At 73.8% G+C, this 55340-nt stretch carries 52 protein-coding genes (1 of these 52 only partly in view); 27 read left to right on the forward strand and 25 right to left on the reverse strand.

Translation table 11 applies throughout. The features are described 5' to 3' along the window. Positions 1–219: 219 nt before the first annotated feature. The 3 genes from IEZ04_RS14225 to IEZ04_RS14235 form a co-directional block, all read right to left on the reverse strand. Positions 220–1347, reverse strand: coding sequence for a GNAT family N-acetyltransferase (locus tag IEZ04_RS14225; protein ID WP_189217206.1), 1128 nt, complete (start codon positions 1345–1347; stop codon positions 220–222). 1 nt (position 1348) lies between these two features. Further along, positions 1349–1789 carry a hypothetical protein gene (locus IEZ04_RS14230; protein WP_189217207.1) on the reverse strand — a complete coding sequence of 147 codons (441 nt, stop codon included), beginning with the start codon at positions 1787–1789 and terminating at the stop codon, positions 1349–1351. A 172-nt stretch (positions 1790–1961) separates the two neighbouring features. After that, positions 1962–3170, reverse strand: coding sequence for a S8 family peptidase (locus IEZ04_RS14235; protein WP_189217208.1), 1209 nt, complete (start codon positions 3168–3170; stop codon positions 1962–1964). Positions 3171–3506: 336 nt separating this feature from the next. On the opposite strand from IEZ04_RS14235, the gene IEZ04_RS14240 reads away from it, so the two are divergent. Then, a complete protein-coding gene (locus IEZ04_RS14240) occupies positions 3507–4313 on the forward strand; it encodes an SGNH/GDSL hydrolase family protein (RefSeq protein ID WP_189217209.1) in 807 nt (268 codons plus the stop codon). Here IEZ04_RS14240 and IEZ04_RS14245 read toward each other — a convergent pair. Genes IEZ04_RS14245 through IEZ04_RS14260 form a run of 4 tightly spaced genes read right to left on the reverse strand, consistent with a single transcriptional unit; the run spans position 4297 to position 10545 of the window. Continuing rightward, a complete protein-coding gene (locus IEZ04_RS14245) occupies positions 4297–6039 on the reverse strand; it encodes a serine/threonine-protein kinase (RefSeq protein ID WP_229821039.1) in 1743 nt (580 codons plus the stop codon). The two genes, IEZ04_RS14240 and IEZ04_RS14245, sit on opposite strands and share 17 nt — an antisense overlap. Positions 6040–6081: 42 nt before the next feature. After that, a complete protein-coding gene (locus tag IEZ04_RS14250) occupies positions 6082–7569 on the reverse strand; it encodes a sulfite exporter TauE/SafE family protein (protein WP_189217431.1) in 1488 nt (495 codons plus the stop codon). Positions 7570–7574: 5 nt separating this feature from the next. Beyond that, complete coding sequence (locus IEZ04_RS14255) at positions 7575–8939, reverse strand: tetratricopeptide repeat protein (protein WP_229821040.1); 1365 nt, start codon at positions 8937–8939, stop codon at positions 7575–7577. Next, positions 8929–10545: a DUF4331 domain-containing protein gene (locus IEZ04_RS14260; protein ID WP_189217210.1), complete on the reverse strand. Its 1617-nt coding sequence runs from the start codon at positions 10543–10545 to the stop codon at positions 8929–8931. The genes IEZ04_RS14255 and IEZ04_RS14260 overlap by 11 nt, the downstream gene beginning before the upstream one ends. A 150-nt stretch (positions 10546–10695) precedes the next feature. Between IEZ04_RS14260 and IEZ04_RS14265 the strand changes: the two genes are divergently transcribed. The 3 genes from IEZ04_RS14265 (at position 10696) to IEZ04_RS14275 (ending at position 12488) form a co-directional block, all read left to right on the forward strand. After that, complete coding sequence (locus IEZ04_RS14265) at positions 10696–11295, forward strand: sigma-70 family RNA polymerase sigma factor (RefSeq protein WP_373296311.1); 600 nt, start codon at positions 10696–10698, stop codon at positions 11293–11295. After that, positions 11292–12110 carry an anti-sigma factor gene (locus IEZ04_RS14270; RefSeq protein WP_189217211.1) on the forward strand — a complete coding sequence of 273 codons (819 nt, stop codon included), beginning with the start codon at positions 11292–11294 and terminating at the stop codon, positions 12108–12110. Before IEZ04_RS14265 ends, IEZ04_RS14270 begins: the two co-directional genes overlap by 4 nt. A 114-nt stretch (positions 12111–12224) precedes the next feature. Then, positions 12225–12488 carry a hypothetical protein gene (locus tag IEZ04_RS14275; RefSeq protein ID WP_189217212.1) on the forward strand — a complete coding sequence of 88 codons (264 nt, stop codon included), beginning with the start codon at positions 12225–12227 and terminating at the stop codon, positions 12486–12488. 312 nt (positions 12489–12800) lie between these two features. Here IEZ04_RS14275 and IEZ04_RS14280 read toward each other — a convergent pair whose 3' ends face one another. The 3 genes from IEZ04_RS14280 to hmgA are packed head-to-tail and all read right to left on the reverse strand — an operon-like array spanning position 12801 to position 16134. Beyond that, the gene (locus IEZ04_RS14280) at positions 12801–14000 is read right to left on the reverse strand and encodes a type ISP restriction/modification enzyme (protein WP_189217213.1); all 1200 of its coding nucleotides are present in this window, start codon (positions 13998–14000) and stop codon (positions 12801–12803) included. Between the two features lie 31 nt (positions 14001–14031). Continuing rightward, on the reverse strand, positions 14032–14781 hold the full coding sequence (locus IEZ04_RS14285; RefSeq protein ID WP_189217214.1) for a GntR family transcriptional regulator: 750 nt from the start codon (positions 14779–14781) through the stop codon (positions 14032–14034). A gap of 27 nt (positions 14782–14808) precedes the next feature. Beyond that, a complete protein-coding gene (gene hmgA / locus IEZ04_RS14290) occupies positions 14809–16134 on the reverse strand; it encodes a homogentisate 1,2-dioxygenase (RefSeq protein ID WP_189217215.1) in 1326 nt (441 codons plus the stop codon). A gap of 439 nt (positions 16135–16573) precedes the next feature. Between hmgA and IEZ04_RS14295 the strand changes: the two genes are divergently transcribed. The 7 genes from IEZ04_RS14295 to IEZ04_RS14325 all read left to right on the forward strand — a co-directional run bounded on the left by IEZ04_RS14295 (position 16574) and on the right by IEZ04_RS14325 (position 24668). Then, the gene (locus IEZ04_RS14295) at positions 16574–17236 is read left to right on the forward strand and encodes a TetR/AcrR family transcriptional regulator (RefSeq protein WP_189217216.1); all 663 of its coding nucleotides are present in this window, start codon (positions 16574–16576) and stop codon (positions 17234–17236) included. 185 nt (positions 17237–17421) lie between these two features. Further along, entirely contained in the window at positions 17422–18891 is a 1470-nt protein-coding gene (locus tag IEZ04_RS14300) for a CitMHS family transporter (RefSeq protein ID WP_189217217.1), read from the forward strand. 93 nt (positions 18892–18984) lie between these two features. Further along, a complete protein-coding gene (locus IEZ04_RS14305; protein ID WP_189217218.1) occupies positions 18985–20295 on the forward strand; it encodes an MFS transporter in 1311 nt (436 codons plus the stop codon). A gap of 99 nt (positions 20296–20394) precedes the next feature. Further along, on the forward strand, positions 20395–21228 hold the full coding sequence (locus IEZ04_RS14310; RefSeq protein WP_189217219.1) for a hypothetical protein: 834 nt from the start codon (positions 20395–20397) through the stop codon (positions 21226–21228). Beyond that, positions 21215–22048: a class F sortase gene (locus IEZ04_RS14315; protein ID WP_189217220.1), complete on the forward strand. Its 834-nt coding sequence runs from the start codon at positions 21215–21217 to the stop codon at positions 22046–22048. The genes IEZ04_RS14310 and IEZ04_RS14315 overlap by 14 nt, the downstream gene beginning before the upstream one ends. Before the next feature lie 98 nt (positions 22049–22146). Continuing rightward, positions 22147–23535 carry an aldehyde dehydrogenase family protein gene (locus IEZ04_RS14320; RefSeq protein ID WP_189217221.1) on the forward strand — a complete coding sequence of 463 codons (1389 nt, stop codon included), beginning with the start codon at positions 22147–22149 and terminating at the stop codon, positions 23533–23535. 38 nt (positions 23536–23573) lie between these two features. Beyond that, the gene (locus IEZ04_RS14325) at positions 23574–24668 is read left to right on the forward strand and encodes a zinc-binding dehydrogenase (RefSeq protein ID WP_189217433.1); all 1095 of its coding nucleotides are present in this window, start codon (positions 23574–23576) and stop codon (positions 24666–24668) included. Here IEZ04_RS14325 and IEZ04_RS14330 read toward each other — a convergent pair. Both IEZ04_RS14330 and IEZ04_RS14335 read right to left on the reverse strand, forming a co-directional pair. Beyond that, the gene (locus IEZ04_RS14330; RefSeq protein ID WP_373296312.1) at positions 24665–25423 is read right to left on the reverse strand and encodes an ArsR/SmtB family transcription factor; all 759 of its coding nucleotides are present in this window, start codon (positions 25421–25423) and stop codon (positions 24665–24667) included. The genes IEZ04_RS14325 and IEZ04_RS14330 overlap by 4 nt on opposite strands. 241 nt (positions 25424–25664) lie before the next feature. Then, the gene (locus IEZ04_RS14335) at positions 25665–26303 is read right to left on the reverse strand and encodes a TetR/AcrR family transcriptional regulator (protein WP_189217223.1); all 639 of its coding nucleotides are present in this window, start codon (positions 26301–26303) and stop codon (positions 25665–25667) included. 60 nt (positions 26304–26363) lie between these two features. Here IEZ04_RS14335 and IEZ04_RS14340 point away from each other — a divergent pair, with 60 nt between their 5' ends. The 3 genes from IEZ04_RS14340 (at position 26364) to IEZ04_RS14350 (ending at position 28567) form a co-directional block, all read left to right on the forward strand. After that, positions 26364–27515, forward strand: coding sequence for an acyl-CoA dehydrogenase family protein (locus IEZ04_RS14340; RefSeq protein ID WP_189217224.1), 1152 nt, complete (start codon positions 26364–26366; stop codon positions 27513–27515). Between the two features lie 59 nt (positions 27516–27574). Next, positions 27575–27862, forward strand: a complete 288-nt coding sequence (locus IEZ04_RS14345; RefSeq protein WP_189217225.1) for a YiaA/YiaB family inner membrane protein — start codon at positions 27575–27577, stop codon at positions 27860–27862. A gap of 78 nt (positions 27863–27940) precedes the next feature. Then, the gene (locus tag IEZ04_RS14350; protein ID WP_189217226.1) at positions 27941–28567 is read left to right on the forward strand and encodes a TetR/AcrR family transcriptional regulator; all 627 of its coding nucleotides are present in this window, start codon (positions 27941–27943) and stop codon (positions 28565–28567) included. Here IEZ04_RS14350 and IEZ04_RS14355 read toward each other — a convergent pair. Then, complete coding sequence (locus IEZ04_RS14355) at positions 28558–29022, reverse strand: MaoC family dehydratase (RefSeq protein ID WP_189217227.1); 465 nt, start codon at positions 29020–29022, stop codon at positions 28558–28560. The genes IEZ04_RS14350 and IEZ04_RS14355 overlap by 10 nt on opposite strands. 91 nt (positions 29023–29113) lie before the next feature. Here IEZ04_RS14355 and soxR point away from each other — a divergent pair, with 91 nt between their 5' ends. Further along, the gene (soxR, locus tag IEZ04_RS14360; protein WP_189217228.1) at positions 29114–29605 is read left to right on the forward strand and encodes a redox-sensitive transcriptional activator SoxR; all 492 of its coding nucleotides are present in this window, start codon (positions 29114–29116) and stop codon (positions 29603–29605) included. A 268-nt stretch (positions 29606–29873) separates the two neighbouring features. Here the strand turns inward: soxR and IEZ04_RS14365 are convergent, their stop codons facing one another. Then, positions 29874–30476 carry a hypothetical protein gene (locus IEZ04_RS14365; RefSeq protein ID WP_189217229.1) on the reverse strand — a complete coding sequence of 201 codons (603 nt, stop codon included), beginning with the start codon at positions 30474–30476 and terminating at the stop codon, positions 29874–29876. Between the two features lie 284 nt (positions 30477–30760). Between IEZ04_RS14365 and IEZ04_RS14370 the strand changes: the two genes are divergently transcribed. After that, positions 30761–33598, forward strand: a complete 2838-nt coding sequence (locus tag IEZ04_RS14370; protein WP_189217230.1) for a penicillin acylase family protein — start codon at positions 30761–30763, stop codon at positions 33596–33598. A gap of 45 nt (positions 33599–33643) precedes the next feature. On the opposite strand, the gene IEZ04_RS14375 is transcribed toward IEZ04_RS14370, so the two are convergent. Further along, positions 33644–34960, reverse strand: a complete 1317-nt coding sequence (locus IEZ04_RS14375; protein ID WP_189217231.1) for a serine-threonine protein kinase — start codon at positions 34958–34960, stop codon at positions 33644–33646. Between the two features lie 94 nt (positions 34961–35054). Continuing rightward, the gene (locus tag IEZ04_RS14380; RefSeq protein ID WP_189217232.1) at positions 35055–36305 is read right to left on the reverse strand and encodes an exo-beta-N-acetylmuramidase NamZ family protein; all 1251 of its coding nucleotides are present in this window, start codon (positions 36303–36305) and stop codon (positions 35055–35057) included. 150 nt (positions 36306–36455) lie between these two features. Here IEZ04_RS14380 and IEZ04_RS14385 point away from each other — a divergent pair, with 150 nt between their 5' ends. Beyond that, positions 36456–37220, forward strand: coding sequence for an SDR family oxidoreductase (locus IEZ04_RS14385; protein WP_189217434.1), 765 nt, complete (start codon positions 36456–36458; stop codon positions 37218–37220). A 110-nt stretch (positions 37221–37330) separates the two neighbouring features. Then, positions 37331–37924, forward strand: a complete 594-nt coding sequence (locus IEZ04_RS14390) for a TetR/AcrR family transcriptional regulator (RefSeq protein WP_189217435.1) — start codon at positions 37331–37333, stop codon at positions 37922–37924. 25 nt (positions 37925–37949) lie between these two features. On the opposite strand, the gene IEZ04_RS14395 is transcribed toward IEZ04_RS14390, so the two are convergent. The 3 genes from IEZ04_RS14395 to IEZ04_RS14405 all read right to left on the reverse strand — a co-directional run bounded on the left by IEZ04_RS14395 (position 37950) and on the right by IEZ04_RS14405 (position 40634). Continuing rightward, positions 37950–39164, reverse strand: a complete 1215-nt coding sequence (locus tag IEZ04_RS14395) for an acyl-CoA dehydrogenase family protein (RefSeq protein WP_189217233.1) — start codon at positions 39162–39164, stop codon at positions 37950–37952. A 7-nt stretch (positions 39165–39171) separates the two neighbouring features. Beyond that, positions 39172–40194: a phosphotransferase family protein gene (locus IEZ04_RS14400; RefSeq protein ID WP_189217234.1), complete on the reverse strand. Its 1023-nt coding sequence runs from the start codon at positions 40192–40194 to the stop codon at positions 39172–39174. A 143-nt stretch (positions 40195–40337) separates the two neighbouring features. Beyond that, positions 40338–40634: a hypothetical protein gene (locus tag IEZ04_RS14405; protein ID WP_189217235.1), complete on the reverse strand. Its 297-nt coding sequence runs from the start codon at positions 40632–40634 to the stop codon at positions 40338–40340. A 125-nt stretch (positions 40635–40759) separates the two neighbouring features. On the opposite strand from IEZ04_RS14405, the gene IEZ04_RS14410 reads away from it, so the two are divergent. Continuing rightward, complete coding sequence (locus IEZ04_RS14410; RefSeq protein WP_189217236.1) at positions 40760–41686, forward strand: NADP-dependent oxidoreductase; 927 nt, start codon at positions 40760–40762, stop codon at positions 41684–41686. Positions 41687–41712: 26 nt separating this feature from the next. Here the strand turns inward: IEZ04_RS14410 and IEZ04_RS14415 are convergent, their stop codons facing one another. Genes IEZ04_RS14415 through IEZ04_RS14425 form a run of 3 tightly spaced genes read right to left on the reverse strand, consistent with a single transcriptional unit; the run spans position 41713 to position 42967 of the window. Next, a complete protein-coding gene (locus tag IEZ04_RS14415; RefSeq protein WP_229821041.1) occupies positions 41713–42066 on the reverse strand; it encodes a DUF202 domain-containing protein in 354 nt (117 codons plus the stop codon). Beyond that, positions 42054–42455 (reverse strand): YidH family protein, encoded by a 402-nt coding sequence (locus IEZ04_RS14420; protein ID WP_189217237.1) that lies wholly within the window; start codon positions 42453–42455, stop codon positions 42054–42056. Before IEZ04_RS14420 ends, IEZ04_RS14415 begins: the two co-directional genes overlap by 13 nt. Then, positions 42452–42967 (reverse strand): NUDIX hydrolase, encoded by a 516-nt coding sequence (locus tag IEZ04_RS14425; RefSeq protein ID WP_189217238.1) that lies wholly within the window; start codon positions 42965–42967, stop codon positions 42452–42454. The genes IEZ04_RS14420 and IEZ04_RS14425 overlap by 4 nt, the downstream gene beginning before the upstream one ends. A gap of 168 nt (positions 42968–43135) precedes the next feature. Here IEZ04_RS14425 and IEZ04_RS14430 point away from each other — a divergent pair, with 168 nt between their 5' ends. Continuing rightward, positions 43136–44791, forward strand: a complete 1656-nt coding sequence (locus tag IEZ04_RS14430; RefSeq protein ID WP_189217239.1) for an FAD-binding dehydrogenase — start codon at positions 43136–43138, stop codon at positions 44789–44791. A gap of 58 nt (positions 44792–44849) precedes the next feature. Here the strand turns inward: IEZ04_RS14430 and IEZ04_RS14435 are convergent, their stop codons facing one another. Further along, positions 44850–46271: a GntT/GntP/DsdX family permease gene (locus tag IEZ04_RS14435; RefSeq protein ID WP_189217240.1), complete on the reverse strand. Its 1422-nt coding sequence runs from the start codon at positions 46269–46271 to the stop codon at positions 44850–44852. Between the two features lie 166 nt (positions 46272–46437). Continuing rightward, the gene (locus tag IEZ04_RS14440; protein WP_189217241.1) at positions 46438–46956 is read right to left on the reverse strand and encodes a gluconokinase; all 519 of its coding nucleotides are present in this window, start codon (positions 46954–46956) and stop codon (positions 46438–46440) included. Between the two features lie 144 nt (positions 46957–47100). Here IEZ04_RS14440 and IEZ04_RS14445 point away from each other — a divergent pair, with 144 nt between their 5' ends. Further along, entirely contained in the window at positions 47101–47829 is a 729-nt protein-coding gene (locus IEZ04_RS14445) for a FadR/GntR family transcriptional regulator (RefSeq protein ID WP_189217242.1), read from the forward strand. A gap of 90 nt (positions 47830–47919) precedes the next feature. Here IEZ04_RS14445 and IEZ04_RS14450 read toward each other — a convergent pair whose 3' ends face one another. Beyond that, complete coding sequence (locus IEZ04_RS14450; RefSeq protein ID WP_189217243.1) at positions 47920–48342, reverse strand: YchJ family protein; 423 nt, start codon at positions 48340–48342, stop codon at positions 47920–47922. Between the two features lie 368 nt (positions 48343–48710). Between IEZ04_RS14450 and IEZ04_RS14455 the strand changes: the two genes are divergently transcribed. The 6 genes in view from IEZ04_RS14455 to IEZ04_RS14480 are tightly spaced (at most 55 nt apart) and all read left to right on the forward strand, a layout consistent with a single transcriptional unit that may run on beyond the window. Continuing rightward, the gene (locus tag IEZ04_RS14455; protein WP_189217244.1) at positions 48711–50651 is read left to right on the forward strand and encodes a phage tail sheath family protein; all 1941 of its coding nucleotides are present in this window, start codon (positions 48711–48713) and stop codon (positions 50649–50651) included. A gap of 27 nt (positions 50652–50678) precedes the next feature. Then, complete coding sequence (locus IEZ04_RS14460) at positions 50679–51203, forward strand: phage tail protein (protein ID WP_189217245.1); 525 nt, start codon at positions 50679–50681, stop codon at positions 51201–51203. A 55-nt stretch (positions 51204–51258) separates the two neighbouring features. Further along, complete coding sequence (locus IEZ04_RS14465; protein WP_189217246.1) at positions 51259–52005, forward strand: T4 family baseplate hub assembly chaperone; 747 nt, start codon at positions 51259–51261, stop codon at positions 52003–52005. Continuing rightward, entirely contained in the window at positions 51998–52786 is a 789-nt protein-coding gene (locus IEZ04_RS14470; protein ID WP_189217247.1) for a hypothetical protein, read from the forward strand. The genes IEZ04_RS14465 and IEZ04_RS14470 overlap by 8 nt, the downstream gene beginning before the upstream one ends. Positions 52787–52798: 12 nt before the next feature. Beyond that, positions 52799–53416, forward strand: a complete 618-nt coding sequence (locus IEZ04_RS14475; RefSeq protein ID WP_189217248.1) for a Pvc16 family protein — start codon at positions 52799–52801, stop codon at positions 53414–53416. Between the two features lie 40 nt (positions 53417–53456). Then, a protein-coding gene (locus IEZ04_RS14480) for an ATP-binding protein (RefSeq protein ID WP_189217249.1) crosses the window boundary here: on the forward strand, positions 53457–55340 show its 5' portion. 144 nt of this gene lie beyond the right edge of the window; the window shows 1884 of its 2028 coding nt (coding positions 1–1884); the start codon lies at positions 53457–53459; its stop codon lies beyond the right edge, outside the window.

The following is a 55340-nucleotide window of genomic DNA, read 5'->3' on the forward strand; positions in this document are numbered from 1 at the left end:
AGCTGGCATGGCTGGCCGGCTGTTCGCGACCGGACGGTCGCGCGGCCCGACTCGGCAAAGATGTGCGGTCACCGAGCACGGCACCCCCCTACCGCGCCCGCACCGGAATTCATCGCGGCCCTGAGCCCTCCCCTGAAGCCGCATGACGATAGGCCGATGCAGGTATATGTGCGACGATATTGATGATTCAGACTATATGGCAAGACCTGAAACAAGCACTCACGTTTTTGTTGTTGTGTCCGTTACCTGACCCCTCGAACGGACCCTCCCGATCCGTTTGAGCAGCCGGTCGGCCGGAGCGAACAGCTCCGGGCGGGTCACCACCGTGTTCCTCAGGGCCCGCACCGGCGCCCGGTGGGCCCGGTGGCCGAGCGCCACCGGATGACGGCGGGTCACCCACCCCTCGGAGACGCTGATCTCACGGGTCTTCAGGGAGTCCTTGTACTGCTTCTGGCCCCGCCCCAGGTCCAGGTGGGCGATGCCGTCGGCGGCGGCCGCCTCCGCCATGTGCAGATGCAGCAGCAGACCCGGCGAGAACCGCCCGTACGCCGGGTCGTACGCCGGGAACCAGCACGTCAGCACCCGCTCCGAGCGCAGCCCGAAGTGCGCCGCGACCGGTTTGCCGTCCGCGTACAGCACGGACAGCACCCCCGCGAACGACGCGGAGCGGGTGTGGAAGAGCCGGTGCACGAGGCGTGTGATCCAGGGGCGCGCGAACCGGTCGCTCCGCCCCGTCCTGCGGTACTGGGCGGACTTCCAGTCCATCAGCGTGCGCAGTACCTCCGGGTCGCGCTCGTCGTACTCGAAGCGCACCTCGCCGTCCGTCGCCCGCCGCAGCCGGCGCTCCTTGGCCAGCGTCGACCGGACGAACTTCCCGCCCGCTCTCGCCCGCACCAGGCCCAGGTACGCCTCGTAGCCCTCCTCCAGGTCCATGACCGGGGACGGGAACGAACCGCCGGCATGGGCCTCGAACGCCGCCTGGCCCTCCACCAGGTGGTCGAACTCCCACACCGCCAGCCCGCAGGCCCGCAGCAGTTCGCGTGCGTCCCAGGTGAACCCCGGGCGGTGGACCATGCCCTGGCAGTCCGACAGGCCGAGACCGACCGCCCGGCCGACTCCCGTGGCGGTCCGCTGGAACGGGAAGAACGCGACGGGCTCCCCCTCCTCCCGTACGACGGCGATCCGCACGCCGCGCCGGCAGGCGCCCACCGCGAGGGCGAACTCCGGCGACAGGAACGGGTTCGCCAGCTCGGGCATGCCGTGCAGATGGGCCTTGGACTGCAGGGCGGTCCAGGCGGCCCGGTCGGCGGCGGTCAGCTCACCGGGGCGGTACACGGTGATGTCCACGTCAGGAGGTCCGTCTTCTCTCCGTACGGCGGCCGCGCGGGCGGCGCACCGGAACCAGCAGGAGGACGAGCACGCTGACCGCGGTCACGGCCACGATCCCGCCGCGGACGGACCACACGCGCGCCGCCAGCAGTGCCTGGGCGACGAGCAGGTCGACCGCGACCGCTCCCGCGACGGACGTCACGACGCGGCCGAGGAGCGGCAGTCCGCGCAGGGAGGCGCCGATGGCGGCACCCGGCGCGGCGAGCAGGAAGAACAGGGTGAGCGGCGCGCGCAGCGGCGAGGCCGCGTCGGTGAGCGCGAGCAGCGCGCCGGCCGCCGCGACGGCGGTGGCCGCGCCCGTGAGCAGCGCCGCCAGGTCCTTGCGCGGACCGGGCCGTGGACGGCCGTCGTCCCCCGGCGGCCCCGAAGAGGACGGCAGCTTGATCCGTAAGGTCTGCATTGGCGACTGTGCTCCCCGCTTTGCCCCCCGACGCGCCGGATGCCGGGCTTCAATGTCGCTCAGGGGGCGCGGGGGCGTCAAGACGCGGAGTCCGGATACGGAAGCGCCCCGGAGGCGCCGGCTGCCTCCGGGGAACTGCCGTACGGGTCGGGCCGGTTGACGCGAACCGGTGCTACTGGACGAGCTGCAGCAGGCGGTTCGGGGAACCGGTGCCCGGGCCGGTCACCTTGTTCGTCGCGGCGCCGTTCACCAGCGCCGTGGCGACCTGGGCCGGGGTGGCCGAGGCGTGCCCCGCGAGGTAGACGGCGGCCGCGCCCGCGACGTGCGGGGTGGCCATCGAGGTGCCCGAGATGGTGCTCGTCGCGGAGTCGCCGGTGTGCCAGCCCGCCGTGATCGAGGAGCCGGGCGCGAAGATGTCCAGCGCCGAGCCGTAGTTGGAGTAGCTCGCCCGGGCGTCCGTGCTGGTGGTGGCGCCCACCGTGATGGCCTCGCCGACGCGCGCGGGGGAGTAGGAGGAGGCGTTCGCGTTGCTGTTGCCGGCCGCGACCGCGTAGGTCACGCCGCTGGCTATGGAGTTGCGGACCGCCGTGTCGAGCGCGGTGGAGGCGCCGCCGCCGAGCGAGAGGTTGGCGACGGAGGGGCCGCTGTGGTTCGCGGTCACCCAGTCGATGCCCGCGATGACGCCCGCCGTGGTGCCGGAGCCGCTGTTGTTCAGCACGCGGACCGCCACGATCTTCGACGCCTTGGCGACGCCGTACGTCGAGCCCGCGATGGTGGTGGCCACATGGGTGCCGTGGCCGTTGCCGTCGGAGGCGACGGTGTCGCCGTCCACGGCGTCGTAGCCGTAGGAGGCCCGCCCGCCGAGGTCGGAGTGCGTGATCCGGACGCCGGTGTCGATGACGTACGCGGTGACGCCGCTGCCCGCCGAGTCGGGATAGGTGTACGTGCGGTTCAGCGGCAGCGCGTTCTGGTCGACGCGGTCCAGGCCCCAGGGGGCGTTGTTCTGCGTGGCCGTCAGCCGGACCTTCTGGTCCTGCTCGACGGAGGCCACCGCCGGGTCGGCCGCGAGTCTGCGGGCCTCGGTCTCGGTCAGTTCCGCCGTGTAGCCGTTCAGCGCGGCGCTGAACGTTCTCCTCACCGTGCCGCCGTACGTCTTGACCAGGCCCTTGCCCTGGCTGGACGTGGCCTTGAGACCCGCCGCGCCCTTCTTGAGCGTGACGATGTAGCTGCCCTCGACCGCGGTGGGGGAGCCGGCCGCGAGCACCGTGCCCTCGGCCGGGGCGGCCTGGGCGGGCAGCGCCGTGAGGCCGCCGACGAGGGCGGCGGTCGCGACGGTGGTGAGGGCGGCGAGGCGGATCTTCTTGGTACGCAGCTGTGCCATTACGAGGGAGTCCTCCTCCAGGCAGCGCGCGCCGGGGTGGGGTGCGCGCAGGCGGGAGTGCGCACGTCGTCGCGCGCACGGCCTCGGAGCGTCGTGTTCCGTTCCGGGGGCCGGACACAGCGTCAGGTGTGCGGCGGGCGCGGCTCAAGAGCGCCTCGGGTGTTGTCACGCACCTGTCATAAGAGACGTGTACCTGTCACGCGCGTGTAATCAACGGCGCGGTGAACGTCCGGAGCGCGCCCTGGTATGGCGTGGAAATTGTTGGCATGAACACTTCCAGTCAACACGCGTAGCTGCTACCAAAGTTATGGCAGAGATCCTGCTAAGGGAGGTTCCATGAGACGCACCCGATTCACGGCATACGTCACCTCGTTCCTCTTCGCGGCGGGCGTCGCCCTCACCGGGGCCGCCTCCGCACAGGCGTCCCCGACCGCGGCGGCCACCGGCTACGTGGCCCTCGGCGACTCGTACTCCTCAGGTGTCGGCGCGGGCAGCTACGACAGCGCCGGCGGCAACTGCAAGCGCAGCACGAAGGCGTTCCCGCGACTGTGGGCCACCGCCAACGCGCCCTCGTCCTTCCACTTCACAGCCTGCTCGGGCGCCCGTACGAGTGACGTCCTGGCGAGCCAGCTCGGCCCCCTGAGCGCCTCCACGGGCCTAGTCTCGATCAGCGTGGGCGGCAACGACGCGGGCTTCGCCGATGTCATGATCACCTGCGTCACCTCCACCGACAGCACCTGCCTGTCCCGTATCGACACCGCGAAGGCGTTCGTCGACTCCACCCTGCCCGCCCGGCTCGACTCCGTGTACTCGGCCATCCGGTCCAAGGCACCCGCCGCCCACGTCGTCGTGCTCGGCTACCCCCGGTTCTACAAGCTCGGCCAGACCTGTCTCGGGCTCTCCGAGGCCAAGCGCTCCGCCATCAACGCCGCCTCCGACCACCTGAACAGCGCGATCGCCAAGCGGGCCGCCGACCACGGCTTCACCTTCGGCGACGTGCGGTCCTCGTTCACCGGCCACGAGATCTGCTCCGGCAGCTCCTGGCTGCACAGCGTGAACCTGCTGAACATCACCGAGTCGTACCACCCGACGGCCGCGGGCCAGTCGGGCGGCTACCTGCCCGTGTTCAGGAACGCGGCCTGACCGTTCCGCCCGGCGCCGACGCCGGCTCCGTGGCCGTGGTACCGGGGGAGGTCCCGTCGACCGGGGTCTCCCCCTCGCAGGTCACCGAGAACGGCACCGCGTTGGACGTCGTACGCACCGGACCGCGGACCTCGACACCGATCTCGTCCTCGTAGGCGCCGTCCGTGTCGTACGTCGTCACGATCACCCGCTCGCGCCCGGTCGGGTCACCGTCCGCGGGGAACGAGAGGGTGCGCCAGCCCGGGTCCGACACCTCACCGCGCCTCGTCACCCACCGGTACTCGACCTGGGCGGGCACCCGCCCCACCGTGAACGTCGCCGTGAAGGCGGGCACGTCCGCGTCCGCCGGGGGACAGGCCCCCGCGTACTCGGTGTGCTCGCCCGCGACCGTCACCCGGACGGACTGGGCGGGCGGATCGGACGTCCCCGTGGCCGTACGGCTCCCGGTGGGCGTACCCGGCGGGCCGTCACCGCCCGCGCCGCCGCCGTCGTCACCGGTGCCGCCCGTGCCGCCGGTCCCGCCCGTGCCGCCCGTGCGGCCGTCGTCCCCGCCGCCGGTCGGGTCCTTCCCGCCGTGCTCCTGCCCGGTGCCGCCGGTGGGCCGCGCGCCGCCCTCGGCGCCGTCCGTCCGCCCGCCCCCGTCGCCGCGGTTCACCAGCGCGTACGTCAGCCCGGCCAGCGCCAGGGCCAGGACGGCGAGGCCCACCGCGACGAACAGCGCGGCCCGGCGGCCGCGGCCGGACCCGTCCGGCGCGTCCGGGGTCCGGGCCGCGGCGGCGGAGTCCGCGTGCGCCGGGCCAGCCGGTCCGGACCCGCCCGCACCGGCACCCGGTACGGGGAGGGCGGCGACCGTCGGCGGGTACGGGGCCGGGCCCTCCGCGCCGGCGGGTGACGGCGTGCCGCCGGTGGCGACCAGGCGCAGGTCACGCTCCGCCCGCTCGGCCCCGACGCGCTCGGCCGGGTCCTTGCGCAGCAGGCCCTCGATCACCGGGGCCAGCGGACCGGCCCGGAGCGGCGGGGGCAACGCGGTGTCCACGACCGCGCGCAGGGTGTTCAGCGGAGTGTCCTGCCGGAACGGCGAGAAGCCCTCGACCGCCGCGTACAGCAGCACCCCGAGCGACCACAGGTCGGACTCCGGGCCGGGGGTGCGGCCGAGCGCCCGTTCCGGGGCCACGAACTCGGGGGAGCCGACCACCTCCCCGGCCATGGTGAGCGCGGAGGCGCCCTCGACCATGGCGATGCCGAAGTCGGTGAGGACGACCCGTCCGTCATGGGCGACCAGCACGTTGCCCGGCTTCACGTCCCGGTGCAGCACCCTCGCGGCGTGGGCGGCCCGGAGCGCGGCCAGCACCTCGGCGCCGATCGTCGCGGCCCGCTGCGGCGGGAGCGCACCCTCGGCGTCCAGCACGTCGGCGAGGGACAGCCCCCGGACCAGCTCCATCACGATCCAGGGCCGGCCGTCCTCCATGACCACGTCGTAGACGGTGACCACGCCCCGGTGCGCGATCCGCGCGGCCGCCCAGGCCTCCCGCTCCAGCCGGGCGTACATCCGCTCCACCTCGGCGGCGGGCAGCCCGGCCGGCGCCCGCACCTCCTTGACGGCGACCTCGCGGCGCAGCACCTCGTCACGGGCCCGCCACACCGTCCCCATGCCGCCCTCGCCCAGTGGGGACAGCAGGCGGTAACGCCCCGCGACCACCCGCTCGGTGCCGGATCCCTCGGACACGGGCGCCTCCCTCGTATCCGCCTGACATCCCCCGAAAGTAACTCAGCCGAACGCGGATGCGGCCCCCTTGAGCACCAGTCCGGCCCCCAGGACGAGGACCGCCAGGGCCGACACCAGGGGAACGGCCCCGCGCAGCAGGGCGACGGACCGGCCGCCGGACCACCGGGGCCGCCGCGCGAGCAGCCGGTCCACCCCGTCGCCCGCCCGCACGACGGCGAACCCGGCCGCGGTGAGCGTCAGCGCCAGCCCGGCGCCGTACGCCAGCACGAGCAGCAGCCCGAACCACGCCCTCCCCAGCGCCGCCGCGCCCACCAGCACGACCACGGCGGAGGGACTCGGCACCAGCCCGCCCGCGAAGCCGAGCAGGAGCGTGCCGCGGAGGGTGGGGGCGACGGGATGCGCGTGGGTGACGCCGCCGTGGGTGTGGGTGTGGGTGTGCTCATGAGAGCTGTGGTGCGGGTGTGGATGCGGGTGCGGGTGTCTGCGGTGCGACAGGGCGCGGCGTACGAGTGTCACGCCCGCCGCCGTCACGAGCAGGCCGCTCGCGACGCCCAGCCACGCGATCACGGACGGCGTGGCGGCGGACCCGGCGGTGACGAGCAGGCCCAGGGCCACCACACCGAGCGTGTGCGTCACGGTCACCGAGACGACCATCGGGAGCACGTCACGGAACCCGGCCCGGCCGCGGGCGGCGGCGGTCGCGGCCATGACCGTCTTGCCGTGGCCCGGCGCGAGCGCGTGCAGCGCGCCGAGGACCACGGCGACCGCCAGGGCCAGGACCGCGAGACCGGAGGTGAGGTGCTGACGGGCCATCAGTGCCTCCAGCGCCAGGGTCCAGCGGTCCGCACCGCGCGGCAGCACCGCGGCACCGGGGGCGCCCTCCGGGCCGCCGGCCGCGCCGTCCGGGCCGTCGGCCGCCGCCGGTCCGCCGGGACGCACCCGCAGGGACGCGGCCGTGGTGTCCGCGGGGGAGGACAGCAGCTCCTGCGGATAGCGCGTCAGCCGCCGGGACACGGACTCCCCGGGCACGTCCGAGGAGGTGAGCGTCGTCCGGTCGCCCCGCGCGGTGATCTCCCGCCAGCCCGGACCGGAGTCGACGGCGGCGCGGAAGCGCAACCGGACGGACCCGTCCCGGGGCAGGGGCGCCGTGAGCCGGCACTCCACGCGCAGGGTGGTCAGCCCGGCCTGCCCCGGCCGCACCAGCGCACGGCCCGAGCCGACGGCCAGCGCGACGCGCCTCCCCTCCACCGTCACCTCGCTCTCCCGGGCCGCCGTCGCGCACCGCTCCCGGGCCCAGCCCTCCCTGCCCCGCCGCTCGACGTCGGGCGCGGCCTGGGCCGCCGGGATCTCCGCGAGGTCCTCGACGTGGAGGACGCGCAGCGTGCCGGGCGCGGCGACGAGCCCGTCGTACCGGTTGACGGTGAAGTTGCCGAGCGGGTGCGCGTCCGCCGGCCCGGCGGGCAGGAGCAGCAGCGCGCAGACGGCCACGAGGACGGCCGCGCAGCAGGCGGACGGTCGGCGGGCGGTCACTGCGGTCACTCGGCCCCCTCCAGTTCCGCGAGGGCCGTACGGGCCCGGCCGGCGCCCAGTGGTGAGAAGCCGGGGTTGAGGCCGAGCGCCGCCCGCAGGGAGCGGCGGGCCTCCGCGCGGTCGCCGACGGCCCGCTCGATCATCCCCCGGTGGTACAGGAAGGCCGCGTCCCGGTAGCCGGTGGCGGTCGCGCGCCGGGCCAGGGGCAGCGCCTCCCGGTCGCGGCCGTTCACGTGCAGCGCCCAGGCGAGGGCGTCCGCCGTGTGGACCGTGCGCCGGCGCTCCCACTCGGCGCGCGCCGCGCGCAGGGCCGCCTCGCGGTCGCCGTGGTCGGCGGCGGCCAGCGCGGTGTCGAGATCGACGTTGACGCCGCCCGCTCGGGCGAGGGGGATCCAGGCGTCCAGCAGGGCGTACTGGGCGCGTGCCCGCTCCTTGTCGCCGCGTGCCTCGTACAGCTCGCCGAGTTCGACGACCGGCCCCGGCAGCGGATGGTGCGCGACGACCCGCTCCAGGGCGCGGATCGCGCCGGCCCGGTCGCCGCCCGCCGCCTGCGCGCGGGCGCGGCCCTCCAGCGCCGGGACGTAGGTGTCGTCGGCGGCGAGGGCACGGGCGTAGTGCGCCAGGGCGCCCTTGTCGTCGCCCTGCCGCCACGCGAGCTGCCCGAGCTGGGTGGCCACGTACGCGACGTCGCCGCGCGCGGTCGCGGAGCCGAGCGCCTGCCGCAGCACGCGCTCGGCGGTCCGGGTGTCGCCGCGCAGCTCGTGCACGTAGGCGTAGCGCGCGAAGACGGGGATACCGGGCCGCCGCGCGTCCGCCACGCCGGCGGCCCGGCCCGCGTCGTCGTAGCGGCCGAGTTCCACCAGGGCGTCGATCCGGGTGGCCAGCGCCCGCTCGCTGTACGGGTTCCGCGCGAGCGCCGCGTCCGCGTCGCGCAGGGCGCCCGCGAAGTCGTGCCGGGCCGCGGCGAGGGCGGCCCGGGCGGCGAGCGCCGGGTCGTTGCCCGGGCGCAGCTCCAGCGAGCGCCGTAGCGCCTGCTCGGCCTGCGGGTAACGCGAGGGGTCGCCCTGGACGCGCGCCTGCTCCACGTACGCGAGGCCGAGCACGGCCCACGAGGCGTCGTCCCGCGGCTGGTCGCGCAGATGGCTCTGGAGGGCGGTGACCTGTGCGTCCAGGTCACCGCCCGCGAGCAGTCCGGCGCCCGCGCCCGGCGCGGCAGGAGCGGTGGAGGCACTCACCGTCGTCCGTGCGCCCTGTCCGTCGCCGGTGCCCAGTGCGACGGCGCCCGACGTGAGCGCGACGGTCAGCGCCGCCGCGCACGCCGCCGTCCGCACCCGCCGGTGCCGCGCGGGCGCGGCCCCCTCAGTACGCACGGCCGTTGCCGCTCCGGCGGCGCCACCACACCACGCCGGTGGCCACGAGCAGGACCCCGGCCGCGCCCGCCGCCGCCGAGGCCGCGATCAGCCTGGTGCCGTGCATGCCGCCGCCCGCGCCGGCCGGCACGCTGTCGCCGAGCTGGTTGCGGACGCCGTCGCCGGTGCCCCCGGCGGTCTTCCCGCGCGAACCGGCCGTCGGCAGAGCGAGGTACGGGAAGGAGTCGCCGAACTTCTCGTCGTTCTCGTCGACCGCGTCGCCCAGGTCGTTCTCCGCACCCACCAGTTCGCCCTCGACGACCTGGAGCGCGATGTCGAGCACGTCGTCGCCGAGCCGGCGCCCGTTGGGGAAGCCCGCTTTGTCGCCGTCGAGCACCCCGAGCCGCTCGGGCTCGGCGGCCGGCTCGACGGAGGTGTTGAGGCGCAACTGCTCGGAAGGGCGCACGTGCGGCGGCCGGTTGAGGCCCTTCACGCCCTTGAGGAAGACGTCGACCAGGTCGTCGCGCGGTTCGGCCGGAGCCTTGATCTTGTAGATCGACTCGACCAGCTTCGGCAGTTCGGGCTCGGTGACGTTCCTCAGGAAGCGCGCGTCGTCCCACGGCGCCGACGCGTTGAAGGCGTCCTTGTCCTTCTGCGGGTTGACGACCTCGTTGACCAGCGGGTTGCCGAGGCGCGAGACCTGCCGCCAGTGCCCGTCGGCGCCCTTGCGCTGGGTCGTGGACCAGATGCCGACCACCGGCTGGTCCGCGGACTCGGTGAGCATCCTGCTCGGCAGCTGCAACGCGATCGAGTTGACGTTGTAGCCCTTGAGCGTGTCCCGGCCGACCTCGGAGAGATCACCGCCGTACAGCAGGTCGAACACCCTCAGGTCCAGGAAGAACGGGTCGTCGGCCTGACCGGCGAACGTCGTCGCGCCGCCCGCCGTCCGGTACACCGCCTGGTCGCGCAGCTTCCCGTAGTCGGGCATCGACGCCTGCCCGACGTTCGACGGCGCCACCGGCACGTCGTCCGCGAGCTTCGTCCGGGAGACCAGGTGCTGGTCCTTCAGCCGCAGCAGCTCGACGTCGTACGTCTGCGTCACGTTGAGGTCGGGGTCGTCGAGACTGTCGACCGGACCGGTGTTGTACAGGAACGTCTTCTCGTTCCGCGTGTGGGTGTCGAAGGTGTAGCGGAAGACGAGCTCGCCCTGTGCGTCGCCGTTGTTGTCGACGTGGATGTCGTACTGGGCGTCCTGGGCGAAGGTGTAGAAGTTCGGCCCGCCCGCCGGTTCCTCGAACGGGATCCAGTCGGCCACGATCGTCGTCGTGTCCGGCTTGTCCGGGCTGACGAAGGCGTACAGGTCCGTGTTGTCGAACTGCGGCTGCCCCGAGATCAGCGGGGCCTCCCGGTGGCTGGAGGCGGTGGCCGCCCCCGGTTCCAGCGCGGACACACCGGAGGCCGCGAGCCCCGCGGCGGCCAGCGCCCCGCAGACGAGGGCGGAGACGCCCCTGCGATCGGCGCCGCGTCCGCGATCGGCGCCGCGTCCGCGATCGGCGCCGCGTCCGCGATCGGCGCCGCGTCCGCGTTCCGCGCCGCGTCCCGCGCCGCTCGTGAGAAAAGGTGTCATGCCGTCCGTCCTCGGTTCCGTTCTTCGTCGACCTGCCTGACGCACGGGGATTCGGAGCCCTCGCGGGTCCGGATCGGTCCCCTCGGGCAATCCGCGCCGGACCCGCGTTTCCGGCCCGCCCGTCCGTACCTCCATCCGGAGGTGGGAGCGATGCGAATGCCTTACGCGACGGGGCGGCCGTGCCGGGCCCGGGCGGAGGGGGAGGCAGTGGAGGCGGACGGACTTCTCATACGGGTCGCCGAGGGGGACCAGAGGGCGTTCGAGGAGCTGTACGCACTGGTGTCCGATCCGGTGTTCGGGCTCGTGCGCCGGATCGTGCGGGACCGCGCGCAGTCGGAGGAGGTGACGCAGGAGGTCCTGCTGGAACTCTGGCGGACCGCGCCCCGGTTCGACCCCCGCCGCGGCAGCGCCCTGTCCTGGGTCCTCACCGTCGCCCACCGCCGCGCCGTCGACCGGGTGCGCAGCGCCCGCGCGGCCGGGATGCGCGAGCAGCGCGAGGGCAGGCGCGCCCACCACCCCGCCTACGACCAGGTCACCGAGGAGGTCGAGGCCGGCCTGGAGCGCGAGTGGGTACGCCGCTGCCTGGACCGGCTCACCCACCTCCAGCGGCAGTCCGTCACCCTCGCCTACTACGACGGGTACACCTACCGCGAGGTCGCCGAGCGGCTGTCCCTGCCGCTCGGCACGGTCAAGTCCCGTATGCGCGACGGCCTGACCCGGCTGCGCGAGTGCCTGGGAGGCGCCGCATGACCCTGTTCGGCGGCCCGTCCCGGCGCGCACTGCACTCGCTCGCCGCTCCGTACGCGCTGGACGCACTGGAGCGTGACGAGCGCGTGCGGTTCGAGAAGCACCTCGCCAAGTGCGCCCGGTGCGCCGCCGAGGTGCGCGCCCTGTCCGAGGACGCGGTACGGCTCGCCTGGTCCACGGCCGCCCCGCCGCCACCGGCCTTGCGCGACCGGGTCCTCGCCGCGGTCCGCACCACACCGCAGGAGACCCCGCCGCGGAACGCGCCCCGCGCACGCCCCCGGAGACCCCCCGTCCCCGCCGGGAACGTCGACCCGCGCCCGCGCCCGGAGCGCGCCCCCCGCGTGCGTCCACTCCTCGCCCCACTGGCCGCCGCGACGGCCGCCGCGGCGCTCGTCGTGGCGGCCCTGTTCGGCGCGCAGGCGCACCGGGCGCAGGAGCGGGCGGCCGCCGAGCGGGACCGGGCGCGTGAGATCGCCCACGTTCTCGCCGCTCCCGACGCCCGAGCGACGGGTGCGCGGGACGCGGCGGGCCGGGGAATCGGAGTGATCGCCTCCGCTGAGGAGGGGAGCGCCGTCGTCACCCTGACCGGGATGGGAGAACCGCCGGGCGGCCGGGTGCGGCAGCTCTGGCTCCTGCGTCCCGGCACGCGACCGCACTCCCTGGGCCTCTTCGAGGGCGACACGCCCTTGGTCGCGCGGGGGATGGCCGCCGACGCGTCGTCACTCGCCGTGACGGTCGAACCCGACGGGGGGTCACCGCAACCCACTGGTCAGCCAGTTGTCCAACTCGCCCTGGGAGCGGTCGGATTCGGAGAGTGATCGTTCCCGATTCGCGGGGTAGAAGAACACCGTGACCGCGATACACGAGTGCCCCAAGGGGGCGATAGGGTTACTCTGCCCGGGCCGGGTGGACTCGTACGGGTGGGGAGTGACATGGAACAGATAACAGCGCGCAGGGCGCGAGTCCCTGCGATCACCTGCGGGAGCAGCGCGACCAGTTCGCGCCTCGACCGGCACCTCTCGGTGCTGGCCGGACCCGCCGTGCCGCAGCACGAGGCGGCCGAGGCGACGTCCTTGATGCGTGAGATAACCGCACGTGACGCGCACCGGCGCGGCGTCAGGGCGGGCCGGGTGCACCGCGTCTCGCTGTTCGCCCCGCTGACCCGCCTGCGCCGCTCGCTCTTCGGCGGCCGCTGAGCACCACGGCCCACGGCTCCGGCGAACCCGTCGGGCCCCGCAGTACGGAACCCGCGCCCGGACGGCCGTCCCGGCGCCGCGCCGCGCCCCTGCCGTCCGTCATCCCCACGGCCGCGCAGCGCGTCCCACCGCTCGTCACCGGGCGCGGGTACCGCTTCCCTCCCGTGTCCCCCGTGAGGTCCACGTCCCCGAACGGTCCGCGCCCCGCCCCCGCCCGGCGCGTGACCCGGGGCAGGACATGTGTCTCGTCCCAGCCGCTCCGGCGGCCCCTCGCGGTCACACGCATCCACTCACGTCACCCGCGCAACAGCCTCACAGGAGAGTGAACTGACCCTCGGGGCCCTCCTCGTGGTGGTCCAGCACGGAGGCGGGCCGACGGGCGGAGTCCGGTACCGGCAGGACTCCGGCCCGCCGCAGCCCGGCCGCGGTGACCGGGTCCCGGCCGGCCCGCCCGGCCGCCACCTCCCGCGCGTGGCCCCCCTCGGCGAGCAGGGCCAGCACGGTGATCAGTTCCAGCAGCTCGGAGGTCCAGCCCTGCGGCCACGCGGTGGGGCGCACCGCCTCCAGGGTGCCCGGTACGACCGGTTCCGTACGGCGGGCGAACCAGACCTCAAGAACCCGGTCCCCGCCGACGTGGAAGTCCCAAGCCGCCGCGGGCACGGGCGCGATCCGGCCCTCGCCGACCAGCAGGGCCTCCTCCTCGCGGTCGTAGAGGGGCGCCGGCGGCCGGGCCGGCAGCGGGGAGCGGACGTACGGGCGGCGCCCGCCCGGCAGCCGGGGGCGCTCGCCGTTCCGCCGCATCAGCCACAGCGCCCGGTGTCCCGCCTCCACGCCCGCGTGCCACACGTCGGCCTCCGCGGTCAGCGGGACCTCGATGCCCGCCGGTCCCGGGCGGGCGGCGGTCAGGATCCAGGCGAGCACGTCGAGGGGGGCCGGAGCGGCGCCCAGACGTCCGGCGAGGTGGGCGGTGAGCCCCGGGGCGAGGTTGGGTTCCGCGCCGCCCGGGCGCCGGTACAGCGGGCGGACCCGGCCGGTGCGCGGGCCGTGCGGCGGGTGCAGCGGCAGCAGGGACGAGGCCAGCAGCACCGGCCCCGGGGAGCCGGGCACCGCCGTCTGCTCGACGACGAACACCTGCTCCGCGTCCAGCACCCGCCACAGCTCGGGCCGCGCCGCGTCGATCAGCCGGTGGTCCGGGATCAGCCACTGCTCGTCGAAGGGGGCGGCGAGGACGCGTACGGGTTCCGGGCACGGTCCGGTCTCGCGGGCCAGCCGTCCGGTGCCGCCCGTCCGGCCCGGCAGCTGGCCCACCGCCGTGTGCGGGGTGCGGGAGCGCGTCGGCTCGAACAGGGCCTCGCGGTCCGGTGCCCCGGCCTTCACCAGGGCGTCCCAGCGGGCCTTGAGGGACGCCGCGTCGGGGGCCGCCGGCCACCCCCGGCCGAGCCGCGGCGGTGCGACGGACCACGGCATGAGATCCGCGAGCAGCGGAGCGTCGTCGTGCGTCACGCTCGGCATGGTACGACGCCTCCGTCACCGTACGGCCGGATCAATGGGCGTCCAGGGTCACCGTGAAGGAGAAGCGGTCGCCGCGGTAGTGGATGACCGCGACGTCGAGCACCCGGCCGTCCGTGCCGTACGTCACGCCCGTGTAGTGCAGGATCGGGCTGAGCAGCGGCACTTGGAGCAGCCGGGCCGTCTCCGGGTCCGCGAGGCGCGCCTCCACGGTGTCCGTGATGCGGGCGATGCCCACGCCCACCACGTCCCGCAGCACCTTGGTCATCGGCCAACGGGCCAGGTCGTCGCGGCCGATGCGGGCGGCGAGCTCCGGACGGACGTAGTTGCGGGCGTGGTTGGTCGGCTCGCCGGTCCTCTCGTCGCCGCGCAGCCGGTGGTACGTCGCCACCTCGGTGACGTCCGGGAAGTACGCGGCGAGTTCGCCGGGCGGGGCGGCCGTGCCGAGGTCCAGCAGCTCGGTGGTCATGCCCGACTGCTGGGCCACGATCGCGTCCACCGAGCCGAGCAGCCGCACGGGGGTGCCGCGCCGCGCGCTCGGCTCGATGAAGGTGCCGCGCCGGCGGTGCCGGGTGATCAGCCCCTCGTCCTCCAGCTCCTTCAGCGCCTGCCGCATGGTCAGCACGCTCACCCCGTAGTGCCCGGCGAGCTGTTCCTCGGTCGGCAGGCGCAGGGGGGCCTGGGGGGACCGGCCGAGGATGGAGGCACGCAGGGACTGGGAGACCTGATACCAGAGAGGCAGCTTGCGGTTCAGGACGATCGAGTCCGGCGCGAATGACGTCACGACGGTATCCGTACCGGTCGTGAGCGTTCAGTGCAACGGCTGGAAGTGACGCCGGAGACCCGACCACACGTCGTCGTACCGCTGTTGCAGGTGCCGTGCCTCCGCCGCCTGCCGGGTGAGGGTCAGGGGCCACCGGGTCTCGAACATGAACGCCAGCCCGTCCTCGACCTTCTGCGGCCGCAGCTCGGCGGCGCTCGCCCGGTCGAACGTCTCCCGGTCCGGGCCGTGCGCCGACATCATGTTGTGCAGCGAGCTCCCGCCCGGTACGAACCCCCCTTCTCCGGCCTCCTTCGCGTCGTACGCGCCCTCGACGAGCCCCATGTACTCGCTCATCACGTTGCGGTGGAAGTACGGCGGCCGGAACGTGTCCTCGCCCACCAGCCAGCGCGGCGCGAAGACGACGAAGTCGACGCCGGCCAGGCCCGGGGTGTCGGACGGCGAGGTGAGCACCGTGAAGACCGACGGGTCCGGGTGGTCGTAGGAGATGCTGCCCAGCACGTTGAAGCGGCGCAGGTCGTAGACGTACGGCACATGGTTCCCGTGCCAGGCGACCACGTCGAGCGGCGAGTGGCCGTACTCGGCCCGCCAGAGGTTGCCGCAGAACTTGTTGACCACCTCCACCGGGCCCTCGACGTCCTCGTACGCGGCGACCGGGGCCAGGAAGTCCCGGGCGTTCGCCAGGCCGTTGGCGCCGATCGGACCGAGGTCGGGCAGCCGGAAGGGGGCGCCGTAGTTCTCGCACACGTAGCCGCGGGCGGAGTCGTCGAGCAGTTCCACCCGGAAGCGGACGCCGCGCGGGACCAGCGCGACGTGCCCCGGCTCGGCGGCCAGCAGCCCGAACTCCGTGCGCAGCAGCAGCCCGCCGCGCTCGGGCACGATCAGCAGCTCGCCGTCCGCGTCGCTGAACACCCGCTCCATCGACGCGTCGGCGTGGTACAGGTGCACCGCCATGCCGGTGCGCCGCATCGCGTCACCGTTGCCGCCCAGGGTCCACAGGCCGGCCAGGAAGTCGGTGCCCGCGGGCGGTTCGGGCAGCGGGTCCCAGCGCAGCCGGTTCGGGTCGGGCACCGTCTCCGTGAAGGGGGCCGTGCGCAGGCCGCCGTTGTCCACGCGCGTGAACGCCGGGTGCGCGGCCGACGGGCGTATCCGGTACAGCCACGAGCGCCGGTTGGACGCCCTGGGCTCGGTGAAGGCCGAACCGCTCAACTGCTCCGCGTACAGCCCCAGGGGGGCGCGCTGGGGCGAGTTGCGGCCGACCGGGAGCGCCCCGGGCACCGCCTCCGAGCTGTGTTCGTTGCCGAAACCGCTGAGGTGGTCGAGTTCCCCGGCGGTCTTCCTCGCGTCCTCGGTCACGATCGCTCCCTCACCCCTGATTCCTCTGCATGACCGTAGGATTCGGGCACGCGGAACACAAGGGGCATGTGCGCCACTTGCGGTGTCGGCCCGGCTCCGGCCCCCGGTCCCCGGTCCCGGCCCGGCTCGGGCGGAACCCGGCTCCGGGAGGGATCCGCTTGTCAGAGGAGTGCTCTAGTCTCCCCGGCATGTCGTAAGGCGCGTACGTCGCGCCGACGGACGGCACGGACGAGAAGGGACCGCACCACCGTGAGACCGACGAAGAGAGCGTGCCGGGGACCGGCAGCCCGGTGACCTCGTTCCCGGCGGCACCCGCCACCTCGTCCGCGGGCCCACGACAGGGCCCGCACGACAAGGCCCGTGCCAGGGCCCGCACCGAAGCCCCACCCGACGGGCGCGCCCGCGCCGGACGCCCGTCGCTCCCCGGCGGAAAGAGATCATGAAGCCCGTTCACCAGGCGACCTCACTGCGCCGCGCGCCCGTGCAGCGCCGCAGTGCCGAACGACTGACCAGAATCCTCGACGCCTGTGCCGACCTCCTCGACGAGGTGGGGTACGACGACCTGAGCACCCGGGCCGTGGCCCTGCGCGCCGGTGTCCCCATCGGCTCGGTCTACCGCTTCTTCGGCAACAAGCGCGCGATGGCCGACGCCCTCGCCGAGCGCAACCTCGACCGCTTCGCCGAACGCGTCGCCGGGCGCCTCGCCGGGAAGCACGGCGAGGGCCGCGGTGGGCACGGTGGGGGCCATGACGGGGACGGCGGCGGGGACTGGCGCACCGCCATGGACGTCGTCCTCGACGAGTACCTGGACATGAAGCGCACCGCCCCCGGCTTCGGCCTCGTCGACTTCGGCAACCAGATACCGGTCGGCGCCCGCCGGGACCAGCCCAACCACCGGGTCGCCGACCGCCTCCTCGACCTCCTCGCCGGCCACCTGGGCCGGGCGCCCGACGACGACCTGCGCCGGGTCTTCCTGGTCGCCGTGGAGACCGCCGACTGCCTGGTCCACCTCGCCTTCCGGGCCGCCCCGGACGGCGACGAGCGGATCATCGCGGAGACGCGGGCGCTGCTGCGGGCCTATCTCGGGTGGGTGCTGGACTGAGCGCGCTGCCCCGTGCCCGTCCTCCCACACCCGTCGAGAAGCCGTCGATACACGTCTGTGACCTGGGGTTCTGCGCTTATTGCTCACGTGTCAACGTCTTGTTAACGCTTGTTGGCGCGCCCTAACGTCGCCCTCATCCGCCGTCCCCGGTGGCTGTTCAAGGGTGAACGTTAGGTGTCCAACTCATGCTGACCATCCTCGGCTTCGTCATGATCGCGACCTTCCTGGTCCTGATCATGATGAAGAAGATGTCGCCGATCGCGGCGCTCGTGCTGATCCCGGCGCTGTTCTGCGTCTTCGTCGGAGAGGGCGCCCATCTCGGCGACTACGTGATCGAGGGGGTGGGCACCCTCGCGCCCACCGCCGCGATGCTGATGTTCGCGATCGTCTACTTCGGTGTCATGATCGACGTCGGTCTCTTCGACCCGGTCGTGCGGGGCATCCTGCGCTTCTGCAAGGCCGATCCGATGCGCATCGTGGTCGGTACGGCCCTGCTCGCCGCGATCGTCTCGCTGGACGGCGACGGCTCCACGACCTTCATGATCACGGTCTCGGCGATGTACCCGCTGTACAAGCGCCTGAAGATGAGCCTGGTCGTGATGACCGGTGTCGCCGCCACCGCCAACGGCGTCATGAACACCCTGCCCTGGGGCGGCCCGACGGCCCGTGCCGCCACCGCGCTGAACGTCGACGCCGCCGACATCTTCGTGCCGATGATCCCGGCGCTCCTCGCCGGTCTCGTCTTCGTCCTGGTCCTCGCGTACGGGCTCGGCCTGCGGGAGCGCAAGCGGCTCGGCGTGCTGAGCCTGGACGACGTCCTGGAGCGGGAGCGGACCCGGGAGGGGGCCGCGCAGGCGACCGAGACGGTGCTCGTCGGCGCCGGCACCGCCGAGGGCGGTCCGGGGGCGGGCAAGGGACGCGGCACCAAGGCCGCCGCCGGCTCCGCGGGCGGCTCCGCGGACGCCGGCGCCGCCGACGGCACCGACGACGGCGGCACCGACGACGACAGGCGGCTGCAGGGCCTCGACCCGAACCGTCCGACGCTGCGCCCGAAGCTGTACTGGTTCAACGCGCTGCTGACCGTGGCTCTCCTCGCCGCGATGATCATGGAGCTGCTGCCGATCCCGGTGCTGTTCCTGCTCGGTGCCGCGCTCGCCCTGACGGTGAACTTCCCGCGCATGGAGGAGCAGAAGGCCCGGCTCGCCGCCCACGCCGACAACGTCCTGAACGTCTCCGGCATGGTCTTCGCCGCCGCCGTCTTCACCGGCGTGCTGCAGGGCACCGGCATGGTCGACAGCATGGCCGACTGGCTCGTCGGCGCCATCCCCGAGGGCATGGGCCCGCACATGGCGCTCGTCACCGGCGTCCTGAGCCTGCCGCTCACGTACTTCATGTCGAACGACGGCTTCTACTTCGGCGTCCTGCCGGTGCTCGCGGAGGCCGGCGCGGCGCACGGGGTGACGCCGCTGGAGATGGCCCGCGCCGCGATCGTCGGCCAGCCGCTGCACATGTCCAGCCCGCTGGTGCCCGCCGTGTACGTGCTCGTCGGCATGGCCAAGGTCGAATTCGGCGACCACACCCGCTTTGTCGTCAAATGGGCGGCGCTGACGTCGCTGGTGATTCTCGTGGCCGGGGTGTTGATGGGCATTATCTGACCGATCATTGTCGATGGTTGTCGTCATTCGATCGGTGTCGTTCGAGAGCGACGGCACGCATCTGTCGTACGTCGTGCAAGGAGGAACGTCATCGTGAGGCCCGGTGGGAACCGCGGCTGGCTGCTCCGCCTCGTGATCGCCTTCAGTTTCGCGCAGGGGGCGGTGTCGATGGCCCGGCCCGCCGTCTCCTACCGGGCCCTCGCGCTGGGCGCCGACGAGCGCGCGGTCGGTGTGATAGCCGGTGTCTACGCCCTGCTCCCGTTGTTCGTCGCCGTACCGCTCGGCCGCCGCACCGACCACGGAAGGTGTGCGCCGCTGCTGCCCGTCGGGGTCGTCCTGATATCCGGCGGCTGTGCCCTGAGCGGCGTCGTGGACTCCCTGGCGGCGATGGCCGCCTGGAGCGGGGTGATGGGGCTCGGCCACCTCTGCTTCGTGATCGGCGCACAGTCGATCGTGGCCCGTCAGTCCGCGCCGCGGGAACAGGACCGCAACTTCGGGCACTTCACCGTCGGCGCGTCCCTCGGCCAGCTCGTCGGCCCGGTCGCCGCGGGCGCGCTGATCGGCGGCCCCGACATGGCGGGTACGAGTGCGCTGGCGCTGTTCGTCGCGGCCGCCGGGGCGGCGGCCGCCTGTACGTCGCTGTGGCGCATCGAGCACCGTACGGCCGGCGGGTCCCGGTCGCGGGACGACACCCGGGTCCCCGTGCGCAGCATCCTGCGCGCCCGGGGCGTGCCCGGGGGCATCTTCCTCAGCATGGCGGTGCTGTCCGCGACGGACATCCTCACCGCGTACCTGCCGGTGGTGGGCGAACACCGGGGCATCGCGCCGTCCGTGATCGGTCTGCTGCTCAGCCTGCGGGCGGCGGCGACCATCGCGTGCCGGCTCGTGATGACACCGGTGCTGCGGCGGGTGGGGCGGACCGCGCTGCTGAGCGTGACCTGTCTGCTGTCGGCCCTGCTGTGCGCCGGGATCGCGCTGCCGGTGCCGGTGTGGGCGCTCGCCGTGATGCTCGCGGTCCTCGGTTTCTGCCTCGGGTTCGGGCAGCCGCTGTCCATGACCACGGTCGTGCAGGCCGCCCCGGACGGCGCCCGGTCCACCGCGCTCGCCCTGCGGCTCACCGGCAACCGGCTCGGCCAGGTCGCCGCGCCCGCCGCCGCGGGTGTGATCGCCGGGGTCGCGGGCGTGGGCGCGCCGTTCCTGATGCTCGGCGCACTGCTGCTGCTCTCCTCGGGCGCGGCCCTGCGGTCGCCCGCGAAGCCCGGGAAGGGGACGGGGGACGGGCCGGTCGGCGGGCCGGGTGACGGGGCGGAGGAGGGGACGGAGGACGGCCCGGAGAACGCGAGCGAGGGGGCCCTCGGAGTCCGGCGGACCGGGGAGCCGTTGGGCCGGAAGGGCGATATCTGACCCGGTGTGAGGCGCGGCACGCGCATCGGCGCGGGTGAATGGACGGAAAGTCGGGTGAACGCCGATTTGTGTGAATATCACCTGACCCGGAGGTCTCGCATGTCCACCTCGTCCCTCCCGCACCGTGCGGGAGCACGCTCCGGCGCCGTAGGGCTCGCGGCGCTCGCCGTCACGGGCGTCGCCCTTCTCGCCGCCCCCGTCGCCCTCGCCGCTCCCGGCGACAACGGGGAGGTCACGCCCCGGCTGCAGGGCGCGGCCGTCGTCCCGCAGAACGGCCAGCCGGCGGTCTGCCGGTTCCAGCTGGAGGCCAGCAATTTCGAGACGGTGCAGGGCGTCGACTGGACCATCCAGCCCCAGCCCGCGAAGCAGGAGGGCACCTCGCTCTCCGGTTCCCTCTCCCTCGTCGGGGGAGCGGGCAAGTCCGAGTCCATGACGATCCCGGAGGGGCCGTACCGGCTCACCTGGAAGCTCCTCGGCGGCGGGGGCGCGGGCAAGCAGAAGGACTTCAAGGCGGAGTGCTCCGACCCGGGCGGTCAGGGCGGTGCCGGTCCGAGCACTGGTCCGAGCGCCGGCGGCCCGAGCGCCGGCGGCCCGAGCGCCGGCGGTCCGAGCGCGGCGCCCAGTGCCGGACGTACGGGCGCGGCACCCGGCGCCGACCCCAGTACCGCCCCCCAGGCAGCCCGTCCCAGTGCCGCCGGCCCCGGCACGGCCGCGCCGCAGACCACCCGTCCCGGCGCGGTGCCCTCCAGTGCGGCGCCCAGCTCCGCCGGTCCGCAGGCCGCCATCGGCCCCAACGGCGGTCCGCCGGCCGGTGGCGGCGGCCTCGCGCAGGACTTCTCGACGGTCGCGGGCGCGGCGGCCGTCGGTTCCGCCGCGATCGGTGGCGCCATGTACCTCCGGATGCGCCGCCGGCGCGCCGATGGCGCTGCGTAGAGGAGCCCAGCGGTCCTGGTCCCGGACGCGTTCCTGCCGCCTGGCGAGAACGGCCGTGGTGGCCGTCTCGCTGGTGGTGGGAGGCTTCTGGTGGGTCTGTGACGAGTCCGTCGAACCCGCCGGGCCCGCCGGGGTGGCAGGGGGCCGTACCGACGCGCGTGGTGCCGGGGCGCCACGCGCGTCGGAGTCCCCGCGGACGGTGCCCGCCCCCTCGGCCCCCGCCCCCTCGGCTCCCGCTTCCACCGTCCCGGGTCCGTCGGCCCCGGTCCCCGGTCCGTCCGCTCCGGCCGGGCGGACGTCCGCCCGGACCGCGCAGCCCGGCGCGCCGCGTCCGCTGGCGCCGTCCCGCGCGGTCCGCGTCGACATCCCGGACCTCGGCATCGAGGCGCCCGTCACCGGGCTCCGGCTCGACGAACGGCGCCGGCTGCCCGCCCCCGACCAGGGCAGGCCCGAACTGGTCGGCTGGTACGAGCAGGGCCCGGCGCCCGGCGGGACCGGTACGGCGGTCGTGGTCGGCCACCGCGACACCCGGCGGGGCCCCGCCGTCTTCGCGGCGCTCGGCGCGCTCGAGCCCGGCCGTGTCGTGGAGGTGCGGCGCGCGGACGGGCGCACCGCCGTCTACACGGTGGACGCGGTGCGGACGTACCACAAGGACGGTTTCCCGAACGAGGAGGTGTACGGCCACCGGGGCCGCCCGGAGCTGCGCGTGATCACCTGTGGCGGCGACTACGACCGCAGGAGCGGCTACGACAGCAACATCGTCGTCTTCGCGCACCTCACCGGAACGGGTATGACGACGGGGACGGGGGCGGCGGGCTGAGCGGGAGGTGCCGGCGGCCGGGCAGGGGGCTGGCAGCGGAAAACTAACACCGCTAGCTTTAGGTCCCGGACCGACGCCGCCCGCCCGGGAGGGACACGATGAAGGCACACGACGGCATGTACATCGACGGCGCCTGGCGGCCCGCCGCCCAGGCGGACACGATCGAGGTCGTGAACCCCGCCGACGAGCAGGTGATCGCCCGCGTTCCGGCGGGCACGGCCCTGGACGTGGACGCCGCCGTACGCGCCGCGCGCGCCGCCCTCCCGGCCTGGGCCGCCACCCCGCCCGCCGAACGGGGCGCCGTGCTCGGCGCCCTGCGCGACGTGCTCGCCGCCCGCGCCGACGAGATCGCCGCGACCGTCACGGCCGAGCTGGGCTCTCCGCTCGCGTTCTCGCGGAAGGTGCAGGTGGGGCTGCCTGTCACGGTGGCCGGTACGTACGCCGGGCTGGCCGCGTCGTACGCCTTCGAGGAGAAGGTCGCGCACTCCACCGTCCTGCACGAGCCGGTCGGTGTCGTCGCCGCGATCACGCCCTGGAACTACCCGCTGCACCAGATCGTCGCCAAGGCCGCCCCCGCGCTGGCCGCGGGCTGCACGGTCGTCCTCAAACCCGCCGAGCACACGCCGCTGACGGCGCGGCACTTCGCGGAGGCCGCCGACGAGGCGGGCGTCCCGGCCGGCGTCCTCAACCTCGTCACCGGCCTCGGTCCCGTCGCCGGTCAGGCCCTCGTCGAGCACGCGGACGTCGACATGGTCTCCTTCACCGGGTCCACGGCGGTCGGCCGGCGCATCGGCGCGGCGGCCGGCGCGGCGGTCAAGCGCGTGGCCCTGGAACTCGGCGGCAAGTCCGCCAACGTGATCCTGCCGAGCGCCGACCTGGCCAGGGCGGTGAACGTCGGCGTCGCCAACGTCATGTCCAACTCCGGACAGACGTGCAGCGCCTGGACGCGCATGCTGGTGCACACGTCCCGGTACGAGGAGGCGGTCGAACTCGCCGCCGCTGCCGCCGCCAAGTACGCCGACCGCATCGGGCCCCTCGTCAGCGCCGGACAGCGGGACCGGGTGCGCGGGTACGTCGAGAAGGGCGTCGCGGAGGGGGCGCGGCTGGTCGCGGGCGGTCCCGAGGCGCCGTACGAGCGGGGTTACCACGTCAGCCCCACCGTCTTCGCCGACGTGACACCGGAGATGACGATCGCGCAGGAGGAGATCTTCGGCCCGGTGCTGTCCGTCCTGCGGTACGAGGACGAGGACGACGCCGTCCGCATCGCCAACGGCACGGTGTACGGGCTCGCGGGGGCCGTGTGGGCGGCGGAGGAGGCGGAGGCGGTGGCCTTCGCGCGCCGGCTGCACACCGGGCAGGTCGACATCAACGGGGGGCGCTTCAACCCGCTGGCGCCCTTCGGGGGGTACAAGCAGTCCGGGGTCGGCCGCGAACTGGGCGCGTACGGGCTCTCCGAGTACCTCCAGACCAAGTCCCTGCAGTTCTGAGCGGAGAGGAGCCGTACGCCATGGGAACCGTGGAACCGGTGGTCCGCGCCGCCGTCCTGCCCGCCGTCGGTGCGCCCCTGGAGATCACCGAGATCGTGCTGCCCACGCCCGGCCCCGGCCGGGTCCGCGTCCGGCTGGCCGCCGCCGGGGTCTGCCACTCCGACCTGTCGCTGTCCGACGGGACCATGCGGCTGCCGGTGCCCGCGGTGCTCGGCCACGAGGGCGCGGGCACCGTGGTGGCCGTCGGGCCCGGCGTCACCCATGTCGCGCCGGGCGACGCGGTCGTCCTCAACTGGGCGCCCGCGTGCGGCGGCTGCCACGCCTGCCGGCTCGGTGAGGTGTGGCTCTGCGCCAACGCCCTCACCGGCGCCGCGGACGTCCACGCGCGGCGTGCCTCCGACGGGCTCTCCCTCCACCCCGGCCTGAACGTGGCCGCCTTCGCGGAGGAGACGGTGGTCGCGGCCGGTTGTGTGCTGCCGGCACCGCAGGGCGTTCCTCTCACCGACGCGGCCCTGCTCGGCTGTGCCGTCCTCACCGGGTACGGCGCCGTGCACCACGCGGCGAAGGTCCGGCCGGACGAGACGGTGGCGGTGTTCGGCGTCGGCGGGGTCGGGCTGGCCGCGCTCCAGGCGGCGCGGATCGCGGGCGCGTCCCGGCTGATCGCGGTGGACGTCTCCGCGGAGAAGGAGGGGCTGGCCCGCGCCGCGGGCGCCACGGACTACGTCGTCGCGTCCGACGGCACGGCCCGCGAGATCCGGGCGCTCACCGGCCGGCAGGGCGTGGACGTGGCCGTGGAGTGCGTGGGCCGCGGGAGCACCATCCGTACGGCGTGGGAGTCCACCCGGCGCGGCGGCCGGACCACGGTCGTCGGCATCGGCGGCAAGGACCAGGAGGTCACCTTCAACGCCCTGGAGATCTTCCACTGGGGCCGCACGCTGTCGGGCTGCGTGTACGGCAACTGCGACCCGGCGAGGGATCTGCCCGTCCTCGCCGGGCACGTCCGGGAGGGGCGGCTCGACCTGGGTGTTCTGGTCACGGAGCGGATCGCTCTGGAGGGGATCCCGGGGGCCTTCGGGAACATGGCGGCGGGGCGGGGCGGGCGGGCGTTGGTGGTCTTCCAGGGGGACTCCTAGGGGTTTCGGGTGCTCGCCGTCGTGGTCTCTGTTCCGACGCCCAGTAAGTCCGCGAAGGCGCGTTCGCCCGTCGGGGTCACCTTCACCGCCCGTTCCGAGCCGATGCGTACGCACCAGCCCGCGTCGAAGGCGTGGCGGCACAGTGCGGCGCCCGCCGCTCCGGCGAGGTGCGGGCGGCGTTCGGTCCAGTCCAGGCAGGCGCGGGCGAGGGGGCGGCGGCCGGTGCGGTCGAGGGCGATGCCCGTGGCGGCGAACCAGGCGAGGCCGTCCTCCGTGAGGGCGAAGCCCGTGTCCTGGCGCAGCAGTCCGCGGTGGGTGAGGGCGTCGGTGAGGGCGGTGCCGAGACGGCCGGCGAGGTGGTCGTAGCAGGTGCGGGCGCGTGCCATCGCGGAGTCGGCGCCCGCGGCGCGGAGGGTGCGGGGGCGGCGGGAGCGTGTGGTGGGGGAGTGTGCGGTGGCCGTGTGCGTCGCCTGGGCGGTGAGGTCCTCCACGAGGTGGGCGACGCGCGGGTCGGCCAGGCGTACGTAGCGGTGGCGGCCCTGGCGCTCCTCGGCCAGCAGGCCGCCGGCGACGAGCCTGGTCAGGTGCTCGGTGGTGGTGGACGGTGCGACGCCCGCGTGGCGGGCCAGTTCGCCCGCGGTCCAGGCGCGGCCGTCGAGCAGGGCGAGGAGGAACGTGGCGCGGGTCTCGTCGGCGATCAGGGTGGCGAGCGCGGCGAGTCCGGCTGCGCCGGGGGGTGGGTGGCTGCTGCTCATGCACCTCAGCATGCGGTATGGAGGATTCGGTGCGGGCCGGAGGGCGGGTGCTTCCCCGTTGTCGCTCGGGCGCCTGTTGCGGGGTGTGGGGCGGGTGCGCGCCGGGGGGTGTCCGTGCTCGGTCCGGCGGGCTGTCCGCCTGGGGAGGGCGGCCGGTGGTCCGCGCCGGCCGCTGCGCGCGGACACCCCCCCGGCACGCCCCCTCCCCGCCGTACGCGGCTGCCGGGCCGTCGGGGGTTTGTCAGGCTGTCCGCCTCAGCTGTTCGAACTGGTGAGCCAGGCCGTCCAGCAGTGCCGTCAGGCCCGTCTCGAAGGCTCGCTCGTCGATCTCGTCCTGGCGGTCGGCCAGGAGGTGGGCCTGGCCGAGGTGGGGGTAGTCGGCGGGGTCGTACGCCGTCTCGTCGTCGACGAAGCCTCCGGCGAAGCTGCCCAGGGCCGAGCCCATGACGAAGTAGCGCATCAGGGCGCCGATGGAGGTGGCCTGGGCCGGGGGCCAGCCCGCCTCGACCATGGCGCCGAAGACGGCGTCGGCGAGGCGGAGGCCGGCCGGGCGGCGGCCGGGGCCACGGGCCAGTACCGGGACGATGTTCGGGTGGTCGCGCAGGGCCGACCGGTAGGAGACGGCCCAGTCGTGCAGCGCGGTGCGCCAGTCCCGGCCGTCGAACATCGACAGGTCGACCTGCGCGCTCACCGAGTCGGCCACCGCCTCCAGGATCTCGTCCTTGGTGCGGAAGTGGTTGTAGAGGGACGGCCCGCTGACGCCCAGTTCGGCGGCGAGGCGGCGGGTGGAGAGGGCCGCCAGCCCTTCCGCGTCGACCAGGTTCGCTGCCGCGGCGACGATGCGGTCGGTGCTGAGGAGGGGCTTGTGCGGGCGGGCCATGGCGCACATAGTAGGGCTGCTACTTGAAACTAGCGGTGGTAGTTTTCTGGGGGGAGCCTCGTGGACCTTGAGCTCAGTGCGGAGCAGCTCGCCGTGCGGCGGCTCGCCAGGGACTTCGTCGAGGGGGAGGTCGCTCCGTACGCCGCCGGGTGGGACCGGGCCGAGGCCGTCGACCGCTCGATCGTGCGGAAGCTCGGCGAGGTGGGGTTCCTCGGGCTCACCATCGAGGAGGCGTACGGTGGTTGTGGTGGTGATCATCTCTCGTACTGCCTGGTGACCGAGGAGCTCGGACGGGGGGACTCCTCGGTGCGCGGCATCGTCTCGGTGTCGCTGGGGCTGGTGGCCAAGACCGTGGCGGCCTGGGGGGACGAGGAGCAGAAGCGGCGCTGGCTGCCGGGGCTCACCTCGGGGGAGTACGTGGGGTGCTTCGGGCTCACCGAGCCCGGTACGGGGTCCGACGCCGGGGCCCTCGCCACGCGGGCGGTGCGGGACGGGGACTCGTTCGTCGTCAACGGCACCAAGATGTTCATCACCAACGGCACCTGGGCGGATGTCGTGCTGCTGTTCGCGCGGTCCGTGGACGTTCCGGGGCACGCGGGCGTCTCCGCGTTCCTGGTGCCCGCGGACACGCCCGGGCTGAGCCGGCGGGCGGTGCACGGCAAGCTGGGGCTGCGCGGGCAGGCCACCGCTGAGCTGGTGTTCGAGGATGTGCGGGTGCCCGCGAGTGCCCTGCTCGGGCCCGAGGGCAAGGGGTTCGCCGTGGCCATGTCCGCGCTGGCCAAGGGGCGCATGTCGGTCGCCGCGGGGTGTGTCGGGATCGCCCGGGCCGCGCTGGAGGCCGCCGTGGGTTACGCGGGCGAGCGCGAGCAGTTCGGGAAGGTCATCGCCCGGCACCAGCTGGTGCAGGAGCTGATCAGTGACATCGCCGTGGACGTGGACGCGGCGCGGCTGCTCACCTGGCGGGTCGCCGATCTGGTCGACCGGGGGCGGCCCTTCGCCGTCGAGTCGAGCAAGGCCAAGCTGTTCGCCTCCGAGGCGGCCGTGCGGGCCGCGAACAACGCGCTGCAGGTGTTCGGGGGGTACGGCTATGTCGATGAGTACCCGGTGGGGAAGCTGCTGCGGGATGCCCGGGTGATGACCCTCTACGAGGGCACCAGCCAGATCCAGAAGCTGTTGATCGGGCGGTCGCTGACCGGGGTCTCCGCCTTCTGAGTAGGCGGATGAGTACGGGGACGGATGTGGCCTCGGTGAGGGATGCCGATCCTGTGCCCATGAGTGAGACACCGGTCAAGCAGGAGTCCACGGCCGCCTTCTACGGGCAGGCCGTCGCCTCGTTCGCCGTCGCCCTGGCGGCCACCGCCGTCGGCATCTTCCAGCTGGAGGCCGACCCCTGGGTGCGGGCCTTCCTCGCCGTCGCCGTGCTGTACCTGGTGACGTCGGCCTTCACCCTCGCCAAGGTGATCCGCGACCGGCAGGAGGCCGGCCGGATCGTCAGCCGTGTCGACCAGGCCCGGCTGGAGAAGATCCTCGCCGAGCACGATCCCTTCGAGAAGCTCTGAGAAGCTCTGACCCGCTAAGCAACCGCTCACCTCGCGGGGTATGGTGTTCACCCTGCCACGGGAAGGAACGGACGAGCGATGAGTACGGCGGAGGAGACGGCCGGCGACGAGGCGCAGCCGTGGGGCGAGGTCACCCCGGACGCGGCCCGGCGGCTGCTCGTCGCCGCGGTGGAGGCGTTCGCCGAGCGCGGGTACCACGCGACCACGACCCGGGACATCGCGGGCCGCGCGGGCATGAGCCCGGCGGCGCTCTACATCCACTACCGGACCAAGGAAGAACTGCTCCACCGGATCAGCCGCATCGGGCACGAGAAGGCCCTGGAGGTGCTGCGGACGGCGGCCGGGAGCGAGGGGACCGCGACCGAGCGGCTCGCCGAGGCCGTACGGTCCTTCGTGCGCTGGCACGCCGGGCAGCACACGGTGGCGCGGGTCGTGCAGTACGAGCTGGACGCGCTAGGACCGGACGCGCGCGCCGAGATCGTGGCGCTGCGGCGGCGGAACGACGCGACCGTGCGCGAGATCATCGAGGAGGGCGTGGCGGCCGGCGAGTTCGACGTGCCCGACGTGCGGGGCACCACGCTGGCCGTGCTGTCGCTCTGCATCGACGTGGCCCGCTGGTTCAACGCGGCCGGTGCCCGCACGCCCGACGAGGTCGGCGCGCTCTACGCCGACCTCGTGCTGCGGATGGTGGGCGCTCAGAAGTAGTAGCGGGTCACCGCCTCCGCCACGCACACCGGCTTGGCCCCGCCCTCGCGCTCGACGGTGACCGCTGCCGTGACCTGCACCCCGCCGTCGCTCACCGCCGTGACCTCCGTGAGGACGGCGGTGGCGCGCAGCCGGGAGCCCACGGGTACCGGGGCGGGGAAGCGGACCTTGTTGCTGCCGTAGTTGACGCCCAGTCGCACACCCTCCACCCGGAACACCTGCGGCACCAGCAGGGGCAGGAGGGACAGGGTGAGGTAGCCGTGCGCGATGGTCCCGCCGAACGGGCCCGCGGCCGCCCTCTCCGGGTCCACGTGGATCCACTGGTGGTCGCCGGTGGCGTCGGCGAAGAGGTCGACGCGCTGCTGATCGATCTCCAGCCAGTCGCTGTGTCCGAGCTGTTCGCCCACCGCCGCCTTGAGTTCGTCGGCGGACGTGAAGATCCTCGGCTCTGCCATGTCCCGTCCTCCCGCAGTGTCTAAGCAACTGCTTAGCATGGTGGGAGTGCGACCCTCTGTCAACGGACAGGGGGTCGGTAGGCTCTGCCGGGTGCCCCAGATCCCCGAGAGAATCCATGAGTTGACCGTCGGCCAGCTGTCCGCCCGCAGTGGCGCCGCCGTCTCCGCCCTGCACTTCTACGAGTCCAAGGGCCTCATCAGCAGCCGCCGCACCAGCGGCAACCAGCGCCGCTACAGCCGTGACGCGCTGCGCCGCGTGGCCTTCGTACGGGCCGCGCAGCGCGTCGGCATCCCGCTCGCCACGATCCGCGAGGCCCTCGCCGAACTCCCCGAGGAACGCACCCCGACCCGTGCGGACTGGGCCCGGCTGTCCGAGGCCTGGCGGTCCGAGCTCGACGAGCGCATCGAACAGCTCAACCGGCTGCGCGACCATCTCACCGACTGCATCGGCTGCGGCTGTCTGTCGCTGGAGAGCTGTGTGCTGTCCAATCCCGACGACGTCTTCGGCGAACGGCGGAGCGGCTCCCGGCTGATGGCCGAGCGGTCAGTGGCGCGCGGGAAGGAGTCGGGGGACCGCCGCTGAGGGCGCCGTCCGGCGCGCTCCGGGCTCCGTCGGGACGGACCTGCACCGTGAGCACACGACGGGGCCGGGTTCCTCGGGCAAGGGGTGCGGCATCCCCGGCGCACCCCCGCCGCACGGTTCGGTGGTTCGGTGGTTCACCCCGGCGTCACCGCCGGTGTCGAGAGCTCGACCGTGCTCGGCCCTTCGGGCCGTCAGCGCCTGACCGGCGCTCGGCTCCCCCCGAGCAGGGACCCCCCATGGTCTCCCGACACCGCAGTGCTCCTTCGGCTCAGGCCGGCACGAGCAGCCTTCCGCGCCTGGCGTCCGCCAGGGCCTCGGGTGTCAGCACGGGGCGCGGCACCACGATCCCGCACTCCGCGCAGACCGGGCCCGACGACGGTTCGTGGGCCAGGTCGTACTTCCAGACGAGGTGCTTGCCCTCGCACACCGGGCAGACCACGCCCGGCTCGCGCTCCAGCGCGGAGATCAGCCGGCGCAGCACCTCGGCCATCGGTCCGGACGGGTGGACCCGCGGGTCGTCGCACCACGCGACACCGAATCCGCCCCAGGTCAGCCGGTGCCAGTCGTCCACGCTGCCCGGCCTGCGCAGCCCGTCGTGCTTCTCCTTCTTACGGCGCTGCGCGAACTGCTCCTCGTACGCGAGCCAGACGGAGCGGGCCTCCTCCAGCTCGTCCAGTGCGGCCACGAGCCGCGCCGGATCGGGGGACCGGTCCTCGGGACCGAACCCGGCCCGGGAGCACAAATGGTCCCAGGTCGCCCGATGCCCATAAGGGGCGAACCTTTCGAGGCACTTGCGCAGTGAATAGCGCCGCAGTGCCAGATCGCACCTCGGGTCGCGCACCTGTCTCGCCAGACTCCGGAATCCGGCCATCGCCCTGCACCTCCGTCACACCTGCACCTGTACTCCGGTCACTTCGGCGTCGTTGTACGGACGTCGCCGAATAGACGTATCGACGCGCGATTCGGCTCCATCCGATTTCGGATGACATCCATAAGGCATCCGTCGAGCGGTTCTCGGCCGCTCCTGACCATGTGACCGGGGATTTCCGCGGCCCTGCGGTGGGTTGACACCTCCAGAAAATTTGACGCATGTTCATCTCCAAACTCGGGGATACCGGCGGTAACGTCCGGCTCACCCCGTCGGGAGGAGCTGTCATGCACTGGCGCACCCCATGCACCGCCCTCGTCAGACCGAGAACTCCCCGGCGATTCCAGGAGTTCCTCGGAGCGGCCACCGTATGCGTCCTCGTGGCGGTACTTCTGGGCCCGCTGTCCCCGGCGGCCGCCCGCGCATATTCCACCGGCACGGAATCGGCCGCGGCCGCCGTCACGGAATCGGCCACGGTGACCGAAGCGGCGGCCGAGGACCACTGCGGCGGCCGGTGCGCCGAAATACTGCCGCCCGGTCAGAACGGCAGCGCCACCCTCGCCGAGATCCTCCTCCACCAGGTCCTCGGCGCCCGGCCCGGGCACGCGGGCGACCGGCTCGGCCCGTACGCGGACCTCGCCACCGGGTATCCCGCACTCACCGACGCGAAGATCGGCGAGTTCTTCGACGACGCCTCCTTCGGTGTCCCCGCCGGCCAGGTCGCCTCCACCGTGCGCCCGGCCGGCCGCACGGACGTCACGATCGTCCGCGACAAGCGGAACGGTGTGCCGCACATCACCGGTACCACTCGATACGGCACCGAGTTCGGAGCGGGCTATGCGGCCGCCCAGGACCGGCTGTGGCTGATGGACCTGTTCCGGCACGTGGGCCGCGGCGAGCTGACCCCGTTCGCCGGCGGCGACCCGGCCAACCAGGGCCTGGAGCAGCAGTTCTGGCGGAGCGCGCCCTACACCGAGGCCGATCTCCGGGCGCAGATCGACCGCGTCTTCGAGACCAACGGGGCCCGCGGCGAACAGGCCCTCGCCGACGCGACCGCCTACCTCGACGGCATCAACGCCTACATCGACGCCGCCGACCGCGCCCGGAACTTCCCCGGCGAGTACGTCCTGACCGGCCACAAGGACGCGATCACCAACGCCGGCACCATCGAGCGCTTCGAGCTGACCGACCTGGTCGCGCTCGCCTCCGTGATCGGCGCGCTGTTCGGCTCGGGGGGCGGCGGCGAGGTGGACAACGCGCTCTCGCTGCTGGCCGCCCAGTCGAAGTACGGCGTGGCCGAGGGCACCCGGGTGTGGGAGTCCTTCCGGATGCGCAACGACCCCGAGGCCGTCCTCACCGTCCACGAGGGCAGCTTCCCGTACGCGACCCGGCCCGACAACCCACGGGGCAGGGCTCTTCCGGAACCCGGCTCGGTGACGGCGGAACCCCTCGTCCACGACCGCACCGGCAGCGCCGCGGGCCCCACGGCCACCGGGGCCTCGGCCGCGGCCGGCGCGAGCGCCCTGACCTCGGCCCGGCGCGGGATGTCCAACGCGCTCGTGGTGAGCGGCGAACACACCGCGAGCGGGCATCCGATCGCCGTCTTCGGGCCGCAGACCGGCTACTTCGCGCCCCAGCTGCTCCTTCTCCAGGAGCTCCAGGGGCCCGGCATCAGCGCCCGCGGCGCCTCCTTCGCGGGCCTGAGCATGTACGTCGAACTGGGCCGGGGCCAGGACTACGCCTGGAGCGCCACCACCTCGGGCCAGGACGTCATCGACACGTACGCCGTCGAACTGTGCCGCGACGACCACCACTACCTGTACCGGGGCACCTGCACGCCGATGGAGAAGGTCGAGCGGAACAACGCGTGGCGGCCGACCACCGCCGACCCCACTCCGGCGGGCTCCTACCGCATGCAGGTCTGGCGGACCGCGTACGGCCCGGTCACGCACCGCGCGACCGTCGACGGGAAGAAGGTCGCGTACACCACCCTGCGCTCCTCCTACCTGCACGAGGTCGACTCGGTGATCGGCTTCCAGATGCTGAACGACCCGGAGTACGTGAACAGCCCGGAGAGCTTCCAGCGGGCCGTGCAGCACGTCAACTACACCTTCAACTGGTTCTACGCGGACTCCGAGCGCACCGCGTACTACAACAGCGGCGACAACCCCGTGCGGGCCACGGACGTGGACGCCGAGTTCCCGGCGTGGGCCCGGCCGGAGTTCGAGTGGCGCGGCTGGGACCCCGGGGCGAACACCGCCGAGTACACCCCGCCCGCCGAGCACCCGAACTCGACCGGCCAGGACTACTACGTCTCCTGGAACAACAAGCAGGCCGCGGACTACCCCGCCGCCTCCTGGGGCAACGGCTCCGTGCACCGCGGCGACCTGCTCGACACCCGGGTGCGGGAGCTGACCGGGAAGGGCGGGGTGACCAGGGCGTCGCTCGTCAAGGCGATGGCGGAGGCCGGGCTCGCCGACCTGCGGGCCGAGCACGTGCTGCCGGAACTGCTGGAGGTGCTCGGCTCCGCCCCGGTCACCGATCCCGCGGTCGCCACGGCGGTGACGAGGCTGAAGGACTGGGTGGCCGCCGGCGCGCTGCGCACGGAGACGTCGCCGGGTTCGCGGAAGTACGCCCACGCCGACGCGATCCGTCTCCTGGACGCCTGGTGGCCGTTGCTGGTGGAGGCCCAGTTCGCGCCGGGTCTCGGCGACGACCTCTACACGGCGGTCACCGCGAACCTGCCGGTCGACGAGTCGCCCTCGGCCGCGCACGGGCCGACCGGCGCCCACGCGGGCAGCGCCTTCCAGTACGGCTGGTGGAGCTATGTCGACAAAGATGTACGAGCGGTGCTCGGTGAGCCGGTGGAGGGCGCCCTCGCCCGTACGTACTGCGGCGGCGGCACCCTCGGCGGCTGCCGCGACGTCCTGACCGGCACCCTGAAGGAGGCGGCCGGCCGGACGGCGGCCCAGGTCTACCCGGGCGACGACACCTGCGCGGCCGGTGACCAGTGGTGCGCCGACGCGATCGTCCACCGCGAGCTGGGCGGCATCGGCCACGCGCCGATCAGCTGGCAGAACAGGCCGACGTACCAGCAGGTCGTGGAGTTCACCTCGCACCGGTAGCCGCACCGGTGGCCGGACGGCCGGCCACGGACGACCGGCGGCGGGTCAGCCGACGCGGCCCGCCGCCAGCACCACCCGCGCCAGCTCCCGGTGGCAGACGTCGCTGTGCGCGCCGGCCGGCGGCCCGCCGCGCCGCACCACCGCCGCCGCGTCGACGTTGACACAGCCGGACGCGGGCAGGGGCGGCCCGATCGCGTCGGCCAGCCCGAGCGCGACGGTGTCCGGCACCGCCCGCACCCCGTCGTACCCGAGCGCCCCCCACTTGGCGCCCAGCAGCCCGCCGGTCCCGTGGCCCGTGAGGGAGCGGGAGTCGCCCGCCGTGCGGGAGGCGAGCGGGTAGAAGGTGCCGAGCGCGGAGTCGTGGCGGGAGTGACAGCACACGAGGGGCCCGTCGATGCGGTTCTGCTGGCCGTGCAGCACCCCGCCGGCCCGGACGTCGTGCGGCAGCCGCGCGGCGAACGCGTAGTGCGAGAACGCCCCCTGGAGCAGGGTCACGCCCTTCACCGTGCGCACCCCCCGGGGCAGCCCGCGCAGCGCGAACGACACCAGCCGCGCCCCGAAGCTGTGCCCCACCAGGTGCACCCGCACATCGGGCGCCGCCTGCGCGAGCTGCCCCACGGCCCGCCCGAGCCCGCGCTCGCCCACGGTCCCCGCGCGCCGCTTCATCGCGAAGTACGTGGCCTGGCGGAGCAGTTCGTGCGCCCCGTCCCACAGCCGGGGCGGTCCGGCGGCGCGGGAGCCCGCCCCGGCCTCCGCCTCGGCCAGCGCCCCGGCGAACTCCCCGCAGACCGACACGGTGTCGCCGAACAGCATCTCGGGGTCCCCCTGCGGCACGCCCCCGGCGAGGATGTCCGCCGCGAACGCGGCCTGCGGGCCCTGCGGCCGCACCTCCACCAGGAGCCGTACGAGACGCCCGAACTCGTCCAGCGCCCCCGCGTCGTCCGGCCGCTGGTCCAGCAGCCGGGCGAGCTGCTCGACGACCGTGGCCCGCCCGGGGAACGTCTCGAGGAGCGCGTGCCGGCTGCCCTTGTCGAGCACGGGGCGCGTGGCCGCCGCCGCCACCGCCGGGGCGCGGCCGGGCAGCGGCTCGTCCGAGAACCGCATCGAGGGCCACAGCACGCCCACGTACCCCAGAGCGGCCCGCAGGGCGAGGGTGGGGAACGGTTCGAAGAAGCGGCTGTGGAGCCGGGTCGCCTCCGCCCGGTCGTTGTGCCAGCCGTGCGCGAAGACGACCAGGTCCCGTACGCCGTGCCGGACGATCTGCGCGAGCAGCCGTTCCCGCTGCCGGTCGTCCGCGTCTCCGTCCGCGTCGAACGTCAGCTCCCAGTAGGGAGACACGCTCATGCCGCCCGCGTCCGCCATGTCGAGCCCCCTTCGGCCCGGTACGCCGTGCGATCCACATGGTCCCGCCGGTGGCGGCGCTTGGCCATACGTCGCGTACGTCCGGAGGGGGCGCTCAGCGGTAGAGCAGGTACCGGCCCCGCACCCGCCGGAAGGCCGCCAGCTCGTGCTGCCAGCCGCCCACGACCTCGTCGGTGCCCGCGCCCGCGTCGATCATCGTGCGCACCAGCGGGGAGCCGGTCAGCCGGTCGATCCAGTGGTCGGGGCGCCAGGCGAAGCCGCTCCACGCCTTCCTGGCGGTGACCAGGAGGCCGATCCCGGTACGCACGGGGTCGAAGGCGGCCCGGTCGTGGACGTGGAGCTGCACCCCGCCGACCGTCCTCCCCTGGAACTTGGAGGAGGTGGGCGCGAAGTACGCCTCCCGGAACCGCACGCCCGGCAGCTGAAGCCGGTTCGCCTCCTCGGCCCACCGCCGGTCGACGCCCTCCGCGCCGAGCAGTTCGAAGGGGCGCGTGGTCCCGCGCCCCTCGGACAGGTTGGTGCCCTCGAACAGACAGGTGCCGGAGTAGACGAGGGCGGTGTCGGGCGTCGGCATGTTCGGGCTGGGCGGCACCCAGGGCAGCCCCGAGGCGTCGTAGAAGTCCGAGCGCCGCCAGCCGGACATCGGCACCGTGTCCAGCGGCACCGGCGCGCTCAGGAACTCCGCGTTGAACAGCCGGGCCAGCTCCGCCACCGTCATGCCGTGCGCCTGGGCGATCGGCTCCCGGCCGACGAAGGTGGCGAACTCCCGGTGCAGGACCGGCCCCTGTGCGGAACGCCCGGTCACCGGGTTCGGCCGGTCCAGCACCACGAAGCGCTTGCCCGCGAGCCGGGCCGCCTCCATGCAGTCGTACAGCGTCCAGATGTACGTGTAGAAGCGGGCGCCCACGTCCTGGATGTCGAAGACGACGGTGTCCACGCCGGCGGCCGTGAAGATGTCGGCGAGCGGCTGCCCGCTCTTGAGGTAGGTGTCGTGCACGGGCAGTCCGGTGGCCGGGTCGTCGTGCCGGCCCTCGGAGCCGCCCGCCTGAGCGGTGCCGCGGAAGCCGTGCTCCGGACCGAAGACGGCGACGAGGTCCACGCGGTCGTCGGCGTGCATGACGTCGACGATGTGGCGGGCGTCGCGTGTGATGCCGGTGGGGTTGGTGACCACACCGACCCGCGCCCCGTCGAGCAGTGCGTACCCGTCGGCGGCCAGCCGCTCGAAGCCGGTCCGCAGCCGCCGCCCGCCGCCGTCCCCGCCGTCCCCGGCGGCGACGGCCGGAGCCGCCGTGAGCGCGGCGGCGGCCGTGCCGGCGGCGAGGAGTCCCCGTCTCGTCACTGTCATGGTCATGCACGGTAGCGCGGGGGCGGGTGCCGGGGAACGCGGCGGACGCGACCCGCACCGTACGGACGCCTCTTCCGCCGGACATACCGACTGGTTAGTCTGTCCGGCGGAGCCGAGCCGCGTCATGCGGGAGCCGTGCGGAAGGAGACCGTGGTGGAAGCCGTGCGGGATGCGGGAGTGGTCGTCACCGGGGCGGGGAGCGGCATCGGGGCCGCGCTGGCCCGCCGGTTCGCTGCCGAGGGCGCCCGGGTCGCCGTCAACGACCTCGACGCGGACCGGGCGAGGGCCGTCGCGGACGAGATCGGCGGCGTCGCGGTGCCCGGCGACGCCTCCGCGATCGTCACCGAGGCACGGGACGCCCTCGGCGGCACCGTCGACGTGTACTGCGCCAACGCGGGCCTCGGCTCCGCCGGCACCGAGGCGGCCGACGAGGAGGTCTGGGCGCGGGCCTGGGACCTGAACGTGATGGCGCACGTCCGCGCGGCGCGGGCGCTGCTCCCGGACTGGCTGGAGCGCGGCCGCGGCCGGTTCGTCTCCACGGTCTCCGCCGCCGGGCTGCTCACCATGATCGGCGCCGCCCCGTACAGCGTCACCAAGCACGGCGCGTACGCCTTCGCCGAGTGGCTGTCGCTCACCTACCGCCACCGCGGCCTGAAGGTGCACGCGGTCTGCCCCCAGGGCGTGCGCACCGACATGCTGGCCGCCACCGGGAGCGCGGGCGACCTGGTGCTCGCGCCGACCGCGATCGAACCCGGGGCCGTCGCGGACGCGCTGATGAAGGGCATCGAGGAGGACCGCTTCCTGATCCTGCCGCACCCCGAGGTCGCCGAGTTCTACCAGGCGCGGGCCACCGTCCCGGACCGGTGGCTGACCGGTATGAACCGTATCCAGCAGAAGTGGGAGGCCACCGGCTGACCGCACGGCCGGGACTCCCTGCCCGGCGTGCCGGACACGGGCAATGGCAAGATCCTCCGTACACGGAGCACACAGCAGCGGTGAGCGGAGCGGAGAGGCAGGTGGCGACAGTGCCCAGGACGACGGACACGGACGGGCAACCCGTTCCGCGGCGGCTGCTGGCCGCCGCCACCCGGCTCTTCGCCGAGCAGGGCTACGACCGTACGTCGGTGCAGGAGATCGTGGAGGCGGCCGGCGTCACCAAGGGCGCGCTGTACCACTACTTCGGCTCCAAGGACGACCTGCTGCACGAGGTGTACGCACGCGTGCTCCGCGTCCAGCAGGAGCGCCTGGACACCTTCGCGGACGCCGACGAGCCCGTGGAGAAGCGGCTGCGGGGCGCCGCGGCCGACGTCGTCGTCACGACGATCGAGAACCTCGACGACGCCTCGATCTTCTTCCGCTCGATGCACCACCTGAGCCCCGAGAAGAACAAGCAGGTGCGCGCCGAACGCCGGCGGTACCACGAGCGCTTCCGCGCGCTCGTCGAGGAGGGCCAGGAGTCGGGCGTCTTCTCCAAGGCGACCCCGGCGGACCTGGTGGTGGACTACCACTTCGGTTCCGTGCACCACCTGTCCACCTGGTACCGGCCCGACGGTCCGCTCACCCCGCAGCAGGTCGCGGACCACCTGGCGGACCTGCTGCTGCGGGCGCTGCGCCCCTAGCGGAACCAGGGGCGCCCGCGCGCCCTCACAGGTACTTCTTCAGCTCCCGCCGCGCCAGCGACCGCTGGTGCACCTCGTCCGGGCCGTCGGCGAGCATCAGCGTCCGGGCGCCCGCGTACAGCTCGGCCAGCGGGAAGTCCTGGCTCACCCCGCCCGCGCCGTGCAGCTGGATCGCCCGGTCGACGATGTCCACGACCGTGCGCGGGGTGGCGATCTTGATGGCCTGGATCTCGGTGTGGGCGCCCTTGTTGCCGACCGTGTCCATCATCCAGGCGGTCTTCAGCACCAGCAGCCGCAGTTGCTCGACCGCCACCCGGGCGTCCGCGATCCAGTTCTGCACCACGCCCTGCTGCCCCAGCGCCTTGCCGAACGCCGTGCGGGAGACCGCCCGCCGGCACATCAGCTCGATCGCCCGCTCGGCCATGCCGATCAGCCGCATGCAGTGGTGGATACGGCCCGGACCGAGCCGCGCCTGGGCGATGGCGAAGCCGCCGCCCTCCTCGCCGACCAGGTTCGACACCGGCACGCGCGCGTGGTCGAACACCACCTCGGCGTGGCCGCCGTGGTAGTGGTCCTCGTACCCGAACACCTGCATGGCGCGCCGGACCTCGACACCCGGGGTGTCGCGCGGCACCAGGACCATGGACTGCTGACGGCGGATGTCCGCCCCGTCCGGGTCGGTCTTGCCCATCACGATGAAGATCCGGCAGTCCGGGTTCATCGCGCCGGAGATGTACCACTTGCGCCCGGTGATCACATAGTCGTCGCCGTCCCGTTCGATACGGGTCGTGATGTTCGTGGCGTCGGAGGAGGCCACCTCGGGCTCGGTCATCGCGAACGCCGAGCGGATCTCCCCGGCCAGCAGCGGCTCCAGCCACTGCTTCTTCTGCCGCTCGTCGCCGAACTGCGCGAGCACCTCCATGTTGCCCGTGTCGGGCGCCGCGCAGTTCAGCGCGGTGGGCGCGAGCTGCGGGGACCGGCCGGTGATCTCGGCGAGCGGCGCGTACTGGAGGTTGGTGAGCCCGGCTCCGTACCCGGCGTCCGGCAGGAACAGGTTCCACAGCCCCTGCCGGCGCGCCTCGGCCTTCAGTCCTTCGACGACGGCGGGGGTCTCCCACGGGGACGCCAGCCGGGCGCGCTGCTCGTGGGCGACCGCCTCGGCCGGGTACACGTGCTCGTCCATGAAGGCGAGCAGCCGGGCGCGCAGTTCCTCGGTGCGCGCGTCGAACGCGAAGTCCATGCCGTTCTCAGCCTTCCTGGAGGGTGTTCAGGCCGTGCTCGATGAAGACGGGCACCAAGTCGCCGATGCGGTCGAAGCCGCGGCCGACGGTCTGCCCGAGCGTGTAGCGGTAGTGGATGCCCTCCAGGATCACGGCGAGCTTGAACCACGCGAACGCCGTGTACCAGGAGACCGCGGACACGTCGCGCCCCGAGCGCGCCGCGTACCGCTCGACCAGCTCGGCCGGGTCCGGGTGCCCGGGCGCGGTGGCGGTCGTGGAGACGGGGGAGTCGGGCAGCCCGAGCGGCACGCTGTACATGACCAGCAGGCCGAGGTCGGTCAGCGGGTCGCCGAGGGTGGACATCTCCCAGTCCAGGACGGCGGCGATCCGGTCGTCCTCGTCCAGCAGTACGTTGTCGAGCCGGTAGTCGCCGTGCACGACGGTGGGCGCGGGGGAGTGCGGCAGGGCGCGGCCCAGGGCGGCGTGCAATTCGTCGATGCCGGCCAGGTCGCGGTCGCGCGAGGCGTCGAGCTGCTTGCCCCAGCGCCGCAGCTGCCGGTCCAGGAAGCCCTCCGGGCGCCCGAAGTCCGCGAGGCCCACCGCCGCCGGGTCCACCGCGTGCAGCTCGACGAGGGTGTCGACCAGCCCGAGGACCACCGCCCGGGTGCGCTCCGGACCGAGCGGGGCGAGCTGCTCGGCGGTGCGGTACGGGGTGCCCGGCACGAACTCCATGACGTAGAACGGCGCGCCGAGCACCTCCTCGTCCTCGCACAGCAGCACGGGCCGCGGCACGGGCACGTCCGTCGGGTACAGGGCGCTGATCACGCGGTGCTCGCGCCGCATGTCGTGCGCGGTGGCCAGCACATGGCCGAGCGGCGGCCGCCGGACGACCCACCTCCCGGTGCCGTCCGTGACCTCGTACGTCAGGTTGGACCGCCCGCCCTCGATCAGCCGGCCGGTCAGCGGGCCGCTCACCAGGCCGGGCCGCTCGGCGTCGAGCAGGGCGCGCAGCCGGCCGGGGTCGAGACCCGGCGGGTGGTCAGGGGGCATCAGGGGGCTCCTCGCGGGAGGGGAACGGGCCTTTCTCGGACCCTGCCATGATGCCGACCGGTCGGTATGTCGTCCAGAGGGGAATCCCGACGTGACCGGGGTCTCCGGCCGTCCGGACGGAGCCGCGAGGTGTCGGGGACAGGTCAGTGGCAGTCCCAGTGGCCCTGGTGCGCCGCGTGCCGGTGCCCGTCGTGCACGTAGTCCAGGTGGTCGCCGTGCTCGACCGCGCGGTGTCCGCACGTCGCGCCGTGCCGGTGGTCGTGTCCCTCGTGCGCGGTGTGCCCGGCGGGCTCGCACTCGTCCCAGTGCCCGGAGTGCTCCCGGTGCAGGTGCCCGTCGTGCGCGTAGTCGGTGTGGTCGCCGTGCTGCACGGCCGTGTGGCCGCAGGACGGACCGTGCGGGTGCTCGTGAGCGGTGTGTTCCATGTGGCCGGTGGTCATGCTGCTCACCTTCGGGGGTAGTGAGGAAGGACGTGGCCCATTAGGTCACGCACAAAGACGTATGCGCCGTTTCGGCGCAGTGCGCCCGGCTTGCGCACCGTACGAGTACCCCGGAGGGTCGAAGCATGAAGGCCATCAGCTACAACCGGTACGGCGGACCCGAGGTCCTGGCGTACGGAGACGTCGGCGAACCCAAACTCGGACCGGACCAGGTGCTGGTCAGGGTGCGGGCGGCGGCCGTGAACCCGGTGGACTGGAAGTGCCGCGAGGGGTATCTCGACCCGATGCTGGAGGCGCACTTCCCGGTCATTCCCGGCTGGGACGTCTCCGGCGTGGTGGAGCGCACCGGCGGCGCCGTACCGGAGTTCGCACCCGGCGACGAGGTGATCGGCTACGTCCGCGAGGACGCCCTGTCCCGGGGCACCTTCGCCGAGTACGTGGCCGCCCCCGTCCGCACGCTGGCCCGCAAGCCGCCGAACCTCTCCTTCGAGGAGGCGGCCGGGCTGCCCCTGGCCGGGCTCACCGCCTACCAGGCGCTCACCAGGGTGCTCGGCGTACGGCAGGGCGAGACCGTGCTGGTGAGCGCGGCCGCGGGCGGCGTCGGCTCGCTCGCGGTGCAGATCGCCCGGCACCTCGGCGCCCGGGTGATCGGCACCGCGAGCGAGCGCAACCACGAGTTCGTGCGCGAGCTCGGCGGCGAACCGGTCGTGTACGGGGACGGTCTCGTCGACCGGGTCCGGGCCCTGGCACCCAACGGTGTCGACGCGGCCCTCGACGTGATCGGCGGCGACAGCCTCAGGGAGTTCGCGGACACGCTGGCTCCGGAGGGCCGGATCGCCTCCGTCTCCGACCCGGCCGTCACCGAGCACGGCGGCCGGTACTGGTTCGTCCGCCCCGACCCCGCCGACCTGCAGGCCCTGTCCGACCTCGCCGCCCAGGGCGCGGTCTCGGTGCACGTGTCGGAGACGTACCCGCTGGAACGGGCGGCCGAGGCGCACCGCTCGAACCAGGAGGGCAGCACGCGGGGGAAGATCGTGGTGACCGTGAGCTGACGCCGGCCCCGCGGCAGCGTCCGTTCTCAGAACACCAGGGCGGCCGCGCACAGGGCCAGCGCGACCGTGCACAGCGCGGCCGCGCCGACGGTGCGCGGTGCCGGCGCGGCCGGGCGGGCCACGGCCAGGTCGCGCATCCGCAGGTGGGCGAGGACCAGGAAGGCCAGCCACAGCGCCGCGCACAGGGCGCACACCAGGACGCCGGCCGCCGAGGGGCCGCCGGTCAGCGCGGTCCTCCCGGCGAGCACGGCGGCGACGGTGCACGACAGCGTCGTACGCCGCCACGCCAGCCGCGTACGCTCCGGCTGGAGTCCCGGGTCGCGCTCCTCGCGCACGGTGTGCCCGTCGCGGGGATCACCCGTGCCGCTCAGCCCTCCCACCCCAGCAGCACCACGAGGGCCATGGCGACGGCGACCACGGCCACGACGACCGCGAGCAGGGCGGGGAACCGCGACACGGGCAGGTCCTCGCCGCGCCGCATCGCCCGCTCCACCTTCACCCAGTGGTTGACCGCGCGCAGTGAGCACAGCACGCCGCACGCCAGCAGGGCGAGGGCCAGGCCCACCCGCCAGCCCCACGGCAGGTCCGGCAGGAACTGGTCCACCGCGAAACCGCCGCCGATCAGCGCGAGCGCGGTGCGCAGCCAGGCGAGGAAGGTGCGCTCGTTCGCCAGCGAGAACCGGTAGTCGGGCGTCGTGCCCTCCTCGCGGACCGCCCGGGGCACGAACCACAGCCGGAGGTCGCGCAGGAACGTCGTACGTCTCGTCACGGGCGGCGGCCGTACGCCCGGAGCCGCTCGTACGCGGCCAGCCCGTCCGGCGTCCACTCCCACGCGCCGAGCCGTGCCTCGAGCTCGTCGTCCGTCAGGAAGCCGTGCCAGGCGACCTCCTCCGTCTGCGGGTCCACCGGCAGGTCGCAGCGCACCTCGTACACGGCGGACCACCACGCCCCGCCGGCGCCGTCGTCGTACGGGAACTTGAAGAGGAAGGCGGGCCGGGGCAGTCCGCTCACGCCCAGTTCCTCCTCCGCCTCCCGCAGGGCCGCGTCGTCGTAGGACTCGCCCGCGCCGACGACCCCGCCGACGAACATGTCGTACAGGGACGGGAAGACCAGCTTGGCCGGGGTGCGGCGGTGCACGAAGATCCGCCCGTCCGCGTCGCGCACCAGGACGAAGGCGCAGCGGTGGCGCAGCCCGCGCGCGTACGCCTCGCCGCGGGCGGACTGCCCGATGACCCGGTCGTTCTCGTCCACTATGTCGATGATCTCGTCGGCGGCACTCATGCGCCCATCCAACCAGGGGGGTCGGCGCACCCGGCCACCCGATCGCGGCGAACGCACGCGTCCGAACAGTTGACGGGCGCATCCGTGTGCCCAAGGATGCCGTCCCGGAGCGACTTACCGACCGGTCATCACGTCCGGTGCCGCGCCGACCGACGAAGGGGCCGCCCCATGGCGTACGACGCAGACGTGATCGTGATCGGGGCGGGTCTGGCCGGTCTCACGGCGGCCGCGGAACTCGTCGACGCGGGCCGCTCGGTGATCGTTCTCGACCAGGAGCCCGAGCAGTCGCTGGGCGGCCAGGCCTTCTGGTCCTTCGGCGGCCTGTTCTTCGTCGACTCGCCCGAGCAGCGCCGGCTGCGCATCAGGGACAGTCACGCGCTCGCCCTCCAGGACTGGATGGGCACGGCGGCCTTCGACCGGCCCGAGGACCACTGGCCGCGCAAGTGGGCCGAGGCGTACGTGGACTTCGCCGCCGGGGAGAAGCGCGCCTGGCTGCACCGGCAGGGCGTGCGGTTCTTCCCGGTGGTGGGCTGGGCGGAGCGCGGCGGCTACGACGCCACCGGGCACGGCAACTCCGTCCCCCGCTTCCACATCACGTGGGGGACCGGACCGGGCCTCCTCACGCCCTTCGTGCGGCGGGTGCGGGCGGGCGTGGACCGGGGACTGGCACAGCTCCGCTTCCGGCACCGCGTCACCGGGCTGTCGCGCAGCGCGGGCACCGTCGACACCGTCACGGGGGAGATCCTGGAGCCCTCGGACGTCGCGCGCGGACGGGCCAGCGGCCGCACGGTCACCGGCGCGTTCGAACTCCGGGCCCAGGCGGTGATCGTCACCTCCGGCGGCATCGGCGGCGACCACGACCTCGTCCGCGCCCACTGGCCGAAGCGGCTGGGCACCCCGCCGAAGCGGATGGTGGCCGGCGTGCCCGCCCACGTGGACGGCAGGATGCTCGGCATCGCGGAGCGGGCGGGCGGGCACCTCATCAACCGCGACCGGATGTGGCACTACACCGAGGGCCTGCACAACTGGAACCCGGTCTGGGAGAACCACGGCATCCGCATCCTGCCCGGACCCTCGTCGCTGTGGCTGGACGCGCGCGGCAGACGGCTGCCCGTGCCGCTGTTCCCGGGCTTCGACACCCTCGGCACGCTCGAACACATCATGAGCACCGGGTACGACCACACGTGGTTCGTGCTGGACAGGAAGATCATCGGCAAGGAGTTCACGCTCTCCGGCTCCGAGCAGAACCCCGACCTGACCGGGAGGTCCGTCCGGGGCGTCGTCGACCGGGCCCGGTCCGACGTCCCCGGCCCGGTGCGGGCCTTCATGGACCACGGGGTCGACTTCGTCGTGGAGCGGGACCTCGGCGCGCTCGTCCGCGGTATGAACGCGCTCACGGGGGAGAACCTCGTCGACGAGGCGGAGCTGCGCCGGGAGATCGTCGCCCGCGACCGCGAGACCGCCAACCCCTACACCAAGGACCTGCAGATCACGGCGGTCCGGGGCAGCCGCGCCTACCTCGGCGACCGGCTGATCCGCACCGCCGCCCCGCACCGCCTCCTCGACCCGAAGGCGGGCCCGCTGATCGCGGTGCGGCTGAACATCCTCACCCGGAAGACCCTCGGCGGCCTGGAGACGGACCTCTCCTCGCGCGTCCTCACCGAGGGCGGCGACCCCCTGGACGGCGTGTACGCGGCGGGCGAGGCGGCCGGGTTCGGCGGGGGAGGCGTCCACGGCTACCGGTCGCTGGAGGGCACCTTCCTGGGCGGCTGCCTGTTCTCGGGGCGCGCGGCGGGCCGGGCGGCGGCGCGGGCGGTCGGCTGAGCCGCTCACCGTACGGCGGGCGGCTGACCCGTACCGCCCGCCCGTACCGGAACGTTCCCTAGAGCACCAGCGACAGCAGCAGGACCAGGGCGCCCGCGACCACGGAGATGACGCACTCCATGATCGACCAGGTCTTCAGGTTCTGCCCGACGCTGAGCCCGAAGTACTCCTTGACCAGCCAGAACCCGGCGTCGTTCACATGGCTGAAGAAGACCGAGCCGGCGCCGATGGCCAGTACCAGCAGGGCGGCGTGCGTCGTCGACATGTCGGCCGCGAGCGGCGCGACGAGACCGGCCGCCGAGATGGTGGCCACGGTCGCCGAACCGGTCGCCAGCCGGATCGCCACCGCGATCAGCCAGGCCAGCAGCAGCGCGGGGATCGACCAGTCCTTGGAGATCTCCAGCACCATCTCGCCGACGCCCGCGTCGATCAGCGTCTGCTTGAAGCCGCCGCCGGCGCCGACGATGAGCAGGATGCCCGCGATCGGGCCGAGGGACTTCTCGACGGTCTCGGCGAGCCGCCCCTTGCTGAAGCCGGCCGCCCCGCCGAGGGTGAACATGCCCACGAGCACGGCCACCAGCAGCGCGATCATCGGGGAGCCGATGACGTCGAAGACGCGCTGGACGGTGCTCTCCGGGTTGTCGACGACGATGTCCACCAGGGCCTTGGCCAGCATCAGCACGACCGGCAGCATCACGGTGGCCAGGGTCGCCCCGAAGCTGGGACGGCGCCGGTCCTCCTTGGCGACGGGCCCGTCCGCCTGCTCCTCGGAGGCGCGCGGCAGCATGCGCTCGGGCACCGGGACGTCCACCCAGCGGGCGGCGACCTTGGAGAACAGCGGACCGGCGATGATCACCGTGGGGACGGCGATCAGCACACCGAGCGCGAGGGTCACACCGAGGTCGGCGTCGACCGCGTCGATCGCGGCCAGCGGACCGGGGTGCGGCGGCACCAGGGCGTGCATCACGGACAGGCCCGCGAGCGCGGGGATGCCGATGCGCATCAGCGAGTGGTTGCCGCGCTTGGCGACCATCAGCACGACCGGGATCAGCAGCACGATGCCGACCTCGAAGAACAGCGGCAGACCGACCACCGAGGCGATCAGCACCATCGCCCACGGCATCGAGCGGTTGCCCGCCTTCGCCAGGATCGTGTCGACGATCTGGTCGGCGCCGCCGGAGTCGGCGAGCAGCTTGCCGAGGATCGCGCCGAGGGCGATCAGGACGCCGACGCCGGCGACCGTGGAGCCGAGCCCGCTGGTGAAGCTGGAGATCGCCTTGTCGAGGGGCGCCCCGGCGAAGGCGCCGAGCGCCAGCGTGCCGATCGTCAGGGACAGGAAGGCGTTCAGCTTGAACTTGGTGATGAGCAGCACGATGACGGCGATGCCCGCCAGCACGGCGATGCCCAGCTGAGCGTGGCCCGCCGAGGTGATCGGTTCGGCGGCGTCCGCTGCCAGCATCTCGACGCTGAGTCTGGTCACGGTGGTTCCTTGCGAGTGCGGAGTACGAAGTACGGGGAAAGGGAGGTGGGGGAGGGCCGGGTCGGGCGCCGGGTCTAGGAAGCGGGCCGGTCGAGCTCGTCGAGTGCGGCGACGGCCCGGTCGGCGATGTCCTCGGGGCCGCCCGAGACGTTGACCGCCGCCGGGTCTAGGAAGCGGGCCGGTCCAGCTCGTCGAGTGCGGCGACGGCCCGGTCGGCGATGTCCTCGGGGCCGCCCGAGACGTCGACCGCCACGCCCCGCTCGTCCGCCTGGAGCGGCTGGAGCGTGGCGAACTGGGAGTCGAGCAGGGCCGTCGGCATGAAGTGCCCCTGCCGCTTGCCCATCCGGTCCTCGATGAGGGCCCGGTCGCCGCTGAGGTGGACGAAGACGACGTCCGGCGCGGCCGCCCGCAGCCGGTCCCGGTAGGCGCGCTTGAGGGCCGAGCAGCTCACCACCCCGCCGAGCCCGGCCCGCTCGCGGGCCCAGGCACCGATGGCGTCGAGCCACGGTCCGCGGTCCGCGTCGTCCAGGGGGGTTCCGGCCGACATCTTGGCGATGTTGGCCGCCGGGTGGAAGTCGTCGCCCTCGGCGTACGGAACACCGAGCCGGGACGCGAGCAGGGGGCCGATCGTGGTCTTGCCGGTTCCTGCCACACCCATGACCACGACGACGTGGGGGGTACGCATGACTACCTCGCTGTGCTGTCTCCGTCGACATCGACGTCACCTGACGTCGAGGACACTGAAACTCATTAGGTACGACAAATTCAAGACCCTGTGATTTATAAGTCCGACTTTTTTTGCCCGACGCCTTCCTCGTACGCTGAGCTCATGAGCACACGGGGCCGGGGGCTGCACGGACACGTACTGGACGCCCTCGGGCCGGCGATCACCGCGGGTGAGTACCCGCCGGGCAGCGTGCTGCGCACCGACGAGCTGGCGCAGCGCTTCGAGGTGTCGCGCTCCGTGATGCGCGAGGCGGTGCGGGTCCTGGAGTCCATGCAGCTCGTGGAGTCCCGCCGCCGGGTGGGCGTGACGGTCCGCCCGGCCGCCGAGTGGAACGTCTACGACCCCGAGGTCATCCGCTGGCGGCTGGCCGGCGCCGACCGGCCGCGCCAGCTGCGTTCGCTCACCGTGCTGCGCTCCGCGATCGAGCCGGTCGCCGCGGGACTGGCCGCGCGGCACGCCACCGCGGAGCAGTGCGCCGAGCTCACCGAGTGCGCCCTGGGCATGGTGGCCAACTCACGCGGTCACCGGCTGGAGGGGTACCTCTTCCACGACGTGGCCTTCCACCGTGTGATCCTCAACGCGTCGGGCAACGAGATGTTCGCCCGCCTCGGCGACGTGGTCGCGGAGGTCCTCACGGGCCGCACCCAGCACGAGGTGATGTTCGAGGACCCCGACCCGGCTGCCGTCACCCTGCACGTCCAGGTCGCCGAGGCGGTCCGCGCGGGCGACGCGTCCCGGGCCGAGGAGCTCACCCGGGAGATCACGCTCGGCGCGCTCGAGGAGCTGGACATCCTCGCGCCGCCGAACGGGCGGCACGCGACGACGGGCTGAGCGCCGGCGGCGGGTAGAGCGCCGGCGACGGGCTGAGCGCCGGCGACGGGTAGAGCGCCGGCGACGGGCCGGGCGCCGACGGCCGGCGGCTCACTCCCTGACGTCCCCGTCCACGTACACCCACACCCCGTCGACCCGCTCGAAGCGGCTGTGCTCGTGCAGCGCGCCGCCACGGTAGGAGGCGCGGAAGGTCACCGTCCCCGTGGTGTGGAACGCCGAGCCGCCGGAGGTCTCCAGCACCTCCAGACCGGTCCACGCCGGCCCGGCGCCGAGGCCGAGTTCCTCGGGCCGGGTGCGCGGGTGCCACGTCCGCAGCAGATACGCCTCGTCGCGCCGGACGAAGGCGCTGTAGCGCGACCGCATCAGCGCCTCGGCCGTCGGTGCCGCCCCCTCACCCCGGTGGAATCGGCCACAGCACATCTCGTACGTCTCCGCAAGACCGCAAGGGCACGAGGGGTTGCGCGCGGGGCGCGGAGCGGGCTGCCGGCGGGACCGGGGAGTGCGTCGGGACATGCCCCCATTCTGCTGCAACACCACATGGGCGGGATCCGTGAAGAACCCGTCCCGACACGCGCACATCGTGTGCGCGTCGTGTCCGTCCCCCTCCACCGGACCCTCCGCAGGACTGGCCTGAACACGCCTTGCTCGCTCAACTCCCCACTGTCCAAGGTGGATTGCGCACTCAAGCATCAGGAGTCACAAGCGCGCTGCTTGACCCGGACGGCCGTCCGCCCGGGGTACTGACGGGGGAAACTGATGCGGTGCCGTGGACCGGCCGTGCCGCCGCACGCCCGGGCACCTCCACCCGCACCGGACGGGACACCCTCCTCACGCCGCCTCTTGGTGCCTCCACCCGGCCCGACAAGGGATTAGGAGGGGGAATGCCGACACACGTGAGCGCCGCCCGGCCGACCTACCCCGGCGTCTACGTCGAAGAGCTCCCCAGCACCACCCGCACCGTCTCCGCCGTGACCACCTCGGTGACCGCGTTCGTGGGGCACACCCGGCGCGGACCCCTGGACGAACCCGTGCGCGTCACCGGCTTCACCGAGTTCGAGCGCCTCTTCGGCGGCCTCGGCCCGCGCTCCGCCGTCGCCCACGCGGTCCACCAGTACTTCACCAACGGCGGCGGCACCGCCGTGATCGTACGGGTCGCCAAGGCGGGCAGCGGCACGACCGCCCGCACGGCCCTCGCGTCCACCGAGGACCACAGCGAGCACCCCGTGCTCGAGGTGTACGCCAGAGAGCCCGGCCGGTGGGGCAACGCCCTGCGCATCGCCGTCGACCACGGCACGCGCCGCCACGGCCCGCGCGACCACGACCCGCTCCACCACGGCGGGCACCACGACTCGCACGACCACGACGAGACCTTCGACCTGCGGGTGTACGACGCCAGGGGCAACGTCCGGGAGAGCTTCACGGGCCTGTCCGCGGACCCCGACCACGACCGTCACGCGCCGACCGTGATCGACGCGGGCTCCCGGCTGATCCGCGTCGAGGCCGTCGGCGAGGGCCGCCCCGACCCGTCCGGCACGGTCTCCAAGCCGTTCGGGCACCACCTGCCGGACCTGGCCGTCGACCTCACCGTCAAGATCGGCGAGGTCGAGCGGGAGTTCACCCTGTACGACCCGGACCGCGACGGCGAGGCCCCGCGCACCCTCGCCGAGCTGGCGCTGCTCCTGGAGCGCAAGCTGCGCGCCCTGCCCGACGCGCCCGGCAGGCACGCCTACGCGGGCGCCGAGGTCACCGTCTCCGGCCGGCGCCTGCGGGTGGTCGCCGGGTCCACCGACCCCCGTGACGTGGTGCGCTTCCTCGGCGAGTGCGCCAACGACCTGGGCCTGGAGGCCTCCGTCAACCCGCCCGTCTTCCCGCTGAAGGGCGGCGAGGACAGCGAGGCCCCCGGACCGCAGGACCTCATCGGCAGCGAGGCGGGCAGGACCGGCATCCAGGCCCTGCGCGGCGTCGCCGACGTCAACCTGCTCACCCTGCCCGAACTCGCCGCGTACGACTCGGTGGACGACATGGTCACCGTCGTCTCGGCCGCCCAGCGGCTGTGCGCGGAACGCCGCGTCCTCCTCCTCGTCGACGCGCCCGCCCGCTGGGCCGACGCGGACGCGGCCCGGGCCGGACTCGCCGCCTTCGACGCCGTACGCGGCGACCACGCCGCCCTGTACTTCCCGCACCTGAGGCTCACCGACCCGCTCACCGGACGGCTGCGCTCCTTCCCGCCCTCCGGCGCGGTCGCCGGCGTCATCGCCCGCACCGACGCCGAGCGCGGCGTGTGGAAGGCCCCGGCCGGCACCGGCGCACGGCTCCTGGGCGTGCAGGCGCTCACCGTCGACCTCACCGACCGCGAGACCGGCCTGCTCAACCCGCTCGGCGTCAACTGCCTGCGCACCCTCCCGCTGGCGGGCCCGCTCGTATGGGGCGCACGCACCCTGGCGGGCGCCGACACCCTCGACAGCGAGTGGGGTCACGTCCCCGTGCGGCGGCTCGCCCTGCACGTGGAGGAGAGCCTCCACCGCGGCCTGCAGTGGGTGGTGTTCGAACCCAACGACGAGAACCTGTGGCAGCAGATCCGCCTCAGCGCCTCCGCGTACCTGCACACCCTCTTCCGGCAGGGCGCCTTCAAGGGCAGCACGCCGCGCGAGGCCTACTTCGTCAAGTGCGACCACGAGACCACCACCGCCGAGGACATCGCGAACGGTGTGGTCAACGTGCTGGTGGGCATCGCGCCGGTCCGCCCGGCGGAGTTCGTGATCGTCCGGATCCAGCAGACGTCGGGACAGGCCGCGCTCTGGCCCGCCGAAGGAGCACCGTGAGAGCCGAAGGAGCACTGAGGAGAACCGATGGCTGAGTTCACCGTCAACGCCCATCGCTTCGACCCGTACAAGAACTTCAAGTTCCTGGTCCTCTGGGACGGACGTACGGTCGCCGGCATCAGCAAGATCAGTCCGCTGAAGCGGACCACGGAGGTCGTCAAGCACCGGCACGGCGGCGACCCCTCCTCCCCGCGCAAGTCGCCCGGCCGCTCCGAGTTCGAGGGCGTCACGCTGGAGCGCGGCGTCACCCACGACCCCGAGTTCGACCGCTGGGCCAACAAGGTCTGGCAGGTCGGCGCGGGGCTGGGCGCCGAGGTCTCCCTCGCCGACTTCCGCAAGGACATCGTGATCCAGGTCCTCAACGAGGCCGGCCAGGTCGCCGTCTCCCACAAGCTCTACCGCACCTGGCCCAGCGAGTACCAGGTGCTCGGCGAGCTGGACGCCAACGCCAACGCCGTGGCGATCCAGTCGCTGAAGCTCGAGTGCGAGGGCTGGGAGCGGGACTACGAGGTGCCGGAACCGCAGGAACCGGCGTTCCTCAACCCCGCCTGACCGGCGGCCGTCGACGTCCGGCACGGCAGGCGGGCAGCGGGGAGGAGGGGAGGACATGGGGAACACCGGGGCGGTGACCGGGGCCGCCGGCCTGCTGGCCACCTGGGAGGCGGGCCTCGCCGAGGCACCGGACGGCCGTGCGCTGCTACTGCACCGCACGGCACGCCCGGACACCGACGCGGGCGCCCTGTCGGCGCTGCCGGTCGGCGAGCGCGAGGCGGACCTGTTCGCGCTGCGCCGGGCCCTGTTCGGCGAGCGGATGCAGGTGCGCCTCGCGTGCGGGGCGTGCGGCGAGGACATGGAGTTCGAGCTGGACGCCGGGGAGTTCGCCAGCTCGCTGTCCCCGGACGGCCCGGGGGAGTCCGTCGTGCGGCTGGCGGAGAGCGGCTGGGAGGTCGAGTTCCGGCTGCCCGGTGCCGCGGACCTGACGGCGGCGGCCCGGACCGCGGACCCGCGCGCCGCGCTGCTCGCCCGGTGCCTGGTCTCGGCGGTCCGGGACGGCACGCCCGTGGCCGCCGACGCCCTGCCCGCCCCGGTGCAGCGCCGGATCGCCGAGGCGGTCGAGGCGGCCGACCCCGGCGCCGACGTCACGCTGGGCGTCACCTGCCCGGAGTGCGGCGGGACCACCCGCGCCGAACTGGACATCGCCTCCTACCTGTGGACCGAACTGGACGCCTGGGCGCGCGACGTGCTGCTCGACGTCCATCTGCTCGCCACCGCCTACGGCTGGAGCGAGCCGGAGATCCTGGCGCTCAGCCCGCTGCGGCGCCGCTACTACCTGGAGCTGTGCGCGGATGACTGACTCACCGTCCGTACCGCCGGAAGGCCGCCCGGGAGGCCCTGCGGCGGGCCCCGCGGAGCCCGACTTCCTCGACCGGCTGCTCGCCCGGCACACCGCCCCGGCCGCCGCGCGCCCGGACGCGGTGCGGGTACGGCCGCGCCTGGCCGGTCCGTTCGAACGCATCGAGGCGGTGCGCGCCCGTACGGCCGCCGGACCGGAGGGAGACGTCACACCGTTCCGGCCCCCGGCCGCACCGTCCGCCGTACCGGAGCGGGACGGCCCGCGCCCGGCCCCGGGGACCCGCTCCACGATGACGGAACGGGAACGGACCGTCGTACGCACCGGACGGACGCCCGCCGACCCGGCCGGCCGCGCCACCCCGCCACCCGTGCCGGAGCTCCCGCTGCTGCGCCCCGCCGCACCCGTGCCCGCGACCACCCGACCGGTCCCCGGCCCGGCCCGGCGACCGGCGCCCCGGACCCGCCCGGACGTGGACGCGACCCGGAACGCGGCGCCCGTGCCCCTCCCCCCGGGCGCGGACGCCGTACCCCCCGCCGCCGTGTCCGCCGCCCCGTATCCCAGCAAGGCGGACACGGCGGCGGCCCGGGACGCCGTACGGCAGGCCGCCGCCCGCCGGTCGGCCCGGGCGCCCGGACAGGTGGTGCACGTACGGATCGGCCGCCTGGAGGTGACGGCGGCGGCGTCCGCGGGAGCCGACGCCCGGCCGCGGCGCGGTGGCACGGGACGCAGGGAGGCGACCGTGAGCCTGGCGCAGTACCTGGACCGAGGACGAGAGGGCTGAGGAACCGACGCCATGAGCAACGCACTCGCCATCGCCCACGTCACCGAGGCCCTCGCCCTGCACATCGCGTCGCATCTCCAGCCGGAGCTGGACGAGGGCGTCAAGGTCGAACCGGGCAGGCCGCCGGCCCAGGTGCCGACCGACCCCACCATCACCGTCTTCCTCTACCAGATCACCCCCAACACCGCGCGGCGCAACGACGACCTCCCCACGCGCGCGTCCGACGGCACCCTCGTGCGCCGCGCCGCGGCCGCGCTGGACCTGCACTACCTGATCAGCGCCTACGGCGAGGAACGGACCCTGGTGGGGCAGCGGCTCATCGGCTCCGTGGTGCGCACGCTGCACGAGATGCCGGTCCTGCCGCAGGACGTCCTCGACCAGGCGGCCGACCGCCCGCACCTCACGGGCAGCGACCTGGCGGCGACGGCACAGCGGGTGCGGCTGACGCCGACCGTGATGGACATCGACGAGACCTCGAAGCTCTGGGGGATGCTCCACCAGACCCCGTACGCGCTCTCGGTGGTCTACCAGGCGGCCCTGGTCCTCATCGAGGGCCGCGAGACACCGGTGCCCGCGAAGCCGGTGGAACGGCACGCGGTACGGGTGGTGCCGTCCCGCACGGAGAGCTGAGACGGCGACCGGGATGAAACCGACGGGGGCGGGTGAGGACATGGGAGCGTACGGAACACCCGGAGAGCCCGACGAGGGGACGGGCGGCGCACAGGGCGGCACGCCGACGCTGACCGACGAACTCGGGCGCGTCCTGGCCCGCGTCGACGCCCACGCCGCGCGTTCGACCGGTACCCGGGGACCCACCCGTGCCGGGCCCGCGGAGGCAGTGGTACACAGCCCCGGCCCGGGCACCGCCCCGCTGGACGCCCTCGTCGCCTGCTTCGACCTCACCCCCTTCGAACGGGACGTCGTCCTCCTCACGGCCGCCCACGAACTGGACCCCACCACGGCTGCCCGCTGCGCGGCGGCCTGCGGCGACCCCGGGCGCGCCTACCCCACCTTCTCGCTCGCGCTGGCCGCGCTGGCCGACCCGCACTGGAGCGCGCTCACCCCGGTCGCCCCGCTGCGCCGCTGGCGGATCGTCGAACTCGGCGACGGCGAACCCCGCCCGACCACATCCCGCCTCACCACCTCCCGTCTCCGCCTCGACGAACGCGTCCTCCACTTCCTCCTCGGCTCGCCCTACCTGGACGCCCGCCTGCACGGACAGGTGCGCCGCGTCCCGGCCCCCGGTCCGGGCACGCTCCCGCGCTCGTACGACCTGGCCGCGGACCGGCTCGCGGCGGGCTGGACGACGGCGGCGGACCCCGGCACCCCACCCCTCACCGAGGTGACCGGCGGCGACGCGCGCAGCCGGGCCGACATCGCCGCCGCGGCGGCCGCCCGCTGCGGGCTCGGGCTGTACGCGACGAGCGCCGAGGACGTCCCGGCCGACCCCGCGGAACGCGACCGGTTCGCCCGGCTGTGGCAGCGTGAGGCGATCCTGCTGCCCGCCGCGCTGCTGGTCGAGACCGGCGACGCGGACCGCGACCAGAGAGCGGCGACGGAGGCGTTCCTCGCCCGGGCCGCCGTACCGGTCGCCGTGTCGGGCGAGGACCCGTCGCGCACGGACCGGACGTACAGAACCCGGGTGAGCGTGCCGCACCTGGACGACGAGGAGCAGTTCGAGCTGTGGGCGGGAGAGTTCGGGACCGCCGGCCTCCCCCTCACGGACACCGAACTCCACTCCCTGGTGGCGCAGTTCCGCCTCCCGCCGCACGTCGTACGCTCGGCGGCGGCCACCGTACGCCGCAACCTGCGCGACGAGACGGACGAGCCCGGACCGGTCGCGGCGGACCTCGCCTGGCGGGCCGGCCTGGAGGAGGCCCGGATCGGCATGGACGCGCTGGGCCGCCGCGTCGAACCCCGGGCCGGCTGGGACGACCTGGTCCTGCACGAACGGCAGACGACCGTCCTGCGCGAGATCGTCGCCCACGTACGGCAGCGCCCGACCGTCCACCGGGAGTGGGGCTTCGCCGCCGCCCTCCGTCACGGCCTGGGCGTCACCGCGCTCTTCGCGGGCGGCTCCGGCACCGGCAAGACCCTGGCGGCCGAGGTGATGGCGAAGGAACTCGGCCTCGACCTGTTCGTCATCGACCTCTCGCAGGTGGTCAGCAAGTACATCGGCGAGACCGAGAAGAACCTCCGCCAGGTCTTCGACGCCGCCGAACGCGGCGGCGCGCTCCTGCTCTTCGACGAGGCCGACGCGCTGTTCGGCAAGCGCAGCGAGGTCAAGGACAGCCACGACCGCTACGCCAACCTGGAGGTCAGTTACCTCCTGATGCGCATGGAGGCGTACCGGGGCCTGGCCGTCCTCACCACGAACATGAAACAAGCGCTGGACACGGCCTTCCTCCGCCGCATCCGCTTCGTCGTGGACTTCCCGTTCCCCGCGGAGCACGAACGCGCCGAGATCTGGCGCCGCGTGCTGCCCCCGCAGGCCCCGCTCGAGGACATCGACACCCGCCTGCTCGCCCAGCTCACCGTGGCCGGCGGCTCGATC

This window comes from Streptomyces ruber, from assembly GCF_014648075.1.
GTDB classification, from domain to species: domain Bacteria; phylum Actinomycetota; class Actinomycetes; order Streptomycetales; family Streptomycetaceae; genus Streptomyces; species Streptomyces ruber.

What these genes read in the sequence shown, in the direction of transcription:
- IEZ04_RS14270 (WP_189217211.1), top strand. Translation starts at nt 11,292, where the DNA reads ATGACCCTGTTCGGCGGCCCGTCCCGGCGCGCACTGCACTCGCTCGCC.
- IEZ04_RS14455 (WP_189217244.1), top strand. Translation starts at nt 48,711, where the DNA reads ATGCCGACACACGTGAGCGCCGCCCGGCCGACCTACCCCGGCGTCTAC.
- IEZ04_RS14330 (WP_373296312.1), bottom strand. Translation starts at nt 25,423, where the DNA reads ATGAGCAGCAGCCACCCACCCCCCGGCGCAGCCGGACTCGCCGCGCTC.
- IEZ04_RS14335 (WP_189217223.1), bottom strand. Translation starts at nt 26,303, where the DNA reads ATGGCCCGCCCGCACAAGCCCCTCCTCAGCACCGACCGCATCGTCGCC.
- IEZ04_RS14470 (WP_189217247.1), top strand. Translation starts at nt 51,998, where the DNA reads ATGACTGACTCACCGTCCGTACCGCCGGAAGGCCGCCCGGGAGGCCCT.
- IEZ04_RS14345 (WP_189217225.1), top strand. Translation starts at nt 27,575, where the DNA reads ATGAGTGAGACACCGGTCAAGCAGGAGTCCACGGCCGCCTTCTACGGG.
- IEZ04_RS14315 (WP_189217220.1), top strand. Translation starts at nt 21,215, where the DNA reads ATGGCGCTGCGTAGAGGAGCCCAGCGGTCCTGGTCCCGGACGCGTTCC.
- IEZ04_RS14280 (WP_189217213.1), bottom strand. Translation starts at nt 14,000, where the DNA reads ATGCCGAGCGTGACGCACGACGACGCTCCGCTGCTCGCGGATCTCATG.
- IEZ04_RS14240 (WP_189217209.1), top strand. Translation starts at nt 3,507, where the DNA reads ATGAGACGCACCCGATTCACGGCATACGTCACCTCGTTCCTCTTCGCG.
- IEZ04_RS14475 (WP_189217248.1), top strand. Translation starts at nt 52,799, where the DNA reads ATGAGCAACGCACTCGCCATCGCCCACGTCACCGAGGCCCTCGCCCTG.
- IEZ04_RS14405 (WP_189217235.1), bottom strand. Translation starts at nt 40,634, where the DNA reads ATGACCACCGGCCACATGGAACACACCGCTCACGAGCACCCGCACGGT.
- IEZ04_RS14355 (WP_189217227.1), bottom strand. Translation starts at nt 29,022, where the DNA reads ATGGCAGAGCCGAGGATCTTCACGTCCGCCGACGAACTCAAGGCGGCG.
- IEZ04_RS14460 (WP_189217245.1), top strand. Translation starts at nt 50,679, where the DNA reads ATGGCTGAGTTCACCGTCAACGCCCATCGCTTCGACCCGTACAAGAAC.
- IEZ04_RS14265 (WP_373296311.1), top strand. Translation starts at nt 10,696, where the DNA reads ATGCGAATGCCTTACGCGACGGGGCGGCCGTGCCGGGCCCGGGCGGAG.
- IEZ04_RS14310 (WP_189217219.1), top strand. Translation starts at nt 20,395, where the DNA reads ATGTCCACCTCGTCCCTCCCGCACCGTGCGGGAGCACGCTCCGGCGCC.
- IEZ04_RS14295 (WP_189217216.1), top strand. Translation starts at nt 16,574, where the DNA reads ATGAAGCCCGTTCACCAGGCGACCTCACTGCGCCGCGCGCCCGTGCAG.
- IEZ04_RS14235 (WP_189217208.1), bottom strand. Translation starts at nt 3,170, where the DNA reads ATGGCACAGCTGCGTACCAAGAAGATCCGCCTCGCCGCCCTCACCACC.
- IEZ04_RS14300 (WP_189217217.1), top strand. Translation starts at nt 17,422, where the DNA reads ATGCTGACCATCCTCGGCTTCGTCATGATCGCGACCTTCCTGGTCCTG.
- IEZ04_RS14440 (WP_189217241.1), bottom strand. Translation starts at nt 46,956, where the DNA reads ATGCGTACCCCCCACGTCGTCGTGGTCATGGGTGTGGCAGGAACCGGC.
- IEZ04_RS14275 (WP_189217212.1), top strand. Translation starts at nt 12,225, where the DNA reads ATGGAACAGATAACAGCGCGCAGGGCGCGAGTCCCTGCGATCACCTGC.
- IEZ04_RS14400 (WP_189217234.1), bottom strand. Translation starts at nt 40,194, where the DNA reads ATGCCCCCTGACCACCCGCCGGGTCTCGACCCCGGCCGGCTGCGCGCC.
- IEZ04_RS14410 (WP_189217236.1), top strand. Translation starts at nt 40,760, where the DNA reads ATGAAGGCCATCAGCTACAACCGGTACGGCGGACCCGAGGTCCTGGCG.
- IEZ04_RS14350 (WP_189217226.1), top strand. Translation starts at nt 27,941, where the DNA reads ATGAGTACGGCGGAGGAGACGGCCGGCGACGAGGCGCAGCCGTGGGGC.
- IEZ04_RS14395 (WP_189217233.1), bottom strand. Translation starts at nt 39,164, where the DNA reads ATGGACTTCGCGTTCGACGCGCGCACCGAGGAACTGCGCGCCCGGCTG.
- IEZ04_RS14260 (WP_189217210.1), bottom strand. Translation starts at nt 10,545, where the DNA reads ATGACACCTTTTCTCACGAGCGGCGCGGGACGCGGCGCGGAACGCGGA.
- IEZ04_RS14430 (WP_189217239.1), top strand. Translation starts at nt 43,136, where the DNA reads ATGGCGTACGACGCAGACGTGATCGTGATCGGGGCGGGTCTGGCCGGT.
- IEZ04_RS14380 (WP_189217232.1), bottom strand. Translation starts at nt 36,305, where the DNA reads ATGACAGTGACGAGACGGGGACTCCTCGCCGCCGGCACGGCCGCCGCC.
- IEZ04_RS14365 (WP_189217229.1), bottom strand. Translation starts at nt 30,476, where the DNA reads ATGGCCGGATTCCGGAGTCTGGCGAGACAGGTGCGCGACCCGAGGTGC.
- IEZ04_RS14375 (WP_189217231.1), bottom strand. Translation starts at nt 34,960, where the DNA reads ATGGCGGACGCGGGCGGCATGAGCGTGTCTCCCTACTGGGAGCTGACG.
- IEZ04_RS14370 (WP_189217230.1), top strand. Translation starts at nt 30,761, where the DNA reads ATGCACTGGCGCACCCCATGCACCGCCCTCGTCAGACCGAGAACTCCC.
- IEZ04_RS14450 (WP_189217243.1), bottom strand. Translation starts at nt 48,342, where the DNA reads ATGTCCCGACGCACTCCCCGGTCCCGCCGGCAGCCCGCTCCGCGCCCC.
- IEZ04_RS14465 (WP_189217246.1), top strand. Translation starts at nt 51,259, where the DNA reads ATGGGGAACACCGGGGCGGTGACCGGGGCCGCCGGCCTGCTGGCCACC.
- IEZ04_RS14445 (WP_189217242.1), top strand. Translation starts at nt 47,101, where the DNA reads ATGAGCACACGGGGCCGGGGGCTGCACGGACACGTACTGGACGCCCTC.
- IEZ04_RS14425 (WP_189217238.1), bottom strand. Translation starts at nt 42,967, where the DNA reads ATGAGTGCCGCCGACGAGATCATCGACATAGTGGACGAGAACGACCGG.
- IEZ04_RS14230 (WP_189217207.1), bottom strand. Translation starts at nt 1,789, where the DNA reads ATGCAGACCTTACGGATCAAGCTGCCGTCCTCTTCGGGGCCGCCGGGG.
- IEZ04_RS14320 (WP_189217221.1), top strand. Translation starts at nt 22,147, where the DNA reads ATGAAGGCACACGACGGCATGTACATCGACGGCGCCTGGCGGCCCGCC.